Here is a 40,381-nt window from a genome sequence, read left to right as displayed (position 1 = left end):
TCCCGTGGGCTCGGAGATGTGAAACACAGACAGCCACGGCCCCGCCGAAGCCCGACCCAGCCCCGCCGGCGATTGAGGCGCGGGGTCCGGGGCGGAGCCCCGAAAGCCCCGGCGGAGCCCGGTCCAGCCCCGCGAAGCCCGACCCAACGCCCGCCCCGCCGAAGCCCGACCCGGCCCCGCCGAAGCCCGACCCAGCCCCGCCGGCGATTGAGGCGCGGGGTCCGGGGCGGAGCCCCGAAAGCCCCGGCGGAGCCCGGGGGGCGCCCCCGGGCGGCACCGCCCGCCCACCGCGGCCCAAGCCGCAGGCAAGTGGGGCTCCCCGCAGGGGACATGGCCCCGCATACTCAGGGGCATGACCTACGACGCCATCGTGCTGGCCGGAGGAGCCGCGCAGCGACTCGGCGGTGCGGACAAGCCCGGCCTGCTGGTCGGCGGCCGCCCCCTGCTCGACCGCGTCCTCGACGCCTGCGCGGACGCCCGCACCACGGTCGTCGTCGGCGGCCGGCGCCCCACCGTGCGCCCGGTGCACTGGACCCGCGAGGACCCGCCCGGCGGCGGCCCCCTCGCCGCCCTGGACGCCGGGCTGCGCCATACGACGTCCGAGCTGGTCCTCGTACTCTCCGCGGACCTGCCGTTCCTGGACCGGGCGACCGTACGGACCCTCCTGGACGCCACCGGCACCCCCACCGGCACCCCCGCCGGGCCGGCCGACGGCCCGGCGGACGGCGCCGTGCTGCGGGACGCCGACGGCCGCGACCAGCCCCTGGTCGCCGCCTACCGGGCCGAGCCCCTGCGCAGGGAGATCGCCCTGCTGGCCACCGAGCACGGCAGCCTCGGCGGGCTCCCCCTGCGGGCCCTCACCGCGGAACTGGGCCTGGCCAGGGTGACGGGCACTGCGCCACTCGCCTCGTTCGACTGCGACACCTGGGACGACGTGGCCACCGCCCGCGCCAGGATCAGGGAGCATGGAACCGTGTTGGACCAATGGATCACCGCAGTCAAGGCCGAGCTCGACATCGACCTCGCCGTCGACACCAAGACCCTGCTCGACCTGGCCCGTGACGCCGCCCACGGCGTCGCCCGGCCCGCCGCCCCCCTGACCACCTTCCTGGTCGGCTACGCGGCCGCCCACGCCGCGGCCACCGGCGCTGACCCCGCCGAAGCCGTCGCCGAAGCCTCCCGCAAGGCGGCCGACCTGGCGCTGCGCTGGGCGGCCGAGGCGGAGGCCGACGCCCGACAGAACGGCTCCGGATGACCCCCACCGACGCCGAGCACGCCCTGGACCAGGCCCTGGCCCTGGTCAGCCGCACGCCGGACGGCGGCGGCGCGGGCGGCGGCCCCCGCCCGCCCTCCCCTTGGCCACAGGCCCGTGAGACGGCCGCCCGGGCCGGGACGGGGGTCCGGGCACGTACCCACCGGGTACCCCTGGCCGACGCCCTCGGAGAGGTCCTGGCGGCCCCCCTGGAGGCCCTGACCGACCTGCCGTCCTTCGACACCTCCGCCATGGACGGCTGGGCGGTCGCCGGCCCGGGCCCCTGGAGCGTGCGCGGCGGCCGCGAAGCCCTCGCCGGATCCGCCCTGCCCGACCCCCTCGCCGACGGCGAGGCGGTACGGATCGCCACCGGCGCCCGGATCCCCGCCGACACCACCGCCGTGATCCGCAGCGAGCACTGCCACGTGTCGGGCACCCAGCTCTTCGCGGACCGGCCCGTCCTCACCGGCCAGGACATCCGCCCGCGCGGCCAGGAATGCCGCTCCGGCGACCTGATGCTGCCCGCCGGCTCCCTGGTCACCCCGGCCGTGCTCGGCCTCGCCGCGGCCGCCGGGTACGACGAGCTGAGCACCCGGCCCCGGCCCCGCGTGGAGATCGTGGTGCTCGGGGACGAACTGCTCACCGAAGGCCGCCCGCACGACGGGCTGATCCGGGACGCCCTGGGTCCCATGCTCGGCCCCTGGCTCACCCGCCTCGGTGCCGAGGTCATCGGCACGCGCCGGCTCGGCGACGACCAGGCCGGAGCCGACGCCCTGCTGGAGGCCGTCACCACCTCCGCCGCCGATGTCGTCATCACCACCGGCGGCACCGCCTCCGGCCCCGTCGACCACGTCCATCCCGTACTGGGCCGGGCGGGCGCCGAGCTGCTGGTCGACGGGGTGGCGGTGCGCCCGGGCCACCCGATGCTGCTGGCCCGCGTCGGCGACCGCCCGGACGGCCGGCTCGTCGTGGGCCTGCCGGGGAACCCCCTCGCCGCCGTCTCCGGGCTGCTGACGCTCGCCGATCCGCTGCTGCGCGCCCTCGCCGGACGCCGCCGGCGGCCCCGGTACACGGTGGCGGTCCAAGGTGACGTACCCGGCCATCCGCACGACACCCGGCTGGTGCCGGTGCTGCTGACCGACGAGCACGCGGTGCCGTTGCGCTACAACGGTCCCGCGATGCTCCGCGGCGTGGCGGCCGCCGACGCGCTGGCCGTCGTACCGCCGCACGGCGCACGGTCCGGGCAGGAGCTGGAGATCCTCGACCTGCCCTGGGCTTCGGGGGGATGTTTCACGTGAAACTTCACGGCCAGGACGCCATGGCGCGCGCCGCCGACGAGAAGCTCGTCTCCCGGCGCATCAAACTGCCCAAACGCGTCATCGAGAAGCCGCTGCGGCAGGTCAGCAAGCGACTGCTGATGGCCCTGTTCGTCCTGTGGCTGACGGTCATGATCGTCTGGCTGGACCGCAGCGGCTACCACGACAACGCCAACAACAAGGTCGACTTCCTCGACTGCGTCTACTACGCGACCGTGACGCTGTCGACGACGGGCTACGGCGACATCGTCCCGTACAGCGACACCGCGCGGCTGGTCAACGTCCTGCTGATCACCCCGCTGCGCGTGCTGTTCCTGATCATCCTGGTCGGCACCACCCTGGAAGTCCTCACGGAGCGGACGAGGGAAGAATGGCGGCTGAGCCGCTGGAGGAAGAACTTGCGTGAGCACACCGTCGTCGTCGGCTTCGGCACCAAGGGCCGCTCGGCCCTGCAGACGCTGCTGGCCACCGGGCTCTCCCGGGACCAGGTGGTGATCGTCGACCCGAGTTCCAAGGTGATCGACATCGCCAACTCGGAGGGCTTCACCGGAGTCGTGGGCGACGCCACCCGCTCCGACGTCCTGCTCCGCGCCGAGCTGCAGAAGGCCCGTCAGATCGTCATCGCCACCCAGCGGGACGACACCGCGGTCCTGGTCGCCCTGACGGCGCGCCAGCTCAACCGCGGGGCGAAGATCGTCGCCGCGGTCCGCGAGGAGGAGAACGCCCCGCTGCTGCGCCAGTCGGGCGCGGACGCGGTCATCACGAGCGCGAGCGCCGCGGGACGGCTGCTGGGCCTCTCGGTCCTCAGCCCGAGCGCGGGCACCGTGATGGAGGACCTGATCCAGCAGGGCAGCGGCCTCGACCTCATCGAGCGGCCCGTCACCAGGGCCGAGGTCGGCAAATCCGTGCGGGAGACCGGCGACCTGGTGGTCAGCGTGCTGCGCGGACACCGGCTGCTGCCGTACGACGATCCGCACGCGAGCCCGTTGCAGCTGACGGACCGGGTCATCAGCATCGTGCGGGCGGCTCCGCCGCATTCGCCGCCGGTCACCCTCGGCCCCTCCGAGTAGGGCGCACGCCGCGGGAGGCGTGCCGGTTGCTGTCTCCCGCGGGGCTGCTTCGCGTAGCCTCCGGGCCATGCATGCGATCACCATCGAGCAGCCCGGCGGCCCCGAGGCCCTCGTCTGGACCGACGTCCCCGACCCGGTCGCGGGCGAGGGCGAGGTCCTCGTCGAGGTCGCGGCGAGTGCCGTGAACCGCGCCGACCTCCTGCAGCGGCAGGGGTTCTACGATCCGCCTCCCGGCGCCTCGCGCCACCCCGGCCTGGAGTGTTCCGGCCGGATCTCCGCGATCGGCCCGGGGGTCGCGGGCTGGTCGGTGGGGGACGAGGTGTGCGCGCTGCTGGCCGGAGGCGGGTACGCGCAGAAGGTGGCGGTCCCCTCGGGCCAGCTGCTGCCGGTCCCGGCGGGCCTGGACCTGGTGACGGCGGCCGCGCTGCCGGAGGTCGTCGCGACGGTGTGGTCGAACGTGTTCATGGTGGCCGGGCTGCGGCCCGGCGAGACCCTGCTGGTCCACGGCGGGTCCAGCGGCATCGGCACGATGGCGATCCAGCTGGCGAAGGCCGTCGGCGCGCGGGTCGCCGTAACGGCGGGCGGCCCGGAGAAGCTGGCCCGCTGCAAGGAGCTGGGCGCCGACCTCCTGATCGACTACCGCGAGCAGGACTTCGTCGCGGAGCTGAAGGCCGCCACGGGCGGGGCCGGCGCGGACGTGATCCTGGACATCATGGGCGCCAAGTACCTCGCGCGGAACCTGGACGCCCTGGCCGTGAACGGCCGCCTCGCGGTGATCGGACTGCAGGGCGGGGTCAAGGCCGAACTGAACCTCGGCGCGCTCCTGGCCAAGCGGGCCGCGATCACCGCGACCTCGCTGCGGGCGCGGCCGCTGGAGGAGAAGGCGGCCATCATCGCGGCCGTACGGGAGCACGTGTGGCCCCTGGTGGAGGCGGGCCGGGTGCGCCCGGTGGTGCACGCCGCCTTCCCGATGGCGGAGGCGGCCGAGGCCCACCGGGTCCTGGAGTCCAGCAGCCACGTGGGCAAGCTGCTCCTCACCACCTGAGCGCCCCTCCGGCAGTCGGACAGCGCCCCGGCCGGAGCAGCCCGGGGGCACCGCGCCGGGGGGCGGGACGTGGCCGGTTCCGCTGCGCGGAACCCCTCGCCACGCCCCGCCGCGCGGCTACAGGCTGCGCAGCAGCACCGCCGGGGATTCGACGCAGTCGGCCACGTAGCGCAGGAAGCCGCCCGCCGTGCCCCCGTCGCACACCCGGTGGTCGAAGGTCAGCGACAGCTGGACGACCTTCCGGACCGCCAGCTCGCCGTCGTGCACCCACGGCTTGGGCACGATCCGCCCCACCCCGAGCATGGCCGCCTCCGGGTGGTTGATGATCGGGGTGGAGCCGTCGACCCCGAACACCCCGTAGTTGTTCAGCGTGAAGGTGCCGCCCGTCAGATCGGCCGGGGCCAGCTTCCCCGCCCGCGCCAGCTCGGTCAGCCGGGCGAACTCCGCCGACAGGGACTCGGGGTTGCGGTCCTGCGCGTCCCGGACCACCGGGACCATCAGGCCCCGCTCGGTCTGCGCGGCGAAGCCCAGGTGGACGGCCGGGAGCCGGACGATCTCGTTCGCCGCCAGGTCGACCGTGGAGTTGAGCTCCGGGTACCGGGCGAGCGCGGCCGTGCAGATCCGGGCCAGCAGGGCGAGCACCGAGATCTTGGGCCCGCCCACGGCGTTCATCGCGGCCCGGGCAGCCATCAGCTCGGTGGCGTCCGCGTCGACCCAGCAGGTGGCGTCCGGGATCTCCCGGCGGCTGCGCGACAGCTTGTCGGCGACCGCCCCGCGCAGGCCCTTGAGCGGGATCCGCTCGCCCTGCGCCGCCCCCTTCGCCGGCAGGGCCACCGCGGCGGCAGGGGCGGCCTCGGGCGCGTGCAGCGCGGCCAGCGCCGCCTCGACGTCCGCCCGCAGGATCAGCCCGTCGGGGCCGGAGCCGGTGAGCGCGCGCAGGTCGACCCCGCCGTCCCTGGCCAGCTTGCGCACCAGCGGCGAGATCACCGGCACCGGCCCGGCGGGGGCCGCCGCAGCCACGGGGACCGCCGCAGCTGCGGGGGCCGCCGGAGCCGCCGGAGCGGCGACGACGGGCGCCGACACCGCGGCGGTGACGGGTCGCACCCGTCGCCGACGCGCCGGGCGCGAGTGGTCCTCGCCGTAACCGATCAGGGGCCGGGGCCGGTTGCCGGCGCCCTCGGCCTCCGCCGCCTGCGCGGCCGGAGCCCCGGCGGGAAGCGACGACGCCCCCACCGCCACGGTGATCAGCGGTGCTCCGACGGGCAGTTCCGTGCCCTCCTCCCCGAACCGGGCGGTGACGACACCGCCGTAGGGGCACGGCACCTCCACCATCGCCTTGGCCGTCTCGACCTCGACGACCGGCTGGTCGACGGCGACGACATCGCCGACCGCCACCAGCCAGCGCACGATCTCGGCCTCCGTCAGGCCCTCGCCGAGATCCGGCAGCTTGAACTCCATGACCTGCGGCATCAGTTCTCCCACTGCAGGCGGGCGACGGCGTCCAGGATCCGGTCCACGCCCGGCAGGTGGTGCTTCTCCAGCATCGGCGGCGGGTACGGGATGTCGAAGCCCGTCACCCGCAGCACCGGCGCCTCCAGATGGTGGAAGCACCGCTCCGTGACGCGGGCGGCGATCTCCGCGCCCGGCCCGCCGAAGCCGCCGGCCTCGTGGACCACCACCGCGCGCCCGGTGCGGCGTACGGAGGCGACGACCGTCTCCTCGTCGAAGGGGACCAGCGAGCGCAGATCCACGACCTCGAGGTCCCAGCCCTCGTCGCGCGCCGCTTCGGCCGCCTCCAGGCACACCGGCAGCGAAGGACCGTAGGTGATCAGCGTCGCGCTCGTGCCCGCGCGCCGCACCAGTGCCTTGCCGATGCCCGGGACCGCCGCGGGCGCCTCGGGCGACCAGTCGGCCTTCGACCAGTACAGCCGCTTGGGCTCCAGGAAGACCACCGGGTCGTCGCTGGCGATCGAGGCGCGCAGCAGACCGTACGCGTCCTCGACCGTCGCCGGAGTGACCACGGTCAGGCCGGGAGTCGCCACGTAGTACGCCTCGGACGAGTCGCAGTGGTGCTCCACGCCGCCGATCCCGCCGCCGTACGGCACGCGGATCGTGATCGGCAGCGGCATCGCGCCGCGCGTCCGGTTGCGCATCTTCGCCACGTGCGAGATCAGCTGCTCGAAGGCCGGGTAGGCGAAGGCGTCGAACTGCATCTCGACCACCGGGCGCAGCCCGTACATGGCCATGCCCACCGCGGCGCCCAGGATCCCGGCCTCCGCGAGCGGCGTGTCCGTACAGCGCTCCTCGCCGAATTCCTTGGCGAGGCCGTCCGTGATCCGGAAGACTCCGCCCAGCGTGCCGACGTCCTCGCCCATCACGTGGACGGTCGGGTCCTCGGCCATCGCGTCGCGCATCGCCCGGGTCAGGGCCTGCGCCATCGTCGCGGGCTTGACGCCCGGCTTCGCGGTCTTCGCCGCCACCGTGGTCATGCCTGCTCCTCCGCGTCCAGCTCGGCGCGCAGCTGTGCCGCCTGCTCGCGCAGCTGTTCCGTCTGCTCCGCGTAGACGTGGGCGAAGAGGTCCATCGGGTCCAGCACCGGCTCCGCGTTCATCGCCTCGCGCAGCGATGCGGCCATCGTCTCGGCGGCGTCGCGCGCCTCCTGGATGCCCGCCTCGTCGAGGATCCCGCGCGCGGTCAGTTCGCGCTCCAGCAGTTCCACCGGGTCGTGCGCCTTCCATGCCTCGACTTCGGCGTCGCCGCGGTAGCGGGTCGCGTCGTCGGCGTTCGTGTGGGCCTCCATCCGGTAGGTGACGGCCTCGATCAGGGTCGGGCCACCGCCCGCCCGGGCGCGCCGGACCGCCTCGGACAGCACTTCGTGGACGGCGGCGATGTCGTTGCCGTCGACCAGCCGGCCGGGCATCCCGTAGCCGACGGCCTTGTGGGCGAGCGTCGGGGCAGCGGTCTGCTTGGCGAGCGGGACGGATATCGCGAAGCCGTTGTTCTGCACCAGGAAGACCACCGGGGCCTGCCAGACGGCGGCGAAGTTGAGCGCCTCGTGGAAGTCGCCCTCGCTGGTGCCGCCGTCGCCGACCATGGCGAGGGCGACGACCTCGTCGCCGCGCAGCCGGGCCGCGTGCGCCAGGCCCACCGCGTGCGGCAGCTGGGTGGCGAGCGGGGTGCACAGGGGGGCGATCCGGTGCTCGCGCGGGTCGTAGCCGGTGTGCCAGTCGCCGCGCAGCAGGGTCAGCGCCTGTACGGGGTCCAGTCCGCGCGCCACGGCCGCCAGGGTGTCGCGGTAGCTCGGGAAGAGCCAGTCCTGCTCCTCCAGCACCAGCGCGGCGGCGATCTCGCAGGCCTCCTGGCCCACGGTCGACGGGTAGACGGCGAGCCGCCCCTGCCGGGTCAGCGCGGTGGCCTGCGCGTTGTAGCGGCGGCCGCGCACCAGCTCGGCGTAGCAGCGGCGCATCAGCGCGGGGTCGAGCCGGCCGGCCGCCTCGGTGCCCAGTACCCGGTAGGGCTCGGGGTCCGGGAGCAGCGGGGCGGCGTCCGTACGGGGCCTCCAGGCGGGCGGCGGGGTCGGACGGTGGGACGCACCGGCACCGGGCAGCTCTTGGACCGTCATGGCGGCGTACACCTCCTTTTGGGAAGCGGGCAGGAGCGCCCCGGGTGTGAGGCGCCTCACCAACCGATTGTTCGGTTGTCTGCGCAATTTGGCTACAGGCGACTCCAGGCTGTGGACAAAGTGGCGCCGGGGCCATGGGATGGATGCAGGACGTCCAGGAGAGGGAGGCATCGGGCAATGCCGGATGAACAAATGGCCGCGGCAGGTTCCGTCCCCGTACCGCCGGGGAGCGGCCCCGGGTTCCCGCCGGGCACACCGGTCGCGCCGGGCGCACCGGTCCCGCCGGCGCCCCAGACTCCGCAGGCCCCGCCCGTCCCTCCGGTCCCGCCGCGTGCCCTGGACCCGATCGACCGGTCCATCGTGCGGCTGCTGCAGGCGGACGGCCGCGCGTCGATACGCTCGGTGGCCGAGCAGGTGCACGTGTCGCGGGCGAACGCCTACGCCCGCATCAACCGGCTGATCGACGACGGGGTGATCCGCGGGTTCACGGCCCGCGTCAACCACGAACGCGCAGGTCAGGGCGCCTCCGCCTACATCACCTTGAAGATCGTCCAGAACTCATGGCGGACGGTGCGCGAACAGCTCCGCGAGCTGCCGGGCGCGGCGCACATCGCGCTGGTCAGCGGGGACTTCGACGTCCTGCTGCTCGTCCACACCCCGGACAACCGCACCCTGCGGGAACTGGTCCTGACCCGCCTCCAGTCCATCCCGGAGGTCCTCTCCACGCGCACCCTGCTGGTCTTCGAGGAGACGGACCTCCTGGACCCCGGCCCGGCCGGCGGGCCGGCGCTCACGGAGGAGTAGGCCCGAGAGAGTCCGCCGTGACTGGGCCGAACGGGTGACCGGGGGGCCGTCGGCCTACGGGGTCGTGCGCAGCCCGTCGAAGGCCATGTGGACGACCGCGTCGGCCAGCTGGCCGGGGGTGGTCCCCGGGTGCGGGCGGTACCACTCGACCAGCGAGTTCACCATGCCGAAGAGCAGGCGGGTGGCGAGCCGGATGTCCACGTCGGCCCGGAGGTCCCCGTCGGCCGCGGCGGCCTTGAGCAGGTCGGCGACCTGGTGGTCGAACTCGCGGCGGCGTTCCAGCGCCCAGCGCTCGGTCCGGGTGTTGCCCCGTACGCGCAGCAGCAGGGTGACGTACGGCAGCTCGGCGACCAGCACCTCGACGGTCCGCCGGGTGACGTACTCGACGCGCTCGACCGCCCGGCCCCGTACCGCTCCGGGCTCCTCCAGGACCGCGAAGAGACCGTCGAGGGCGCGGCTGACCGCCCGGCGCAGCAGCTCCTCCTTGCCGGTGACGTGGTGGTAGATCGAGGACTTGGAGATGCCCGCGGCCTTGGAGAGGTGCTCCATGGAGGTGCCGTCGTAGCCGCGCTCGTTGAAGACCTGGACCGCCACGGTCAGCAGCGTCTCCGGGGTGTAGGTGTCCCGCTTGACCGTGGTCATCCCGTCTCCTCCGACCCGTCCTCGTCGCCGCCCGCGTAGCCGAGCCGGAACAGCGCCAGCGAGGGCGCGTACCGGCCGCCGGGACAGCGCTCGTCGAGGTGGTGCAGCAGGTCGTACGCCCAGTCCCGGCCGAGGCGTTCGTGCCATTCGGACGGTCCGAGCGGGTAGTTGACGCCGAGCCGCATCGCCGTGTCGATGTCCTCGGCGCCGGCCGCTCCGCGGGCGACGGCGTCGGCGGTGAGGTCGATCAGCATCGCGACCGTCCGGGCGACGATCATGCCGGGGACGTCGCCGATGACGGAGACCTTCTTGCCGAGCTTCTGGAAGAGGCCGACGGCCTCGGCGAGGGTGCGCTCGCTCGTGTCCTCACTGGCGGACAGGGCGATCCGGGTGGCTCCGCGGTAGTCGAGCGCGAGGTCGAAGTAGACGACGTCAGCGAACTCGACGGAGGTCTTGCCGTCGGCCAGGACCAGCTGGCCCTCGCCGGGCAGCTGGATGTACGGGCCACCGTGCTCGGTGGCCGTGACCGCGATCCCTGCCTCCTCCAGCAGGTCGGCGAGGACGGCCGCCGGGCCGAGGTCGCCCACGACGGTGACCTCGGCCGGGGCCTCCTGCGGGCCGGCGGTGTGCGGTTCCGGCAGGACGGCGCCCGGTCCGTACGGGAACCAGCCGTGCCCCGACTTGCGGCCCAGCCGGCCCGACTGCACCAGCCGCCGCTGCGCGAGGGAGGGAGTGAACTTGGGGCTGCGGTGGAAGGACTCCCACACGGAGCGGGTGACCGCTTCGTTGACGTCCTGCCCGATCAGGTCGGTCAGCGCGAAGGGGCCCATCTTGAAGCCGCCGCACTCGCGGAGCACGGCGTCGATGGTGGCCGGGTCGGCGCCCTGCTCCTCGTAGACCGCGAAGGCTTCCGCGTAGAAGGGGCGGGCGATCCGGTTGACGATGAAGCCCGGGGTGTCGGCGCAGCGGACCGGCGTCTTCCCCCAGCCCAGGACGGTGCGGTACGCGCGCTCGGCGGCGGCCGGGTCGGTCGCGAAACCGCTGACCACCTCGACGAGGGGGAGCAGGGGGGCCGGGTTGAAGAAGTGCAGGCCCAGGAAGCGGCCGGGGTGCGCGAGGCCGGCGGCGAGCTCGGTGACGGAGAGGGAGGAGGTGTTGGTGGCCAGCAGCGCGTCCGGCGCGACCACCTCTTCCAGTGCGGCGAAGAGCGCCTGCTTGACGTCGGCGTTCTCGACGACCGCCTCGATGACGAGGGCGGCCCCGGCGAGGTCCGCGAGGGTGCCCGCCGCCCGGATCCGGTCGATGGCGTCCTCGGCCTCGGTCCGGTCCAGACGGCCCTTCGCGGCCATCCGCTCGACGCGGTCCTGGACGAAGCCGACGCCGTCCACGGCGAGGGCGGCGTCGATGTCGTAGATCAGCACCTGGTGACCTGCGAGGAGGGCGACCTGGGCGATGCCCTGTCCCATGGTGCCCGCTCCGACGACCGCCACAGTGCGGGACCGCTCGATTGCTGTCATGACCCGATCCTCCCGCACCGACTTGTCCACAGGTCTGCCGGGCCCACTTGTCCCGACCGATCGTTCGGTTACTCTAACTCCAGTCTGCTCTTTCGCGCCCTGCCTTGCCTGAACCGCCTGCCGATCCCGCGCGATCCCGCCCGGCTCAACGAGGAGTTGGTCCCTGATGCCCGCCGAGCTCACCGTCCCCCAGCTGTCCGCCAAGCACCGGCCCACCCTGGACCAGGCGCTGTCGGCGATCCGCAGCCGCGCCTACTGGTCCCCGCACCCCGAGCACCCGAAGGCGTACGGCGAGACCGCCCCGGCCGACGGGCTCGCAGCCTTCGAGGCCCTCCGCGGCACCCGGCTGGACCTGGGGCAGCCGGGCACGGACGGCTGGACCGGCGGCGAGGTGTCCCCGTACGGCCCGGAGCTGGGCGTGGAGTACCCGCACGCCGATCCGGAGGTGCTGCTGCCCGCCATGAAGGCCGGCATCGCCGCCTGGCGCGACGCGGGTCCCGAGACCCGGGCGCTGGTCTCCATCGAGATCCTGTCCCGCATCTCCGCCCGCACCCACGAGTTCGCGCACGCGGTCATGCACACCAGCGGCCAGGCCTTCATGATGGCGTTCCAGGCGGGCGGCCCGCACGCCCAGGACCGCGGCCTGGAGGCGGTGGCCTACGCGTACGAGGAGCAGACCCGGGTCCCCGGCCGGGCCGACTGGTCGAAGCCGCAGGGCAAGAGGGACCCGCTGGAGCTCGGCAAGACCTTCACGGCGGTCCCGCGCGGCATCGCGCTCATGATCGGCTGCAACACCTTCCCCACCTGGAACGGCTACCCGGGCCTGTTCGCCTCCCTCGCCACCGGCAACGCGGTGCTGGTCAAGCCGCACCCGCGGGCCGTGCTCCCGCTCGCACTGACCGTGCAGGTGGCCCGGGAGGTCCTCGCCGAGGCCGGCTTCGACCCGAACCTGGTCGCACTCGCGGTCGAGCGCCCGGGCGAGGGCATCGCCAAGGCCCTGGCCGTCCGGCCCGAGATCAAGCTGATCGACTACACCGGGTCCACGGAGTTCGGCGACTGGCTCGAGGCCAACGCCCGCCAGGCGCAGGTCTACACGGAGAAGGCGGGCGTCAACACCGTCGTCATCGACTCGACCTCCGACTACAAGGGGATGCTGTCCAACCTGGCCTTCTCCCTTTCGCTCTACAGCGGTCAGATGTGCACCACCCCGCAGAACCTGCTGATCCCGCGCGACGGCATCGACACGGACGCCGGCCGCAAGACGTACGACGAGGTCGTCGCCGACCTCGCGGCCTCGGTCGGCGGCCTGCTCGGCGACGACGCCCGGGCCAATGCCCTGCTGGGTGCGCTGGTCAACCCCGACGTCAAGTCCCGGCTGGAGGCGGCGGCCGCCCTGGGTGAGGTCGCGCTGCCCTCCCGCGAGGTCGTCAACCCGGACTTCCCCGACGCGGTGGTCCGTACCCCCGTGATGGTGAAGCTGGACGCCGCCAAGCCCGACCCGGAGGCGGCGTACCTCTCGGAGTGCTTCGGCCCGGTCTCCTTCGCGGTGGCGGTGGACTCGACGGCGGACGCCCTCGACCTGCTGCGCCGCACGGTGCGGGAGAAGGGCGCCATGACGGTCGGCGCGTACACGACCTCCGCGGACACCGAGCGGGCGATCGAGGAGGTCTGCCTGGAGGAGTCCGCGCAGCTCTCCCTGAACCTGACCGGAGGGGTGTACGTCAACCAGACCGCGGCCTTCTCCGACTTCCACGGTTCGGGCGGCAACCCGGCGGCGAACGCGGCCCTGTGCGACGGCGCGTTCGTCTCGAACCGCTTCCGCGTGGTGGAGGTCCGCCGCCAGGCCTGAGGGCCCGTCCGCTGATCAGGCCTTGGACGCCTCTTCCCCGAAGGTGCGGGCGGAGGCGTCCACCTGGGCCATCCGGCGCAGCGCGGCGAAGACCGCGTCGCCCAGCACCGTACCGACGACCACCGCCTCGACGAGATCCTCACGGGCCACCCGGCGGGCGGTGTAGTCGAGGTCCGCACGGCCCACCCGCTCGGCCGCCTCCGCGTAGTCGTCGAGCACGTCCACGAAGCCGCCGTGCCCCACCCGCGCGAGCGAGGCGAGCGCCGACACCAGCGCCTCGACGGCCTTGCCGCCGCGATCGACGCGCCAGCCGCGCTCCTCGATCAGCCGCGTCACCCGCTCCCGGGCCAGCACGGTCTCCGCGTCCGCCGCACCGCCCCCGCCGTCGCTGTCGCCGTCGCCCCCGCCGTCGCCGCGACCGTTGCCGAAAGCGGGCACCAGGCGCTGGGCCGTCGCGCCCAGCAGCTTGTGCACCGGCCGCTCCTTGTCGTCGATGGCCGCCAGCACCTCGCCGATGGCCGCCACCGGCAGTCCGCCGACCTCCAGCAGCGCGCGGACCAGCCGCAGCCTGCGCTCGTGCAGGTCCCCGTAGCTGGCCTGGTTGGGACTCGTCAGCTCGCCCGGCGGGAGCAGCCCCTCCCGGACGTAGTACTTGATCGTCGGTACCGGCACCCCGGTCCGCCGGCTCAGCTCTCCGATGCGCACGTGCGTTCACCCTTTTTCTGCTTGCCCTGTCCCTCCCCATCATAGATAGTGGCACTATCAGATAGTGGCGAGTGCCACTATCCATTCATGACGGGGGTATGAATGATGCTGTCCTCCTGGCGTACCTGGCACCGCCCACTGGTGGTGTTCGCCCTGGTGATGGCCGTCTGGGCACTGGGTTCGGCCGTCGGGCTGCTGGTCGACGACCGCGTGCTGACGGGAGCACCGATCTGGGCCAAGCCGCTGAAGTTCTCGGTCTCGTTCGTCGCCTACTGCCTCAGCCTGGCCTGGATGATCTCGCTGCTGGGCGAGGCGCGGCCGCGGCTGCGCCGGACCGCCTGGTGGGCCGGCACGGTCGTGGTCGCCGCGAGCGCCGGGGAGATGCTGCTGATCACCCTTCAGGTGGTCCGCGGCGTGCGCAGCCACTTCAACCACGCGACGGCCTTCGACGCCCGGGTCTACGACCTCATGGCCGACACCGTGGTCGTGCTCTGGCTCGGCACCCTGGTCGTCGCCGTGCTGCTCTGGCGGGCCAGGACGGCCGACCGGGCCGCGGCCTGGTCGATCCGGATCGCCACGGTCCTCGCGCTGATCGGCGCCGCCCTCGCCGCCCTGATGACGGTGCCCACCGCCGAGCAGCGGCGGCTCGACGCCGCCGGACCGGAGGTGGTGGAGAACGGCGCACACAGCGTGGGCGTGCCCGACGGAGGCCCCGGAATGCTCCTCACCGGCTGGTCCACCACGGGCGGCGACCTGCGCATCCCCCACTTCTTCGGCATGCACGCCCTTCAGCTGATCCCGCTGCTCGTGCTCGTCCTCGCCGCCCTCGCCCCGCGCTTCTCCCGGCTGCGCGACGAGCGGGTGCGGGTCCGGCTGGTCCTCGTGGGCGGTGCGGCGTACGCGGCGGTGCTCGCCCTGCTGACCTGGCAGGCCCTGCGGGGCCAGCCGCTGATCCGCCCGGACGGTGCCACGCTGGGCGCGGCGGCCGCGATCCTGCTCACGGCCGGACTCGGTACGGTCGCCGCGCTACGGGGCGGCCGGGCCGCCCCAGTGGAAGAGGGTCATGGCCACGCTGGTGGCGAGGTTGTAGCTGGACACCTGCGGCCGCATGGGCAGGGCGACGAGGTGGTCCGCCCGGCCACGCAGCTCCGGTGAGATGCCGTGGCGTTCCGAGCCGAAGGCGAGCAGGGCGTCGTCCGGGAGGGTGAGGGAGCGGATGTCCTCGCCCTCCGGGTCGAGCGCGTAGAGCGGCCCCGCCGGCAGCTCGTCCAGTGCGAGGCGTTCGACGGTGGTGGCGTAGTGCAGCCCGGCCCCGGCCCGGACCACGTTCGGATGCCAGGGGTCGAGGTCGCCGCGGGTCACCACACCGGTGGCGCCGAAGCCGGCGGCGAGGCGGACCACGGCGCCGACGTTGCCGAGGTTGCGGGGGTTGTCGAGCACCACGACGGGTGCGAGCCGCGGCTGCCGCAGCAGGCTCGCCCGGCGGACGGCGGGGTCGGGGCGCACGGCCAGCGCCGCGACCCCGGTGGGGTGCACGCGGGGCAGCAGCCCCTTCAGCGGCGCCGCCCGCACCAGCCGGGCCACGTCGGCCTCGACATCCGGAGCCAGCTCGGCGGCGAGCACCCGTACGGCGCCGGGGTCCTCCGCGACGGCCATCCGTACCTCGGCCCCGAAGCGAAGGGCGTGCTTGAGCGCGTGGAACCCGTCCAGCAGGACCACATCCTCCCGCCCGGCGTCCTCCCGCCACTGCCGCACCGTCTCGTCCGCACTTCCCCACTCACCCATACCCCCGACCCTAGGCCGTCCCCCCGCCCCCACCGGTCCGGCCCCGCCCGCCCGGCGGCCCCGCCGGCCCGCATCCAGCCCGGTAGCCGCCGACCGGCCCCGCCCCGCAACGGCGCCTCGGGTCACCTCAGGACCCGACCCCGCTCCGCTCCGCAGCGGCGGCGGCGGGCAGGGGCTCGGCGTCCACGGCTCCCGGCGGGACGGCCGCCTCCGCGGGTGCCCGCGACGGGCCGGCCCCGGCCGCCGCCCGCCCGGGCCTCAGCGCGCCGGCCCGCACCCCCAGCCAGACCAGGAACACCGTCGGCAGGAACACCGCGTCAGCGGCGATCATCGCCAACGAGAAGAACGGCAGGCCCAGCAGCACCGCGATCCCCACGTGCTCCAGCATCATCACGGCCAGCAGCACGTTCTTGATCCGCCGGTTGATCAGGGTGAACGGGAACGCCACCTGAACCGCCACCGTCCCGTAGGACAGCAGCATCACCAGCGTCCCGCTGCTCGCCAGCATCTGCGACAGCCCCGGCCACGGCGTGAAGTAGTCCAGCCCCAGCGGGTAGTACAGGGCCGTCCCGTCCTGCCACCGCGACCCCTGGATCTTGTACCAGCCCGCGGTGGCGTAGATCAGGCACACCTCCGCCATGATCACCAGCATCCCCGCGTTGTGCAGCAGGTTCGCCAGGACGTCCAGCACCGCCCGGCCCTCCCCCTCCGGGTCGTACCGGTCGGCCGTCCACCACAGCCCGGCGACCACCCACAGCGCCGCGAAGGCCGCCAGCCAGCCGAGACCGAACCGTCCGGTCACCGCGCCGTACGCGAGCACCGCACCCAGCAGCGCCCACAGCACGGGACCGCCCGGCCCGGCCGTCGCCGCACCGCGCGTCCGGACCCGGCGTGCGTCCAGCGACCACACCTGTGCGCACCGGGTCAGCACCAGGTAGATCGCCATCAGGTGGATGACGTTGTCCCCGCCGTCGCCCATGAACACGCTGCGGTTCTGGAGCGACAGCACCCCGACCATGAACACCACGGACACCGCCCGGGTGCGCCAGCCGAGCAGCAGCGCCACGCTCGCCAGCACGGACAGGGCGTAGACGGTCTCGAACCACAGGGTGGAGTCGGACCACATCAGGACGGTGAAGGCGTGGTTGGAGGCGATCAGCCGTTCCGCCAGCTCCCAGCTCCACGGCCCGTCCGGGCCGTACAGCTCACTGCGGTGGGGGAACTCCCGCAGCAGGAAGAACAGCCAGGTCCCGGCGAAGCCGATGCGGATCACGGCGCTCTGGTACGGGCCCAGCGCCCGCCCCGTGACCTGTGCGAGCGCCCGCCCGGCGGCCCGGCGCACGCGGATCAGACCGTCCACCACGGCAGCTCCCGGTAGTAGGTCCGGGTGTCGGTCGTCTCGTCGCTCCAGCTGGGCGCGGCCACCGCCGTCGTCGCCGAGCGCAACTGCACCCGCAGCAGGTGGCCGCCCCGGTGGACGGGGGCGAGCCGGTCGACCGCGATCCGCCGCAGGTACTCCTCGGACAGTGCGCCGCGCTCGCCGTTCGGGGTGTTGTCCTCGTCGTGGGAGCCGGTGAAGAAGTCCCAGGCACGGCGCAGCTCGTTCTGCTCCGTGTGGCTGGGCAGGAGGCTGTGGCGGATGGCCGCGCCGTCCTCGGCGGACAGGTCGCGCCAGTCGGTGGTGACCAGCTCCCCCTCGGCGGTGCGCACCTGCGCGCGCACTTCCACCGCGATGTTCTGCTGGAGCGGGTTGGGGGCGAAGAGCTTCCAGTTCTGTTCGAATTCGGGGTAGATCCACGCGTCCACGGTCCGCGCGTGCTGCTTGCTGACCGTGTTGGACGGGGCCACGTGGAGGAAGACGAACGCCAGGTGGGTGCCGGCGGCGACGGCCACCGCCCCCAGTGCCAGCGCGGCCAGGATCCGGTAGGGAGTGCACAGCCCGGCGATCCCGGGCACTCGCGGCGGCGGTGGAGCGGCTCGTTCCGCGGTCTTCTCCGCGCCCCCTCCCACGGCCTCGTGCTCGTTCGAATCCATCCCGCCCCGATCGTCCGGCGTCCACAGGGTTGACCACAGAGGTTGACACCCTACGGGCCGCCGTCTCACCATTGAAGAGGACGAACCGAACGATCGGTCGGTCGGCTGGCCGGAAGGCCGGCCGGGACACTCTGACAGGGGGCCGCGATGGTGGCAGTGACACCGGAGACGGGGCCGGACACGGCCCTCGGGACAGAAGGGCCGGGCACGACGGCCGACCTGGGGGCGCAGCTCGCCGCGGCCTTCGACGCCGCCGTGGCGGCGGACGAGCGCATCGAGCCCCGCGACTGGATGCCCGAGGAGTACCGCGCCTCCCTCGTCCGCCAGATGGCCCAGCACGCCCACTCCGAGATCATCGGCATGCAGCCCGAGGCCAACTGGATCACCCGCGCGCCCTCGCTGCGCCGCAAGGCGATCCTGATGGCCAAGGTCCAGGACGAGGCCGGACACGGGCTGTACCTCTACAGCGCGGCCGAGACCCTCGGGACCAGCCGGGACGAGCTGCTCGACAAGCTCCACTCGGGCAAGCAGAAGTACTCCTCGATCTTCAACTACCCCACCCTGACCTGGGCGGACGTCGGCGCCGTCGGCTGGCTCGTGGACGGCGCGGCGATCACCAACCAGGTGCCGATCTGCCGCTGCTCCTACGGCCCGTACGCCCGCGCCATGGTCCGGATCTGCAAGGAGGAGTCCTTCCACCAGCGCCAGGGCTTCGAGCTCCTCATGACGCTGTCCAAGGGCACCGAGGCGCAGCACGCCATGGCGCAGGACGCGGTGAACCGGTGGTGGTGGCCCTCGCTGATGATGTTCGGCCCGCCGGACGACGAGTCGGCGCACTCGGCGCAGTCGATGGCCTGGCGGATCAAGCGGCACTCCAACGACGAGCTGCGCCAGCGGTTCGTGGACATCGCCGTCCCGCAGGCGCAGGCCCTGGGCCTGACGCTGCCCGACCCCGACATCAGGTGGAACGAGGAGCGCGGGCACCACGACTTCGGCGCCATCGACTGGGCGGAGTTCTGGAACGTGCTCAAGGGCAACGGCCCCTGCAACGAGCAGCGGATCAGCCAGCGGCGCGCCGCGCACGAGGAAGGCGCCTGGGTGCGCGACGCGGCCGCGGCGTATGCGGAGAAGCAGGCGGCACGGATCGCCGAGAAGAACGAGGAGGCACGGGTATGACGCAGAACTGGCCCCTGTGGGAGGTGTTCGTGCGCTCGCGGCGCGGCCTCTCGCACACGCACGCGGGCAGCCTGCACGCCCCCGACGCGGAGATGGCCCTGCGCAACGCCCGCGACCTCTACACGCGGCGCAACGAGGGCGTCTCGATCTGGGTGGTGCCCTCCACCGGGATCACCGCGTCCTCGCCGGACGAGCGAGACCCGTTCTTCGCCCCGTCCGCCGACAAGCCCTACCGGCACCCCACCTTCTACGACATCCCGGAGGGGGTGAGCCACCTGTGACCGGCACGGACACCACCGCCACCGCCACCACCGCGGCTGCCCTCGCCCTCGGCGACGACGCGCTGATCCTCTCCCACCGCCTCGGCGAGTGGGCGGGCCACGCCCCCGTGCTGGAGGAGGAGGTCGCCCTCGCCAACATCGCCCTCGACCTGCTGGGCCAGGCCCGCATCCTGCTGTCCCTGGTCGGTGACGAGGACGAGCTGGCCTTCCTGCGCGAGGAGCGGTCCTTCCGCAACCTCCAGCTCGTCGAGCAGCCGAACGGCGACTTCGCCCACACCATCGCCCGGCAGCTCTTCTTCTCCTTCTACCAGCACGAGCTCTACGGGGAACTCGCGCGCGGCGAGGGCCCGTTCGCGCCGCTGGCGGCCAAGGCCGTCAAGGAGACCGCGTACCACCGCGACCACGCCGAGCAGTGGACCCTGCGCCTCGGTGACGGCACCCCGGAGAGCCGCGACCGCATGCGGGCCGCCCTGGACGCCCTGTGGAAGTACACCGGGGAGATGTTCCAGCCCGTGACGGGGCTGGAGGAGCTGGACCCGGCCGCTCTCGAAGCGCGCTGGCTGGCCGCGGTGACCGGCGTACTGGACCGGGCCGGGCTCGACCTGCCCGCGGGGCCGCGCACCGGGGCCTGGGCCGCCGGCGCCGGCCGCCAGGGCCTGCACACCGAGTCGTTCGGCCGGCTCCTCGCCGAGATGCAGCACCTGCACCGCAGCCATCCGGGGGCGTCGTGGTGACCGACTCCGGGACGACCCGCCTGGAGGCCGAGCTGGCCGCGCTCGCCGGCTCCGTCCCGGACCCCGAACTGCCCGTGCTCACCCTCGCCGAGCTCGGCGTGATGCGCGGGGTGCGGATGCACGAGGACGGGCACGCGGAGGTCACCCTCACCCCGACGTACACCGGCTGCCCGGCCATCGAGGCCATGTCCGCCGACATCGAACGGGCCCTGACCGCCCACGGCATCCGCGAGGTGCGGGTCACCACCGTGCTGGCCCCCGCCTGGTCCACCGACGACATCAGCGCGGAGGGCCGCCGCAAGCTCGCCGAGTTCGGCATCGCCCCGCCGCGCCCGCACGCGGCCGGCGGACCGGTCCCGCTCACCCTGTCGGTCCGCTGTCCCCACTGCGGCTCCACCGACACCGAACTGCTGAGCCGGTTCTCCTCGACCGCGTGCAAGGCGCTGCGCCGCTGCACCGCCTGCCGCGAACCGTTCGACCACTTCAAGGAGCTGTAGATGGCCGTGTCCCCGCCGTCTGTGCCGCCGGTGCCATCCGCTGCCGGGCGCACCGGGCGCCCCGCCCGCCACGGCGCCTTCCACCCCCTGACGGTGGCGGCGGTCGACCGGCTCACCGACGACGCGGTGGCGCTGAGCCTGCGGGTGCCCCCGGAGCTGCGCGCCGAGTACCGGCACGCACCGGGACAGCACCTCACCCTGCGCCGGTCCACCCCCGAGGGGACCGAGGTCCGGCGCACCTACTCGATCTGTTCCCCCGCGCCGGCGGCGGACGGCCCGGGCCCGGAGCTGCTGCGGGTCGGGGTGCGGCTGGTGGAAGGCGGCGAGTTCTCCACCTTTGCGCACAAGGAGATCGCCGCGGGGGACGTGCTGGACGTGATGGTCCCGGCCGGGCGGTTCGTCCTGGACCCCGCGGCCGCACCGGCCGCCGGACACTACGCGGCGGTCGTCGGCGGCAGCGGCATCACTCCCGTGCTGTCCATCGCCGCCAGTCTGCTCGCCGCCCGTCCCGACGCCCGGTTCTGCCTCGTGCGCAGTGACCGCACGGCGGCGTCGACGATGTTCCTGGAGGAGGTCGCCGACCTGAAGGACCGCTACCCCGCGCGGTTCCAGCTGGTCACGGTCCTCTCCAGGGAGGAGCAGGAAGCCGGGCTGCCGTCCGGGCGGCTCGACGAGGAGCGGCTGGCCGGCCTGCTGCCCCGGCTGCTGCCCGTCACGGAGGTGACCGGCTGGTTCCTCTGCGGGCCCTACGGCCTGGTGCAGGGCGCGGAGCGGGCACTGAGCACGCTCGGCGTCGTACGGACCCGGGTCCACGAGGAGATCTTCCACGTCGAGGACACCGCGCCCCAGGCCCGCGCGGCGACCGCGGCGGCGCCCGCGCACGGGCGGGTCACGGCCCGGCTCGACGGCCGCTCGGGCACCTGGCCGGTCCAGGACGGCGAGTCGCTGCTGGACGCGGTGCTGCGCAACCGCGCGGACGCCCCCTACGCCTGCAAGGGCGGGGTGTGCGGCACCTGCCGGGCCTTCGTGGTCTCCGGCGAGGTGCGGATGGACCGGAACTTCGCGCTGGAGTCCGAGGAGACGGATGCCGGGTTCGTGCTGGCCTGCCAGTCGCATCCGGTGACGGAGGAAGTGGAGATCGACTTCGACCGCTGAACCGGCCGCCCGCCCCGCCCCTGTCCAATTTCAGGAACGTGTTCTATCTTGACGCACCGTCAGGACAGGACCGAGCGGGTGCGCGGGAGGACAGGCAGTGGACTTCACCTTCACCGAGGAGCAGCAGGCCGCCGTCGAGGCGGCGAAGGCCGTCTTCGCGGACGTCGCCCCCGACGGCGTGCCCAGCCCGGCACTCACCCCGGGGGCCGTCGCCGACGACTTCGACCGCCCCCTGTGGGCCAGGCTCGCCGGGTCCGACCTGCTGAGCCTGGTCCTCACCGAGGAACGCGGCGGCGCCGGCCTGGACGCCATCGCCCTGTGCCTGGTGCTGCGCGAGGCCGCCAGGGTGCTGGCCCGGGTGCCGCTGCTGGAGCACTGCGCCACCGCCATGGCCGTCCAGGCCCACGGCGGCCCCGAACTGGCCGCCGCCCTGCTGCCCGGCGCCGGACGCGGCACGCTCGTGCTCACCGCCGCCGCGCACGGCCGCAGCGGGCACGACCCGGCCGAACTCGCCGTCACCGCCCGCCGCGAGGCGCCCGGCGGGGACTGGGTCCTGGACGGCACCCAGACCGCGGTCCCCTGGGCCCAGAGCGCCGACTGGATCGCCGTACCGGCCCACACCGGCGAAGGGGAGGCCGTCCTCGCGCTGGTCCCGCGCACCGCCGGCGGGCTCGCGCTCGCCGAGCAGTACTCCACCAGCGGGGAGCGGCTCGCCGAACTTGCCCTGGACGGCGTACGGGTGCCCGCGACGCACCTCATCGAGGCTCCCGAAGCCTGGGACCGCCTCCGCCAGCTCCTCGCCACGGGGACCTGCGCCCTCGCGCTCGGTCTCGGCGAGGCCGTTCTCGGCATGACCAGCCAGTACACGGGCAAGCGCGAGCAGTTCGGCTTCCCGGTGGCGACCTTCCAGGCCGTCGCCGTCCAGGCCGCCGACCGCTACATCGACCTGCGCGCCATGGAGGTCACCCTCTGGCAGGCGGCCTGGCGCCTCGACGCCGCGACCGGCGGAGCCGGGGGCCCGCTGCCGAGCGCCGGTGACGTCGCCGTCGCCAAGATCTGGGCCTCCGAGGGGGTGCGCCGGGTGGTGCAGACGGCACAGCACCTGCACGGCGGCTTCGGTGCCGACACGGACTACCCGCTGCACCGGTACCACGCCTGGGCCAAGCAGCTGGAGCTCCAGCTCGGCCCGGCCGCGGCGCACGAGGAGGCCCTGGGCGACCTGCTGGCCGCCCACCCCCTGTCCTGACAGCGGCACGGCCACTGCCCTGCCGCAGGACCGTCCCTAGAGCACGAAGGCCTGGGTGCCGTTGTCCGTGACCATCGGGCGGCCGGCGCGCTCCCAGGCCTGCATCCCACCGTCGATGTTGACGGCGTCGATCTCCTGGCGCACCAGGTACTGGGTGACCTGCGCGGAGCGCCCGCCCACCCGGCACATCACGTGCACCCGGCGGCCGTCCTCGACGGCCTCCGTCAGCTCACCGAAGCGCGCCACGAAGTCGCTCATCGGGATGTGCAGGGCGCCCTCGACGTGGCCGGCCGCCCATTCGTCGTCCTCCCGGACGTCGAGGACAAACCCTTCGGAGGGCACCGCAGCGGCGTCCACCGAGGGAAGCAGTCCGAAGTTCATAGCTGTCGCCTTCTCTCTTCGCTGATCTGCGGCCAACCTATCGGAAGCCGTCCGGACCTCAGGGGGCGGCGAGGGCCGCCAGCTCCGCCTCCCGCTCGGACACCTGCGCCAGCAGCTGCTCCGCGATCTCCTCCAGGAGCCGGTCCGGGTCCTCGGGCGCCATCCTCAGCATGGACCCGATCGCGCTGTCCTCCAGCTCCCGGGCCACGACCGACAGCAGCTCCTTGCGCCGCGCCAGCCACTCCAGCCGCGCGTACAGCTCGTCGCTCTCGCCCCGCGCCGGTGCCTCCGGCGCGGGACCGGCCGCCCACTCCTCGGCCAGCTCGCGCAGCGCCTGCTCCTCGCCCCGAGCGTACGCCGCGTTGACCCGCGCGATGAAGGCGTCCCGCCGCTCGCGCTCCGCCTCTTCCTGGGCAAGGTCCGGATGGGCCTTGCGGACCAGCTCGCGGTAGAGGCGGCGCACCTCCTCCGAGGGCCGCACCCGCTCCGGGGGCCGCACGGGCCGGTCGGTGAGCATCGCGCCCGCGTCGTCGGACAGCCCGTCGGAGCCCAGCCAGTCGTGGAACAGCTCGTCCACCCCGGGCATCGGCATGACCAGCGCACGCGCGTCCCGCGCCCGCCGCAGGTCCTCCGGGTCGCCGGTACGCGCCGCCTTCGCCTCGGCGATCAGCGCGTCCAGTTCGTCGAGCCGCGAGTACATCGGACCGAGCTTCTGGTGGTGCAGGCGAGAGAAGTTCTCCACCTCCACCCGGAAGGTCTCCACCGCGATCTCGAACTCGATCAGCGCCTGCTCGGCCGCCCGCACGGCCCGCTCCAGGCGGGCCTCGGGGCGCTCCTCGCCGGGGACACCGGAGTCGCCGGGGACTGTCTGCTCGGGGTGCTCAGGCTGCTCGGTCTGCTCGCTCACCCGGCCAGCCTACGGCCCACCGCGCGGGGCGATGTTTCACGTGAAACATCGCCCCGCGCGAGACCACCGGCAGGACCCCCGGCCCCGGCCTCGGTCAGGCCCTTGCCTCCGCCGCCGTCAGACCCCGGTCTCCGCCGCGATCCTGCCCGCCCGCACCGCCGCCACCAGGTCGGCGTGGTCGGCCTCGGTCCGGTCGGCATAGGCCACCGCGAACTCGGCCATCGCCTCGTCCAGCTCCGCGCTCTTCCCGCAGTACCCGGCCAGCAGCCGCGGATCGGCGCTGTGCGCGTGCGCCCGGGCCAGCAGGGCCCCGGTCATCCGGCCGTAGTCGTCGAACTGGTCGGCCGAGAGCGCCGCCGGATCCACGCTGCCCTTGCGGTTGCGGAACTGCCGCACCTGGAAGGGCCGCCCCTCCACCGTGGTCCAGCCCAGCATGATGTCCGAGACCACCTGCATCTGCTTCTGCCCGGCCACCACCCGTAGCCCCTCGTGCATCGGCGGCGCCGGGGCGAAGCCCAGCGCGGGCAGGTACGGCAGCAGCACCGACGGCCGCGCCTCCTTCACCTGGAGCACCAGCGGCTCGCCCCGGTGGTCCAGCAGCAGCACCACGTACGAACGGGTGCCGACGCTCCCGGTCCCCACCACCCGGAAAGCCACGTCGTGGATCGCGTACCGGGCCAGCAGCGGCAGCCGGTCGCCCGTCAGGGTCTGCAGGTACGGGCCCAGCGCGGCCGCCACGGCCGCGGCCTCCTGGTCACCGACCCGGCGCAGCACGGGCAGCGCGTCCACGAACCGCCGCCCGCCGTCCGGCGCGGGCTCGGTCGACTTGGCCGCGAACCGCGCGGAGGTGTTGTTGCGGGCCTTGTCCATGACCCGCTGCAAGGTGCCCACCAGGTCCCGCACGTCGGTGTGGGAGATCAGCTCCTCGTCCGCGATCGCGTTCCACGCGTCCATCGCGGGCAGCTTCGCCAGCAGGCGCATCGTCCGCCGGTACGCGCCCACCGCGTCCAGCGCCGCCTCCCGGCAGGTGTCCTCGTCGGCACCCGCCACCCGCCCGGCCAGCACCAGCGAGGTCGCCAGCCGCTTCACGTCCCACTCCCACGGACCGAAGACGGTCTCGTCGAAGTCGTTCAGGTCGATGACGAGACGGCCGCGCACGTCCCCGTACAGCCCGAAGTTCCCGCCGTGGGCGTCTCCGCAGATCTGCGCGCCGACCCCGGTCACCGGACCGCCGGACAGGTCGTGGGCCATCAGCCCGGCCGCCCCGCGCAGGAAGGTGAACGGGTTCGCGGCCATCCGGCCCACTCGGATCGGCGTCAGCTCGGCGACCCGCCCGACGTTGGACTCCTCGACCGCGCGCACCGCGTCCGGCCGTCCGGCCGGCGCCTCGAAGCGGGCGTGCGCCGCCCGCGGCACGCGTTCCCGGAGGGCCTTGCCCTCCTGGCGGGGCGAACCCGCCGCCCCCCGCGGAGCGAAGCCCGCCACGTCCGCAATCCGCTGCCCCGCTACCGCCGCCATGGACGCCGCCCCCACCTGTGGATCGCTCACCTGTCTCGAACGGGGTGACCGTACCTACAGCCCGGCGTCCCTGGCCAGCAGGGCCGCCTGCACCCGGTTCTCGCACCCCAGCTTCGCCAGGATCCGGCTCACGTACGTCTTCACGGTCGCCTCGCTCATGTGCAGCCGCCGGCCCGCGTCCGCGTTGGACAGGCCTTCCCCCAGCAGGGACAGCACCCCGCGCTCCCGTTCGCTCAGTTCCGCCACCTGCCGCCGGGCCTCCTCGCCCCGTGCCGCGGCCTTCCCCGACGCCAGGAGGTCCACCACGTGCCGGGTCGCCGCCGGCGAGAGGTACGCGTCCCCGGCCATGGCCGCCCGCACCGCGCCGATCAGCTCCCCCGGTGCCGAGTCCTTCAGCAGGAAACCCGCACCGCCCTGGCCCAGCGCACGCAGGACGTTCTCCCGCTCCCCGAAGGTGGTCAGGATCAGCGCCCGCGCCTCCGGGACCGCCCGCTTCAGCTCCCCCAGCGCGGTCAGCCCGTCCATGACGGGCATCTGGATGTCCAGCAGGACCACGTCCGGGGCGTGCGCGAGAGCCATTTCCACGGCCTCCCGGCCGTTCGCCGCCTCCGCCACCACCTCGATGTCCGGCGCCGAGGTCAGGATCATCCTGATCCCGGCCCGGATCAGCGGCTCGTCGTCGGCGATCACCACTCTGACCATTCTGGCCGTCACCCGCGCTCCTACTGCTTGACCTCGTAAGCCTGCTTGTCGACGAGCTTGCCGTCCTTGAAGCAGAACCGGAAAACGGTGTCGGTGCTGAAGTCCGCCGAAGGCTCCGACGACAGCAGGGCCAGGCACTGCGAGCCCTCCGGCCGCTGCGGCCCCTTCCGGTCCATGCCCGAGACCAGGATGGTGTCGCCGTTGGGCAGCCGCCCGCGCACCGCCTGCTCGGTCTCGCCGACCTGTACGGCGTCGTAGTCGGACCGGTCGATCATCGAGTCGTTCACCGAGCCGAGCATCAGCACGACCCCCGCCCCGATCACGATCACCAGGAGCACCACCGCCGCCACCGCGATACCGCAGCCCAGGACGACGCCCCCGGTCCGGCTGCCGCCCGGTACCGCCAGCTCCCGGTCCACCGCGGCCCAGTCCATGGGGGGCGTGCCTTCCGGCGCCAGGGCCCGGATCCGGTCCTGCTGGCCGAAGTCGTCCGCGACGTCCCCGACCCCGGCCGGCTCCGCCCCGTACGGCAGGACGCCCGCCACCCGGAACCCGCCGCCCTCGGTGGCCCCTGCGTGCACCATCCCGCCGACCAGCCGCGCGCGCTCGCGCAGGCCCGTCAACCCCTGGCCTCCCGACACCACCTCGCCGGCACCGGCCGCGGCCGCCGGCCCGTTGGCGATCTCCACCACCAGGGAGTCGTCCTCGTACCGCAGTTCCACCGCGATCGCCGAGCCCGGCGCGTGCTTGTAAGCGTTCGTCAGTGCCTCCTGCACGATCCGGTACGCCGCGTGGTCGCAGGCCGCCATCAGCGGCCTCGGCTGCCCCGAGGTCGTCAGCCGTACGTCGGTCCCCGCGCCCCGCGCCGCCTCCACGACCCCCGCGATGCCCGCCACCCCGCGCGCCGCCGGCTGCGCCGCCTCCTCCACCGGGAGCGGTGCCTCGACCCCGTCCCGCAGGATCCCGACGACCTCGCGCAGTTCGTGCATGGCCGCCACCGAGGCCTGCCGCAGCACCCCCACGCCCTCACGCTGACGGGCGGTGAGCTCCGGGTCCACCTCCAGCGCTCCGGTGTGCACGGAGATCAGCGCCAGCTGGTGGCCCAGGCTGTCGTGCATGTCCTGGGCGATCCGCTGGCGCTCGCGCAGCCGGGCCTGGCCCTCGACCATGGCGCGCTCCCGCAGGAGCTGCGCGTTGCGCTCCTGGAGCGCGCGCAGCAGCGTCCGGCGCTGATGCCAGTACCGGCTGGCCAGACCGGGCATGACCGTCGTCGCCAGGAACATCAGCGTGGAGAACACGATCACCAGCAGCAGCCGCGTCTGCCCCCACTCGTGCACCAGGCTGGCGAGGAGCACCGCGAGGAACGCCCCGACGAAAGCGGCCAGGGCCCGTCCCACCCCGACGATGCGGCGCCCCGCCGACCAGCCCAGCAGCGTCGTGACAAGGAACGCACCGGGCAGGAAGACGCCCACCGCGGAACCCGCCACCAGCATCGTGGCGGGCAGCCTGCGCCGCAGCAGGGTCAGGACCAGTACGGCCACGGCGCCCGCTGCCATCCGCGGCCCGGAAGCGTTGTCCAGTTCCTCGACGCCCAGACCGAGCAGGGCCAGTACGGCGACGAGCAGCAGGTCGCCCGCCAGCATCCGTCGCGTCCAGGGCTCCGGCCCCCTCAGCCAGTCCCGGCCCGCTCGCATCTTCGCCGTCGCATCCACGCGACCGACCCTAGACACCGCTCCGCCTCCCGCACCGCCCTCTTTCGTCGCGCCCCGCCCGACGAAAGTCGGAAGCGGAAGCGGAAGGGAGAGGAAGAGGGGAGAAGAAGGGAGAAGAGGGGAGAAACACGAAACGGCCGGCACCGCTTTCGCGATGACGACCGTTTCGTCGATGTGGGCGAGGGGGGATTTGAACCCCCACGTCCCGAAGGACACTGGCACCTGAAGCCAGCGCGTCTGCCGTTCCGCCACTCGCCCGAGCAGCGCCCCAGTGGTTCTTCCCTTTCGGGCCGTTCCCCTGGCGACGTCGAAACATTAGCACGTCGGACGGGGTGGATTCACATCCCTTTCCCCGCACCCTCCACCCCGGCTCCGACGGCCCCTCCCGCACTCCGCCTCCGGTGCGGGACACTGTCCTTGGAGCGCCCCTACGATCGCTTGTGAGGACCAACACTCCTCAGCTCGGGACCGATGGGGAACCAGCCGAATCCGCCACGCGTGGATACGATCAGTAAGCAGTACAGGGCGACAACGACGGAGGAGGTGCCCCATGGGAGTCCTGAAGCGTTTCGAGCAGCGACTCGAAGGTCTGGTGAACGGCACCTTCGCCAAGGTGTTCAAGTCCGAGGTCCAGCCGGTCGAGATCGCGGGCGCGCTCCAGCGGGAGTGCGACAACAACGCCACGATCTGGAACCGCGAGCGGACCGTCGTGCCCAACGACTTCATCGTCGAGCTCAGCGCGGGCGACTACGACCGCCTGAGCCCGTACTCCGGCCAGCTCGGCGACGAGCTCGCGGGCCTCGTCCGGGACTACGCCAAGCAGCAGCGCTACAGCTTCATGGGACCCATCAAGGTCCACCTGGAGAAGGCCGAGGACCTCGACACCGGCCTCTACCGGGTCCGCAGCCGCACGCTCGCCGCCAGCACCTCCCAGCCGCAGTCGCCGCAGGCGGCCCACGGCCAGGCCCCCCAGAACCCGCAGGGCGGATACGGGTACCCCCCGGTCGCCGCCCCGCCCATGCCTTCCGGCCCGCCTCCGGGCGGACCCGCCGGACGCAGGCCCGCCCCCGGCGGACCCGCACCCGTGGCCGGCGCGGGCGCCACCCGGCGCCACTGGATCGAGATCAACGGCACCCGCCACCAGATCTCCCGCCCCACGCTCGTACTCGGCCGAAGCACCGAAGCCGACGTGCGGATCGACGACCCCGGCGTATCGCGCCGGCACTGTGAGATCCGGACCGGAACGCCCTCGACGATCCAGGATCTCGGGTCCACCAACGGCATCGTGGTGGACGGGCAGCACACCACCCGCGCTACGCTCCGCGACGGCTCGCGGATCGTCGTGGGCAGTACCACCATCATTTACCGGCAAGCCGAAGGGTGAAGCGGGGGCAATGTCAGAGCTGACCCTGACGGTCATGCGGTTGGGTTTCCTAGCCGTTCTGTGGCTGTTCGTCATCGTGGCCGTCCAGGTCATCCGCAGCGACCTGTTCGGAACGCGAGTCACCCAGCGCGGCTCACGCCGCGGCGGTGCCAACAGCGCTCCGCAGCAGGCTGGGCGGCAGGCCGCCGCCACGCCTCCGCAGCAGCGCCAGCGCCGCGGTGCGCCCACCAAGCTCGTCGTGTCCGAGGGCACCCTCACGGGAACCACGGTGGCCCTCGCCGGCCAGACGATCACGCTGGGCCGGGCGCACGACTCCACGATCGTGCTGGACGACGACTACGCGTCCAGCCGCCATGCCAGGATCTATCCCGACCGTGACGGCCAGTGGATCGTCGAGGATCTCGGGTCCACCAACGGCACGTATCTCGACCGGACCCGGCTGACCACCCCGACGCCCATTCCGCCGGGCGCCCCGATCCGCATCGGCAAGACCGTCATCGAGCTGCGGAAGTAGTACGAGAATGAGCGAGCGGAGCGAGCGAGCCGCGGCGATCCGTCCCACCGTGGACACGGACCCGAGCGCGCTCCCGACCGGAGGGTGGGCAGTGTGGCTCGAGACCGGTTGTACCCGGAGGCAGCGTCGACAGGGCAGGTACACATGAGTCTGTCCCTGCGGTTCGCCGCCGGATCGCACAAGGGCATGATCCGCGAGGGCAACGAGGATTCCGGCTACGCCGGGCCCCGTCTCCTCGCGATCGCCGACGGCATGGGAGGCCAGGCCGCCGGCGAGGTCGCGAGCTCCGAGGTGATCTCCACCCTGGTGCAGCTCGACGACGACGTCCCGGGCTCCGACATCCTCACCTCCCTCGCCACGGCCGTGCAGCGCGCCAACGACCAGCTGCGGGTCATGGTCGAGGAGGATCCCCAGCTCGAGGGCATGGGCACCACCCTGACCGCCCTGCTGTGGACCGGTCAGCGCCTCGGGCTCGTCCACGTCGGCGACTCCCGCGCCTATCTGCTCCGCGACGGCGTCCTCACGCAGATCACCCAGGACCACACCTGGGTGCAGCGGCTCGTCGACGAGGGCCGCATCACCGAGGAGGAAGCCACCACCCACCCGCAGCGCTCCCTGCTGATGCGCGCGCTGGGCAGTGGCGACATCGTCGAGCCCGACCTCTCCATCCGCGAGGTCCGCGCCGGCGACCGCTACCTGATCTGCTCCGACGGGCTCTCCGGCGTCGTCTCGCACCAGACCCTGGAAGAGACCCTCGCCGACTACCACGGCCCCCACGAGACCGTGCAGGCCCTCATCCAGCTCGCCCTGCGCGGCGGCGGCCCCGACAACATCACCTGCATCGTCGCGGACGTCCTCAACACCGACAGCGGCGACACCCTGGCCGCCCAGCTGAGCGACACCCCGGTCGTCGTCGGTGCGGTCGCCGAGAACCAGCACCAGCTCTTCGACGGCAACGCCATGCAGACCCCGGCCGGCCGGGCCTCGGGCCTGGGCCGCCAGGCCCCGCCGCCCGCCGGTTCCTTCGGTCCTCCCGGCAGCGGCGAGGCCCCCGGATACGGGTACGGGGACCAGGGCCAGGGCGGTGGCGGATACGGCAGCTTCGGCGAAGCCGACGCGCACGCCTACGACTCCGACGGCGGCTACGAGGACACGTACGACAAGCCCCGCCGGCGCCGCAGCAAAGGGCGCAAGTGGACCACCCGTACGCTGACCCTGCTCCTCGTCGCCGGCGTCGTCGGCGGGGGCCTCTACGCGGGCTGGCGCTGGACCCAGACGCAGTTCTACGTCGGGGTCAAGGGCGAGCACGTCGCGCTCTTCCGCGGCATCAGCCAGAAGCTGGGCCCGCTGGAGCTGTCCAAGGTGGAGACCGACCGCCCCGACATCGAACTGAAGTACCTGCCGCCCTTCAAGCGCAAGCTGGTCGAGGCCACCATCAGCGAGAGCAGCCTCGACGGTGCCCGCGAGAAGCTCGACGACCTCGGCCTGCAGGTCTCCGCGTGCAAGAAGGACGAGGAACGCCGCAACGCCGAGGCGCAGAACCAGACACCCGGCTCCACTCTGACTCCCCAGGAGCAGCAAGTGGTCAGCCTCTGCGGCAAGCAGTAGACACCCGCGGGCACAGGGGGCCTGCCACACCATGAGCGTTGTCACCAACACGACCACCATCGGCGCCATCGAGCTGCCGAGCCGGCGGAACACCGAGCTGATGCTGCTCGGCTTCGCCGTGGTCATCCCGATCTTCGCCTACGCCAACGTGGGCCTCGCGATCAACGGCACCCTGCCGCCCGGCATGCTGCTGTACGGCCTCGGCCTCGGCGCCCTCGCCGGGGTCGCGCACCTCGTCGTGCGCCGGTACGCCAAGTACGCCGACCCGCTGCTGCTGCCGCTGGCCACCCTGCTCAACGGCCTCGGGCTCGTCCTCATCTGGCGGCTGGACCAGTCCGAGCGGCTCCAGAACCTCGCGAAGCGCTCCTACGGCGCCTTCTCCCCCTCGGCGCCCAACCAGATGCTCTACACGGCGCTGGCCATCGCCCTGTTCGCGGGCGTCCTGCTGATCCTCAAGGACCACCGCGTCCTGCAGCGGTTCACCTACATCTCGATGGTCGCGGCCCTGGTGCTGCTCCTCCTGCCGCTCGTCCCCGGCCTCGGCGCGGACGTCTTCGGCGCCAAGATCTGGATCCGCGTCGCCGGATTCTCCATCCAGCCCGGCGAGTTCGCGAAGATCGTCCTCGCGGTCTTCTTCGCCGGATACCTGATGGTCAAGCGCGACGCCCTGGCGCTGGCCTCCCGCCGGTTCATGGGCCTCTACCTGCCGCGCGGCCGCGACCTCGGCCCGATCCTGGTGATCTGGGCGATGAGCCTGCTCATCCTGATCTTCGAGAACGACCTCGGCTCCTCGCTGCTCTTCTTCGGCATGTTCGTGATCATGCTGTACGTCGCCACCGAGCGGACCAGCTGGATCGTCATCGGCCTGCTGATGTCGGTCGGCGGCGCCGTCGTGGTCGCCTCCTTCTCCAGCCACGTCGGCGCCCGGGTCAGTGCCTGGCTGGACCCCTTCGGCTGCTGGCAGCGGAACGGCGCCGACGCCGGCGCCTGCGAGCAGATCGCCCAGTCGATCATGAGCTTCGGTTCCGGCGGAGTCCTCGGCGCGGGCTGGGGCCAGGGCAATTCCGACCTCATCGGCTTCGCCGCCAACTCCGACTTCATCTTCTCCACCGTCGGCGAGGAACTGGGCCTCACGGGCGTGATGGCCTTCCTCCTGATCTACGGGCTGATCATCGAGCGGGGCGTCCGCACCGCCCTCGCCGCCCGCGACCCCTTCGGCAAGCTCTTCGCCATCGGGCTGTCCGGCGCCTTCGCGCTCCAGATCTTCGTCGTCGCCGGCGGAGTCATGGGCCTCATCCCCCTCACCGGCATGACGATGCCCTTCCTCGCTTCCGGCGGTTCCTCCGTCCTCGCGAACTGGATCCTCATCGCCGTCCTCATCCGGATCAGCGACACCGCACGCCGCCCCGCCCCGGCCCCCGCTCCGTCCCCCGACTCCGAGATGACCCAGGTGGTCCGCCCGTCATGAACAAGCCCCTGCGCCGCATCTCGCTGTTCTGCGGGCTGCTCGTCCTCGCGCTGCTGATCCGGACCAACTGGATCCAGTACGTCCAGGCCGAGGATCTCAGCACCCGCAAGGAGAACCGCCGGGTCCAGATCGCCCAGTACGCCACCGAACGCGGCAACATCATCGTGAAGGGCGAGCCGATCACCGGCTCCGCGGTCACCGACGGCAGCGACTACAAGTTCAAGCGGACGTACATCGACGGCCCCCTGTGGGCCCCCGTCACCGGTTACGCCTCGCAGGCCTTCGGCTCCACCCAGCTCGAGTCCCTCGAGGACCCGATCCTCACCGGCAACGACGACCGGCTCTTCTTCGACCGCACGATCGGCATGTTCACCGGCGAGAAGAAGCAGGGCGGCAACGTCGTCACCACGCTCAACCCGGCCGCCCAGAAGGCCGCGTTCGAGAAGCTCGGCGCCACGAAGGGCGCGGTCGCCGCGATCGACCCGCGCACCGGTGCCGTCCTCGCCCTGGTCTCCACCCCCTCGTACGACCCCTCCAGCTTCGCGGGCAACTCCAAGAACGACGAGAAGGCCTGGGTGGCCCTGAAGGACAGCGAGGACAAGAACCTCGTCAACCGGGCCCTGCGCGAGACCTACCCGCCCGGCTCCACCTTCAAGGTGGTCACCGCCGCCGCGGCCCTGGAGCACGGTGCGGTCACCGACATCAACGCGCCGACGGACACCCCCGAGCCGTACATCCTGCCCGGCACGCAGACCCCGATGGTCAACCACGCGTCCGGCTGCGAGAAGGCCAGCCTCAACGAGGCCATGCGCGTCTCCTGCAACTCCGTCTTCGCGAACCTGGGCGACAAGGTGACCCGCGACAAGATGGTGCAGACCGCCGAGAAGTTCGGCTTCAACAACGACAAGATCGACATCCCCGTCCGCGCCTTCGCCAGCGTCTACGACAAGAAGATGGGCAAGGACGGCAACGCCCAGAGCGCCATCGGGCAGTTCAACACCGCCGCCACCCCGCTCCAGATGGCCATGGTCACCGCCGCCATCGCCAACGACGGCAAGCTGATGAAGCCGTACATGGTCGACCACCTCACCGCCCCGAACCTCGACATGGTCGAGAAGCACGACCCGCAGGAGATGAGCCGGCCCCTCTCCGCCGCCAACGCGCAGAAGGTCCAGGAGATGATGGTCAACGTCGTCGAGAAGGGCACCGGCGCCAACGCCAAGATCAAGAACACCAAGGTCGGCGGCAAGACGGGCACCGCCCAGCACGGCGAGGGCAACAAGAAGCGCCCGTACGCCTGGTTCATCTCCTACGCGGAGAACCCTGACGGCACCTCGCCCGTCGCCGTCGCCGTCGTCATCGAGGACAGCGGCGCGGACCGCGAGGACATCAGCGGCGGCGGCCTGGCCGCCCCCGTCGCCAAGGCCGTCATGGAAGCCGTACTCAAGAGCCAGGGATGACCGAGGGGCCGGAGGCGAGCGGTGGGGCGACCCACAAGTGACCTGTGTCACTGCTCCCGTCCGGATCCGAGCGTACGGTACCGGTCCGATATCAGCCTGTGGTCGCGAACCGATCACCGACGATCGGCCGGTAGCCTTTGCGCGAACAGCACACCGCCGGACCACACACAGGTGCGGTCGGGACTGACGGAGAGGGCTGGAACGTTATGGAAGAGCCGCGTCGCCTCGGCGGCCGGTACGAGCTGAGCCACGTGCTCGGCCGTGGTGGCATGGCCGAGGTCTACCTCGCCCACGACACCCGGCTCGGCCGTACCGTCGCCGTCAAGACCCTGCGTGCCGACCTCGCCCGCGACCCGTCCTTCCAGGCCCGGTTCCGCCGCGAGGCCCAGTCGGCCGCGTCGCTGAACCACCCGGCGATCGTCGCCGTCTACGACACCGGCGAAGACTACGTCGACAACATCTCCATCCCGTACATCGTGATGGAGTACGTCGACGGCTCCACCCTGCGCGAGCTCCTCCACTCCGGCCGCAAGCTGCTGCCCGAGCGCACCCTTGAGATGTGCATCGGCATCCTCCAGGCCCTGGAGTACTCCCACCGCGCCGGCATCGTGCACCGCGACATCAAGCCGGCCAACGTGATGCTGACCCGCACCGGCCAGGTCAAGGTCATGGACTTCGGCATCGCCCGCGCCATGGGCGACTCCGGCATGACCATGACGCAGACCGCGGCCGTCATCGGCACCGCGCAGTACCTCTCCCCCGAGCAGGCCAAGGGCGAACAGGTCGACGCCCGCTCCGACCTGTACTCCGCCGGCTGCCTGCTCTACGAGCTGCTCAGCGTCCGGCCCCCGTTCGTCGGCGACTCCCCCGTGGCGGTCGCCTACCAGCACGTACGGGAAGAGCCGCAGCCGCCCTCGAACTTCGATCCCGAGATCACGCCCGAGATGGACGCCATCGTCCTCAAGGCCCTGGTCAAGGACCCCGACTACCGCTACCAGTCCGCCGACGAGATGCGCGCCGACATCGAGGCCTGCCTCGACGGCCAGCCCGTCGCCGCCACCGCCGCCATGGGCGTGGCCGGTTACGGCTACCCCGACCAGGGGCACGCCTACGGACACCAGGGCTACGACCAGCCCACCACCGCCCTGCGCACCGCCGAAGGCGGCCAGACCTCGATGCTCCCGCCCACGCCCCCGGGTGACGGCGGGTACGGGTACGGCGACCAGGGCCACGGCTACGACCAGGGCCCGCACCGCCGCCAGAAGAAGAGCAAGGCGTCGACGATCCTGCTCGTGGCGGCCGGCATCCTCGTCCTGGTCGGCGCGATCCTCATCGGGCAGTCCCTCTTCGGCAAGACGGCCGACAACCGGCCCGCCGTGCCCAAGTTCGTCGGCATCCCCCTGGAGGAGGCGCAGAGGAACGGCGCCAACGTCGGCATCAAGGTCGAGAAGGAAGCCGACGTCCCCTGCAAGGGCCAGCCCAAGGGCAACGTCTGCTCGCAGGCGCTGGAGCCGGGCACCAAGGTCGACAAGGGTGACACCGTCAAGGTGAAGGTCTCCTCCGGCTCTCCGAAGGTGCCGGTCGTCGACGTGCTCAGAATGAAGTACGAAGAGGCCGAGAAGCTCCTGAAGGACAAGGGCTTCCAGGTCGAGCGCAAGCCCCAGGAGTCCGACCAGACTCCGGGCATCGTGCTCGAACAGAACCCCAAGAGCGGCAACGAGGCCGAAGAGGGCTCCACCGTCACCCTCACGGTCGCCAAGGAGCAGACGAAGGCGGTCGTCCCCGACCTGAAGGGCAAGACGAAGGAACAGGCGGCCAAGGCCCTCTCCGACGTCAAGCTCAAGCTCGGCAGCACCACGGAGAGCGAGGCCCCGGGCGCCGTCCCGAAGACGGTCACCGAGCAGCAGTTCGCTCCGGGCGAGCAGATCGAGGTCGGCAAGTCGGTCAACATCACGATCGCCAAGGCCGCGCAGGCGACCCAGGTGCCGGCTCTGGTGGGCAAGACCGTCGCCCAGGCCAAGGCGGAACTGGCCGCCAAGGGACTGGTCTTCGGCCGTGTCATCAGCGGCCCGTCGGACGACAACGCCTTCGTCGTCCAGTCGGACCCGCCCGCGAACTCGCCGATCGCCACCGGCGGGACCGTCAACGTCGCCACACTGCCGGGTGGTGGCCAGCAGGACGGCGGGAACAACAACGGCGGGAACAACGGCAACGGCGGGAACGGCGGCTTCTTCGGAGGCCTGACGGGCGGCGGCGGCCGCTAGCGGCCCCCGTCCCGCACCCGCGAGAGGTCCGGTCCCCCAGGGAGGGGACCGGACCTTTTCCATGGCGTCACAGCGGGCCGCAGGGGCCTTTGCGGAGCCTCCCGGGACGGGCGGGCCGGGGAGGCCGGCGCGGGTGCGTCAGCGCAGCTCGGGCGGCAGCGTGCGCTGCGCGTCCACCTTGTCCGTGCGCACCAGCTCGCCCCACACGATGTACCGGTACTTCGAGGTGTACACCGGGGTGCAGGTGGTCAGCGTGATGTACTGGCCCGGGGAGGTCCTGCCCGACTCCTTCGGGACCGGGTTGATCACGTCCACGTTGTACTTGGACGTCTGGCGCAGCTCGGCGAAGACCTTGTACACGTACCAGGTGTCCCGGGTCTCGAAGACGATCGCGTCGCCGTTCTGCACCTTGTCGATGTTGTGGAACTTCGCGCCGTGGCCGTCCCGGTGGGCGGCGAGGGAGAAGTTCCCCTTCTCGTCCCACGGCAGCGCCGACTTCACCGGCTCCGTGTAGTAGCCCGCGACGCCGTGGTTCAGGACCTCCGGCGACGTGCCCGCCTTGACCAGCACCTCACCGTTCTCCATGGCCGGTACGTGCAGGAACCCGACGCCGTCCTTGGTGTCGAGCGCCCCCGGTTCCACGGGCGCGGAACCGCCGGACGGCGTCTGCCACTGCTGGCGGATCTGGTCGCCACGGGCCGACGCCTGCCGGTCCGCGAGGACGTTCGTCCACCACAGGGAGTAGGCCACGAACAGGCCGAGCACCAGGCCGACCGTGATCAGGACCTCGCCCAGCAGGCTCAGGAACCCGGCGAGCACACTGCGGTGGGGCGGCGGCGCGGCGGCGCGGCGACGGCGGGCACGAGACACTGCTGATTCGTCCTTCGGGCGGCTACGGGGTGTCCAGCGCGGGCGGCGGGCCCTGGCTGCGGGGGCGTTCCTCGGTCATCCTGCCCCATACGATCATCCGATAGGTGCTGGTGAACTCGGGGGTGCAGGTCGTCATCGTGAGGTACCGGCCCGGGGACGTGAACCCGGACCCCTCCGGGACGGGCTTCAGCACCGCCACGTTGCTCGGCGGCGTCTGCGCCAGCGACGAGGTCGTCTCGTACGTGTAGTAGGCGTCCCGCGTCTCGACGACGACGGGGTCCCCCGGCACCAGCCGGTTGATGAAGCGGAACGGCTCGCCGTGCGTGTTGCGGTGTCCGGCCACCGCGAAGTTCCCCTGCGGGTCCGCCGGCATCGCGGTCTTCAGCGCACCCTCGCTGTAGTGCCCGACCATCCCGCGGTCCAGCACCTTCGGCTTGCTGATGCCCTCCGCCACGGGCACCTTCACGTCCAGCTTGGGGATGTGCAGGATGGCGAAGCCCTGCCCGGGCTCGAAGGCCGACACCGGCGGCGCGGCCGCCGCGCCGCCCGGCCCGCCCGCCCCCGCCTGGCGCTCCCACGTCTGCTCCAGCGAGCCGGCCGCCCCGTCCGCCGTGCGCTGCGCCAGCAGGTTCGTGTACCAGAGCTGGTAGGCGACGAACAGCAGCATCACCAGGCCCAGCGTGATGAACAGCTCCCCGCCCAGCCGGCTCGCGACGACCAGCGGCCCGCCCGACACCGGCCGCCTGCGCCGCCGCCCGCCGCGCCTGCGCGTGCGTCTGGCGGCCCGTTTCGCGGCCTCCTGGGCCGCCCTGCGCCGCGCGGCCCGGCCCTCGGTGGGCGCGGACGGCGCGACCGCCGTCACGCGACGGCCTTGCCCACCACCGGGGCCAGCCCCACCGAGCGCTCCACGGCACCCGTGTCACCGCAGCGCACCAGCCAGTTCGCGAGCATCCGGTGGCCCCACTCGGTCAGCACCGACTCGGGGTGGAACTGCACGCCTTCCACGTCGTGCTCCCGGTGGCGCAGCCCCATGATGATCCCGTCCTCCGTCCGTGCCGTGACCTCCAGCGCGCCGGGGAGGGTCAGCGGCTCGGCGGCGAGGGAGTGGTAGCGCGTCGCGGTGAACGGCGACGGCAGGCCCGCGAAGACCCCCAGCCCCTCGTGCACCACGGGCGAGGTCTTTCCGTGGAGCAGTTCGGGGGCCCGGCCCACGACCCCTCCGTACGCGACCGCCATGGACTGCATGCCGAGACACACGCCGAAGACCGGGACGCCCGTCGTGGCGCAGTGCCGGACCATGTCGACGCAGACCCCCGCCTCTTCCGGCGTGCCCGGGCCGGGGGACAGCAGGACCCCGTCGAAGCCGTCCTGCGCGTGCGAGAGCTCCACCTCGTCGTTGCGCAGCACCTCGCATTCGGCGCCGAGCTGGTAGAGGTACTGGACCAGGTTGAAGACAAAGCTGTCGTAGTTGTCCACGACCAGAATGCGCGCGCTCACGGAGTGACTCCCGATCCCTCGTCCACCGTCACATCGTTGAACGGGAGGAGCGGCTCGGCCCACGGGAAGACGTACTGGAACAGCACGAACACCACCGCGAGGACCAGTACGAGTGAGATCAGCGCGCGCACCCACGCGTTGCCCGGCAGATGCCGCCAGATCCAGCCGTACATTCCGTCTGATTCCTTTTCCGTCCACGATCGTCCCGCACCGCAGGGGCGGTACGCGAACAGACTAAAGGCAGCGGCCCGACCAGGGGGGTCAGCTCGGCAAACCCTCCGGCCTGCCCTGCGCCGCGGTCCGGGTCCCGGTCAGCTCGGCCCAGACGACCAGCCGGTGGCTGTGGCCCCACTCGGGATCGCAGGTCGTCAGCGTCAGGTACCGGCCGGGGGTGGTGAACGGCGAGCGCTGCGGGACCGGGTCGACCACCCCGACCTCGGTCGGCAGGGTGCGCAGGGGCCCGCCGCGGATCGTGTAGGTGTACCAGGTCGTCGCGTCCTTGAGGATCACGGCGTCGCCCGCGCGCAGCCGGGGGAAGTCCTTGAAGGGGTCGCCGTGGGTCCGCCGGTGTCCCGCGACCGCGAAGTTCCCCGTCCCCCCGAGCCGCGCGGTGCCCTCGTAGTGGCCCAGGCCCTTCTTCAGCAGTTCGGTGCCGGTGCCCTCCAGGACGGGCTTGTTCCAGTCGGGGCCGAAGCGCGGGACGTACATCTCGGCGAAGGCCCTGCCCGCGGGGTAGGCGGCCGGCTCCGGCGGGACGGGGGCCGGCTGCGCGGGGGAGGGGGAGGGCGGGAGGGACGGGAAGGACGGGGAGGACTGCGGGGCGGCCCCGGCCGCTGCCGACCAGTGGTGGCGCAGCCGCTCCATCTCGCCGTCCATGGCCCGGTCCGCCCTGACCCCGGTCCACAGCAGGACGTACGCCACGAAGAGCACGATCAGCGTGCCCGCCGTCAGGCACACCTCGCTGAACGTCCGTACCACCAGGCGCAGTACGACGTCAGGGCGTGGTCGTTCACGGCGTGGCCGCCACCGGCTTCGCATAGTGGAGGTCCACTGTGCCGGAGTAGCCGGGAAGTGTCAGCGCCCTGTGCTCGTCGACTTTCCAGCCGAGGCCGTACGCGTTCACGTACAGCTGGTAGTTCTGCAGGGCCGGGGAGGCCGCGAGGGCCTTGCGCAGCGCGCCCGGGTCGCCGACCGCCGAGACCTTGTACGGAGGCGAGTACACCCGGCCCTGGAGGATCAGGGTGTTGCCCACGCAGCGCACCGCGCTGGTGGAGATCAGCCGCTGGTCCATGACCTGGATGCCCTCGGCGCCGCCCTGCCAGAGCGCGTTCACCACGGCCTGGAGGTCCTGCTGGTGGATCACCAG

At 72.7% G+C, this 40,381-nt stretch carries 37 protein-coding genes, 1 tRNA gene and 2 pseudogenes (1 of these 40 running past the window's edge); 19 read left to right on the top strand and 21 right to left on the bottom strand.

The window, feature by feature from the left end:
• Positions 1–352 precede the first annotated feature (352 nt).
• From ACFWUZ_RS11755 to ACFWUZ_RS11740, 4 genes are all read left to right on the top strand, one after another.
• Positions 353–1,255, top strand: coding sequence for an NTP transferase domain-containing protein (locus ACFWUZ_RS11755; RefSeq protein WP_384370838.1), 903 nt, complete (start codon positions 353–355; stop codon positions 1,253–1,255).
• A complete protein-coding gene (locus ACFWUZ_RS11750) occupies positions 1,252–2,550 on the top strand; it encodes a molybdopterin molybdotransferase MoeA (protein WP_384370836.1) in 1,299 nt (432 codons plus the stop codon). The genes ACFWUZ_RS11755 and ACFWUZ_RS11750 overlap by 4 nt, the downstream gene beginning before the upstream one ends.
• Positions 2,538–3,638 (top strand): potassium channel family protein, encoded by a 1,101-nt coding sequence (locus ACFWUZ_RS11745; RefSeq protein ID WP_384370834.1) that lies wholly within the window; start codon positions 2,538–2,540, stop codon positions 3,636–3,638. The genes ACFWUZ_RS11750 and ACFWUZ_RS11745 overlap by 13 nt, the downstream gene beginning before the upstream one ends.
• Positions 3,639–3,705: 67 nt before the next feature.
• On the top strand, positions 3,706–4,683 hold the full coding sequence (locus tag ACFWUZ_RS11740) for an NAD(P)H-quinone oxidoreductase (RefSeq protein WP_384370832.1): 978 nt from the start codon (positions 3,706–3,708) through the stop codon (positions 4,681–4,683).
• A 117-nt stretch (positions 4,684–4,800) separates the two neighbouring features.
• Here the strand turns inward: ACFWUZ_RS11740 and ACFWUZ_RS11735 are convergent, their stop codons facing one another.
• From ACFWUZ_RS11735 to pdhA, 3 genes are read right to left on the bottom strand one after another with little or no spacing between them, the layout of a single operon-like run.
• Positions 4,801–6,153, bottom strand: coding sequence for a dihydrolipoamide acetyltransferase family protein (locus ACFWUZ_RS11735; RefSeq protein ID WP_384370830.1), 1,353 nt, complete (start codon positions 6,151–6,153; stop codon positions 4,801–4,803).
• Entirely contained in the window at positions 6,153–7,172 is a 1,020-nt protein-coding gene (locus tag ACFWUZ_RS11730; protein ID WP_384370828.1) for an alpha-ketoacid dehydrogenase subunit beta, read from the bottom strand. Before ACFWUZ_RS11730 ends, ACFWUZ_RS11735 begins: the two co-directional genes overlap by 1 nt.
• A complete protein-coding gene (pdhA, locus tag ACFWUZ_RS11725) occupies positions 7,169–8,305 on the bottom strand; it encodes a pyruvate dehydrogenase (acetyl-transferring) E1 component subunit alpha (protein WP_384370826.1) in 1,137 nt (378 codons plus the stop codon). The genes ACFWUZ_RS11730 and pdhA overlap by 4 nt, the downstream gene beginning before the upstream one ends.
• Positions 8,306–8,482: 177 nt before the next feature.
• Between pdhA and ACFWUZ_RS11720 the strand changes: the two genes are divergently transcribed.
• Entirely contained in the window at positions 8,483–9,109 is a 627-nt protein-coding gene (locus tag ACFWUZ_RS11720; RefSeq protein WP_384370824.1) for an Lrp/AsnC family transcriptional regulator, read from the top strand.
• A gap of 54 nt (positions 9,110–9,163) precedes the next feature.
• Here ACFWUZ_RS11720 and ACFWUZ_RS11715 read toward each other — a convergent pair whose 3' ends face one another.
• Both ACFWUZ_RS11715 and ACFWUZ_RS11710 read right to left on the bottom strand, forming a co-directional pair.
• On the bottom strand, positions 9,164–9,751 hold the full coding sequence (locus ACFWUZ_RS11715; RefSeq protein WP_384370822.1) for a TetR/AcrR family transcriptional regulator: 588 nt from the start codon (positions 9,749–9,751) through the stop codon (positions 9,164–9,166).
• The gene (locus ACFWUZ_RS11710) at positions 9,748–11,268 is read right to left on the bottom strand and encodes a 3-hydroxyacyl-CoA dehydrogenase (protein ID WP_384370820.1); all 1,521 of its coding nucleotides are present in this window, start codon (positions 11,266–11,268) and stop codon (positions 9,748–9,750) included. The genes ACFWUZ_RS11715 and ACFWUZ_RS11710 overlap by 4 nt, the downstream gene beginning before the upstream one ends.
• Before the next feature lie 166 nt (positions 11,269–11,434).
• Between ACFWUZ_RS11710 and paaN the strand changes: the two genes are divergently transcribed.
• Positions 11,435–13,117 carry a phenylacetic acid degradation protein PaaN gene (gene paaN, locus ACFWUZ_RS11705; protein WP_384370818.1) on the top strand — a complete coding sequence of 561 codons (1,683 nt, stop codon included), beginning with the start codon at positions 11,435–11,437 and terminating at the stop codon, positions 13,115–13,117.
• Between the two features lie 15 nt (positions 13,118–13,132).
• On the opposite strand, the gene ACFWUZ_RS11700 is transcribed toward paaN, so the two are convergent.
• Positions 13,133–13,822 (bottom strand): MerR family transcriptional regulator, encoded by a 690-nt coding sequence (locus ACFWUZ_RS11700; RefSeq protein WP_384370816.1) that lies wholly within the window; start codon positions 13,820–13,822, stop codon positions 13,133–13,135.
• A gap of 102 nt (positions 13,823–13,924) precedes the next feature.
• Between ACFWUZ_RS11700 and ACFWUZ_RS11695 the strand changes: the two are divergent.
• Positions 13,925–14,872: pseudogene (locus ACFWUZ_RS11695) on the top strand (hypothetical protein); the annotation flags it as partial.
• Here the strand turns inward: ACFWUZ_RS11695 and ACFWUZ_RS11690 are convergent.
• From ACFWUZ_RS11690 to ACFWUZ_RS11680, 3 genes are all read right to left on the bottom strand, one after another.
• Positions 14,849–15,607 carry a TrmH family RNA methyltransferase gene (locus tag ACFWUZ_RS11690; protein WP_384370814.1) on the bottom strand — a complete coding sequence of 253 codons (759 nt, stop codon included), beginning with the start codon at positions 15,605–15,607 and terminating at the stop codon, positions 14,849–14,851. The pseudogene ACFWUZ_RS11695 and the gene ACFWUZ_RS11690 sit on opposite strands and share 24 nt — an antisense overlap.
• A gap of 127 nt (positions 15,608–15,734) precedes the next feature.
• Positions 15,735–16,970 (bottom strand): HTTM domain-containing protein, encoded by a 1,236-nt coding sequence (locus tag ACFWUZ_RS11685; RefSeq protein ID WP_384370812.1) that lies wholly within the window; start codon positions 16,968–16,970, stop codon positions 15,735–15,737.
• A complete protein-coding gene (locus tag ACFWUZ_RS11680) occupies positions 16,955–17,641 on the bottom strand; it encodes a DUF5819 family protein (RefSeq protein ID WP_384370810.1) in 687 nt (228 codons plus the stop codon). The genes ACFWUZ_RS11685 and ACFWUZ_RS11680 overlap by 16 nt, the downstream gene beginning before the upstream one ends.
• Positions 17,642–17,788: 147 nt before the next feature.
• On the opposite strand from ACFWUZ_RS11680, the gene paaA reads away from it, so the two are divergent.
• From paaA to ACFWUZ_RS11650, 6 genes are all read left to right on the top strand, one after another.
• Positions 17,789–18,817 carry a 1,2-phenylacetyl-CoA epoxidase subunit PaaA gene (paaA, locus tag ACFWUZ_RS11675; RefSeq protein ID WP_384370808.1) on the top strand — a complete coding sequence of 343 codons (1,029 nt, stop codon included), beginning with the start codon at positions 17,789–17,791 and terminating at the stop codon, positions 18,815–18,817.
• Complete coding sequence (gene paaB, locus ACFWUZ_RS11670) at positions 18,814–19,098, top strand: 1,2-phenylacetyl-CoA epoxidase subunit PaaB (protein ID WP_384370806.1); 285 nt, start codon at positions 18,814–18,816, stop codon at positions 19,096–19,098. The genes paaA and paaB overlap by 4 nt, the downstream gene beginning before the upstream one ends.
• Complete coding sequence (gene paaC, locus ACFWUZ_RS11665; RefSeq protein ID WP_384370804.1) at positions 19,095–19,832, top strand: 1,2-phenylacetyl-CoA epoxidase subunit PaaC; 738 nt, start codon at positions 19,095–19,097, stop codon at positions 19,830–19,832. Before paaB ends, paaC begins: the two co-directional genes overlap by 4 nt.
• On the top strand, positions 19,826–20,329 hold the full coding sequence (paaD, locus tag ACFWUZ_RS11660; protein WP_384370802.1) for a 1,2-phenylacetyl-CoA epoxidase subunit PaaD: 504 nt from the start codon (positions 19,826–19,828) through the stop codon (positions 20,327–20,329). Before paaC ends, paaD begins: the two co-directional genes overlap by 7 nt.
• Positions 20,330–21,484 carry a 2Fe-2S iron-sulfur cluster-binding protein gene (locus ACFWUZ_RS11655; RefSeq protein WP_384370800.1) on the top strand — a complete coding sequence of 385 codons (1,155 nt, stop codon included), beginning with the start codon at positions 20,330–20,332 and terminating at the stop codon, positions 21,482–21,484.
• A gap of 97 nt (positions 21,485–21,581) precedes the next feature.
• Positions 21,582–22,730: an acyl-CoA dehydrogenase family protein gene (locus tag ACFWUZ_RS11650; protein WP_384370798.1), complete on the top strand. Its 1,149-nt coding sequence runs from the start codon at positions 21,582–21,584 to the stop codon at positions 22,728–22,730.
• A gap of 36 nt (positions 22,731–22,766) precedes the next feature.
• Here the strand turns inward: ACFWUZ_RS11650 and ACFWUZ_RS11645 are convergent, their stop codons facing one another.
• The 6 genes from ACFWUZ_RS11645 to ACFWUZ_RS11620 all read right to left on the bottom strand — a co-directional run bounded on the left by ACFWUZ_RS11645 (position 22,767) and on the right by ACFWUZ_RS11620 (position 28,208).
• The gene (locus ACFWUZ_RS11645; RefSeq protein ID WP_384370796.1) at positions 22,767–23,111 is read right to left on the bottom strand and encodes a rhodanese-like domain-containing protein; all 345 of its coding nucleotides are present in this window, start codon (positions 23,109–23,111) and stop codon (positions 22,767–22,769) included.
• A 58-nt stretch (positions 23,112–23,169) separates the two neighbouring features.
• Positions 23,170–24,018: a J domain-containing protein gene (locus tag ACFWUZ_RS11640; RefSeq protein WP_384370794.1), complete on the bottom strand. Its 849-nt coding sequence runs from the start codon at positions 24,016–24,018 to the stop codon at positions 23,170–23,172.
• Positions 24,019–24,135: 117 nt separating this feature from the next.
• Entirely contained in the window at positions 24,136–25,536 is a 1,401-nt protein-coding gene (locus tag ACFWUZ_RS11635; protein WP_384370792.1) for a DUF2252 domain-containing protein, read from the bottom strand.
• A 54-nt stretch (positions 25,537–25,590) separates the two neighbouring features.
• Positions 25,591–26,238 (bottom strand): response regulator, encoded by a 648-nt coding sequence (locus ACFWUZ_RS11630; RefSeq protein ID WP_384370866.1) that lies wholly within the window; start codon positions 26,236–26,238, stop codon positions 25,591–25,593.
• A 20-nt stretch (positions 26,239–26,258) separates the two neighbouring features.
• On the bottom strand, positions 26,259–27,932 hold the full coding sequence (locus tag ACFWUZ_RS11625; protein WP_384370864.1) for a sensor histidine kinase: 1,674 nt from the start codon (positions 27,930–27,932) through the stop codon (positions 26,259–26,261).
• Positions 27,933–28,125: 193 nt separating this feature from the next.
• A tRNA-Leu gene (locus ACFWUZ_RS11620) sits at positions 28,126–28,208 on the bottom strand.
• Between the two features lie 292 nt (positions 28,209–28,500).
• On the opposite strand from ACFWUZ_RS11620, the gene ACFWUZ_RS11615 reads away from it, so the two are divergent.
• The 6 genes from ACFWUZ_RS11615 (at position 28,501) to pknB (ending at position 36,648) form a co-directional block, all read left to right on the top strand.
• Entirely contained in the window at positions 28,501–29,334 is an 834-nt protein-coding gene (locus tag ACFWUZ_RS11615; RefSeq protein ID WP_384370790.1) for an FhaA domain-containing protein, read from the top strand.
• A 10-nt stretch (positions 29,335–29,344) separates the two neighbouring features.
• Entirely contained in the window at positions 29,345–29,848 is a 504-nt protein-coding gene (locus ACFWUZ_RS11610; RefSeq protein WP_384370788.1) for an FHA domain-containing protein, read from the top strand.
• Positions 29,849–29,992: 144 nt separating this feature from the next.
• On the top strand, positions 29,993–31,456 hold the full coding sequence (locus ACFWUZ_RS11605) for a PP2C family protein-serine/threonine phosphatase (RefSeq protein ID WP_384370786.1): 1,464 nt from the start codon (positions 29,993–29,995) through the stop codon (positions 31,454–31,456).
• Positions 31,457–31,487: 31 nt separating this feature from the next.
• Positions 31,488–32,924: an FtsW/RodA/SpoVE family cell cycle protein gene (locus ACFWUZ_RS11600; protein WP_384370784.1), complete on the top strand. Its 1,437-nt coding sequence runs from the start codon at positions 31,488–31,490 to the stop codon at positions 32,922–32,924.
• Positions 32,921–34,384, top strand: a complete 1,464-nt coding sequence (locus ACFWUZ_RS11595; protein WP_384370782.1) for a peptidoglycan D,D-transpeptidase FtsI family protein — start codon at positions 32,921–32,923, stop codon at positions 34,382–34,384. Before ACFWUZ_RS11600 ends, ACFWUZ_RS11595 begins: the two co-directional genes overlap by 4 nt.
• 206 nt (positions 34,385–34,590) lie before the next feature.
• On the top strand, positions 34,591–36,648 hold the full coding sequence (pknB, locus tag ACFWUZ_RS11590; RefSeq protein ID WP_384370780.1) for a Stk1 family PASTA domain-containing Ser/Thr kinase: 2,058 nt from the start codon (positions 34,591–34,593) through the stop codon (positions 36,646–36,648).
• Between the two features lie 138 nt (positions 36,649–36,786).
• On the opposite strand, the gene ACFWUZ_RS11585 is transcribed toward pknB, so the two are convergent.
• The 6 genes and pseudogenes from ACFWUZ_RS11585 to ACFWUZ_RS11560 form a co-directional block, all read right to left on the bottom strand.
• Entirely contained in the window at positions 36,787–37,518 is a 732-nt protein-coding gene (locus ACFWUZ_RS11585) for a class E sortase (RefSeq protein ID WP_384370778.1), read from the bottom strand.
• 22 nt (positions 37,519–37,540) lie between these two features.
• Positions 37,541–38,422: pseudogene (locus ACFWUZ_RS11580) on the bottom strand (class E sortase); the annotation flags it as partial.
• Positions 38,377–39,015 carry an aminodeoxychorismate/anthranilate synthase component II gene (locus ACFWUZ_RS11575; RefSeq protein WP_384370776.1) on the bottom strand — a complete coding sequence of 213 codons (639 nt, stop codon included), beginning with the start codon at positions 39,013–39,015 and terminating at the stop codon, positions 38,377–38,379. The gene ACFWUZ_RS11575 and the pseudogene ACFWUZ_RS11580, both read right to left, overlap by 46 nt.
• A complete protein-coding gene (locus ACFWUZ_RS11570) occupies positions 39,012–39,188 on the bottom strand; it encodes a hypothetical protein (RefSeq protein ID WP_266935629.1) in 177 nt (58 codons plus the stop codon). The genes ACFWUZ_RS11575 and ACFWUZ_RS11570 overlap by 4 nt, the downstream gene beginning before the upstream one ends.
• 88 nt (positions 39,189–39,276) lie before the next feature.
• Positions 39,277–40,053, bottom strand: a complete 777-nt coding sequence (locus ACFWUZ_RS11565) for a class E sortase (RefSeq protein WP_384370774.1) — start codon at positions 40,051–40,053, stop codon at positions 39,277–39,279.
• Positions 40,025–40,381, bottom strand: the 3' portion of a protein-coding gene (locus tag ACFWUZ_RS11560; RefSeq protein ID WP_384370772.1) for a DUF881 domain-containing protein. Its footprint extends 417 nt past the window's final position; only the last 357 of its 774 coding nucleotides appear in the window; its start codon lies beyond the right edge, outside the window — the gene reads right to left on this strand; it ends in the stop codon at positions 40,025–40,027. Before ACFWUZ_RS11560 ends, ACFWUZ_RS11565 begins: the two co-directional genes overlap by 29 nt.

Origin of the sequence: Streptomyces sp. NPDC058646 (assembly GCF_042716875.1) — a bacterium.
GTDB lineage: Bacteria > Actinomycetota > Actinomycetes > Streptomycetales > Streptomycetaceae > Streptomyces.
The sequence above is the reverse complement of the archived record's forward strand: the minus strand, read 5'-3'. Positions and strand labels throughout refer to the sequence as shown.

Coding starts and splice junctions, on each gene's coding strand:
- ACFWUZ_RS11735 (WP_384370830.1), bottom strand. CDS start 6,153: ATGCCGCAGGTCATGGAGTTCAAGCTGCCGGATCTCGGCGAGGGCCTG.
- paaA (WP_384370808.1), top strand. CDS start 17,789: ATGGTGGCAGTGACACCGGAGACGGGGCCGGACACGGCCCTCGGGACA.
- ACFWUZ_RS11720 (WP_384370824.1), top strand. CDS start 8,483: ATGCCGGATGAACAAATGGCCGCGGCAGGTTCCGTCCCCGTACCGCCG.
- ACFWUZ_RS11570 (WP_266935629.1), bottom strand. CDS start 39,188: ATGTACGGCTGGATCTGGCGGCATCTGCCGGGCAACGCGTGGGTGCGC.
- paaN (WP_384370818.1), top strand. CDS start 11,435: ATGCCCGCCGAGCTCACCGTCCCCCAGCTGTCCGCCAAGCACCGGCCC.
- ACFWUZ_RS11745 (WP_384370834.1), top strand. CDS start 2,538: ATGTTTCACGTGAAACTTCACGGCCAGGACGCCATGGCGCGCGCCGCC.
- ACFWUZ_RS11625 (WP_384370864.1), bottom strand. CDS start 27,932: ATGCGAGCGGGCCGGGACTGGCTGAGGGGGCCGGAGCCCTGGACGCGA.
- ACFWUZ_RS11680 (WP_384370810.1), bottom strand. CDS start 17,641: ATGGATTCGAACGAGCACGAGGCCGTGGGAGGGGGCGCGGAGAAGACC.
- pknB (WP_384370780.1), top strand. CDS start 34,591: ATGGAAGAGCCGCGTCGCCTCGGCGGCCGGTACGAGCTGAGCCACGTG.
- ACFWUZ_RS11615 (WP_384370790.1), top strand. CDS start 28,501: ATGGGAGTCCTGAAGCGTTTCGAGCAGCGACTCGAAGGTCTGGTGAAC.
- ACFWUZ_RS11655 (WP_384370800.1), top strand. CDS start 20,330: ATGGCCGTGTCCCCGCCGTCTGTGCCGCCGGTGCCATCCGCTGCCGGG.
- ACFWUZ_RS11750 (WP_384370836.1), top strand. CDS start 1,252: ATGACCCCCACCGACGCCGAGCACGCCCTGGACCAGGCCCTGGCCCTG.
- ACFWUZ_RS11730 (WP_384370828.1), bottom strand. CDS start 7,172: ATGACCACGGTGGCGGCGAAGACCGCGAAGCCGGGCGTCAAGCCCGCG.
- ACFWUZ_RS11710 (WP_384370820.1), bottom strand. CDS start 11,268: ATGACAGCAATCGAGCGGTCCCGCACTGTGGCGGTCGTCGGAGCGGGC.
- ACFWUZ_RS11610 (WP_384370788.1), top strand. CDS start 29,345: ATGTCAGAGCTGACCCTGACGGTCATGCGGTTGGGTTTCCTAGCCGTT.
- ACFWUZ_RS11565 (WP_384370774.1), bottom strand. CDS start 40,053: ATGCGAAGCCGGTGGCGGCCACGCCGTGAACGACCACGCCCTGACGTC.
- paaB (WP_384370806.1), top strand. CDS start 18,814: ATGACGCAGAACTGGCCCCTGTGGGAGGTGTTCGTGCGCTCGCGGCGC.
- ACFWUZ_RS11605 (WP_384370786.1), top strand. CDS start 29,993: ATGAGTCTGTCCCTGCGGTTCGCCGCCGGATCGCACAAGGGCATGATC.
- ACFWUZ_RS11635 (WP_384370792.1), bottom strand. CDS start 25,536: ATGGCGGCGGTAGCGGGGCAGCGGATTGCGGACGTGGCGGGCTTCGCT.
- ACFWUZ_RS11690 (WP_384370814.1), bottom strand. CDS start 15,607: ATGGGTGAGTGGGGAAGTGCGGACGAGACGGTGCGGCAGTGGCGGGAG.
- ACFWUZ_RS11740 (WP_384370832.1), top strand. CDS start 3,706: ATGCATGCGATCACCATCGAGCAGCCCGGCGGCCCCGAGGCCCTCGTC.
- pdhA (WP_384370826.1), bottom strand. CDS start 8,305: ATGACGGTCCAAGAGCTGCCCGGTGCCGGTGCGTCCCACCGTCCGACC.
- ACFWUZ_RS11600 (WP_384370784.1), top strand. CDS start 31,488: ATGAGCGTTGTCACCAACACGACCACCATCGGCGCCATCGAGCTGCCG.
- ACFWUZ_RS11755 (WP_384370838.1), top strand. CDS start 353: ATGACCTACGACGCCATCGTGCTGGCCGGAGGAGCCGCGCAGCGACTC.
- ACFWUZ_RS11630 (WP_384370866.1), bottom strand. CDS start 26,238: ATGGTCAGAGTGGTGATCGCCGACGACGAGCCGCTGATCCGGGCCGGG.
- ACFWUZ_RS11645 (WP_384370796.1), bottom strand. CDS start 23,111: ATGAACTTCGGACTGCTTCCCTCGGTGGACGCCGCTGCGGTGCCCTCC.
- ACFWUZ_RS11715 (WP_384370822.1), bottom strand. CDS start 9,751: ATGACCACGGTCAAGCGGGACACCTACACCCCGGAGACGCTGCTGACC.
- ACFWUZ_RS11595 (WP_384370782.1), top strand. CDS start 32,921: ATGAACAAGCCCCTGCGCCGCATCTCGCTGTTCTGCGGGCTGCTCGTC.